Here is a 55,903-nt window from a genome sequence, read left to right on the forward strand (position 1 = left end):
CCGGGTTCGCCCCGTGGTAGGGCGGGTGCCCGGTCGCGGCGAAGACGAGGGTGGAGCCGAGTGAGAAGACGTCGGACGCGCCCTTGACGCTGCGCGAGTCCTTGGCCTGCTCGGGCGACATGTAGGCGGGGGTGCCGACGGCGACGTTCGTCATGGTCAGGCGGGTGTTGGAGACCCCGCTCGCGATACCGAAGTCGATCACGCGCGGGCCGTCCTCGACGACGAGCACGTTGGACGGCTTCAGGTCGCGGTGGACCAGGCCGGCGCCGTGGATGGACTGCAGGGCCTCGGCGATACCGGCAGCGAGCCACCGTACGGCCTGGGCGGGCATGGGCCCGCACTCGTTGACGATCTCCTCCAGGGAGGGCGCCGGGACGTAAGCGGTCGCCAGCCACGGCACGGCGGCGCGCGGATCGGCGTCGACCACGGCCGCGGTGTAGAAGCCGGAGACCGCGCGGGCGGCCTCCACCTCGCGCGTGAAGCGGACGCGGAAGAGCTGGTCCTCGGCGAGTTCGGTGCGCACCGTCTTGATCGCGACCCGCCGTCCGGACGCGGACCGCGCGAGATAGACCAGCCCCATGCCGCCGGCGCCGAGCCGTCCCAGCACCTCGAAGGGGCCGATCCGTCTCGGGTCGTGCTGCGTCAGCTGCTCCACCACTCGCCTCCACACCCATCCCCGTACGGGCCACTCACCGGGCCCGCTTCCACCGGCACGGGGCCCTGCCCGTGCAGCGTCTCACCCCGGGCGCCGCCCGGGTCGAGCAACCCCGATTCTGTCAGGCTCGGACCCGGTCCGGCCCCGGCACGTCGAGCAGCGCGGTGTGATCTGCCCGGCGACCCGTCCGGGGCTCCCTACGCGTCCGGCTTTGTCCGGGGTTCCGAAAGCAGCCCGAAGACCGCCCCCTGGTTGTCCGCGACGACCGCGATCCGCCCGTAGGGGGTGTCGAAGGGGTCGGCGGTGACCCGGCCGCCGAGCCGCTGCACCGTGGCGACGGACTGGTCGCAGTCCGGTACGGCGAAGTAGGCGAGGAAGTGCGCGGGCATGATCTCGGGGAAGGCATCGGTGATCAGGCTGCGGCCCAGCACGGCGGTCTCCGTGCCGGGCGCGCGTCCGGGCGGGGACCAGATGCGGTACTCGACGCCGGCGTCGTCCTGGTCCTGCGGGACGTAGCCGAAGACCTTGGCGTAGAAGACGTCGACGGCGTCGCGGGCCCGGGTGTAGACCTCGCTCCAGCAGTACGTGTACGGCTCCAGGTGGGCCTCGAAGCCGTGGTGGGTGCCGGGCTGCCACAGGCCGAAGACGGCGCCGCCGGGGTCGGCGGCCATCGCGGCGGTGCCGTACGGGCCGACCGGCATCGGATCCATGATCATCTGGCCGCCGGCGGCGCGGATGCGCTGCGCGCAGGCGTAGGCGTCGGTGGTGTAGAGGTAGATCCCCCAGACAGTGGGCATGCGGCCGTCGGGCTTGGGGGCGAGGGCTGCGACGTTGCGGCCTCGGCTGTAGGCCTGGGTGTAGTGGCCGTACTCGGCGCCCGCACTGCCGGCGAAGGTCCACCCGAAGAGCTCACCATAGAAGCGCTTGCCCGCCTCAACGTCCGGAAGCGAGGCGTCCACCCAGCAGGGTGCGCCTTCCGCGAATGCGGCCATGGGCCCGTTTCCTTCCGTTGTACGGGGGTGTGTACCCTCCCACCTCTCCCAGCCATGATCCGCCCGAAAACTTGTCCACAGCCTGTTGATAAGACTATTCGGGGGAAATCTTGCGGAACCGGGCGACACGCCCGGGACGGGGCCGGGGGCGTGCAGGGCCTGCCATCGGCCTGAATGCGCCCCCGCGGCCGCACGGGATCCACTTCCGCCCAGGCCAGGGACCCCGTAACCCCATTTGCAGGCGGCCGAATAGCGCGCCGATCACCCCTCGGTAAGCTGACGGCATGACAGGACAAGTACGCACCGTCGACGGGCGTGTCGCCGGCCGGCGCGGCCAGGCGACGCGGCAGAAGCTGCTCGACTGCCTCAGCGAGATGCTCAGCTCCTCGCCGTACCGCGACGTCAAAGTGATCGACGTCGCCCGCAAGGCCGGTACCTCCCCCGCGACCTTCTACCAGTACTTCCCGGACGTCGAAGGCGCCGTCCTGGAGATCGCCGAACAAATGGCCACCGAGGGCGCGCAGTTGACCTCGCTCGTCGAGGGCCGGACCTGGGTCGGCAAGTCCGGTTGGGCCGCCGCCGAGGAACTCGTCGAGGGCTTCCTCGAGTTCTGGCGTCGCAACGACGCGATCCTGCGGGTCGTCGACCTCGGCGCGGCCGAGGGCGACAAGCGCTTCTACAAGATCCGCATGAAGATCCTGAACTCGGTCACCAACTCCCTCACCGAATCGATGAAGGAGCTCCAGGCCAAGGGCAAGGTCGACAAGGACGTCAGCCCCGCGGCGATGGCCGGTTCACTGGTCGCGATGCTGGCCGCGGTCGCCTCGCACCAGAAGGGCTTCCAGACCTGGGGTGTCAAGCAGGCCGAGCTCAAGCCGAACCTGGCGCTGCTCGTCCATCTCGGCATCACGGGCAAGAAGCCGACCAAGTAGCGGCGGACCCCCGGACTTCCTCCAGGGGCCCGCCGACCACGCCGACACTCCGACCACGCCGATCACACCGGCCTTGCCGCACCTGCCGGCTTGCCGAACATGCCGGCAGCACCGGGCATGCAGGACACGCCGGTCGCGCCGGGCATGCCGGTCGGGCCGACAGCACCGGTCACGCCGGGCATGCCGGTTACGCCTGCGATCAGCGACGCTCCAGGCGGAACAACCGGATCTCGCGCTCGATGCGCGCCTGGTACGTCGCGTACGGCGGCCAGAACTTCAGCACCGCCCGCCACGCCTGCGCGCGTTCCTCACCCGTCAGCAGCCGGGCCCGGACGGGGATGTCCCGGCCTTGCCAACTCACGTCCGCGTCCGGGTGCTTGAGCAGGTTCCCGGTCCATGCCGGGTGCCCGGGACGGCCGAAGTTGGAGCCGATCAGGATCCACGTCGTGCCGCCGTCCTCGGGCATGCACGCGAGTGGGGTCGTGCGCGGCTCACCGGTCTTGGCGCCCTTGGCGGTGAGGATCACGCCCGGCAGCATCTGGGCGCTGAGGATGACCTTGCCGCGGGTCAGCTTGTGCACCGCCTTGTCCATGGCGGGGATGAAGTGCGGCGCGATCTTGGCGAAGAGCATGGTCGAGGAGACCTTCTGCATCAGCTTGACGCCGGGAGCCATCAGACGGCCACCTTCTCTGGTGCGGGCGGGGGTGTGGGCGGGGGTGTGGACCGGGGCGGCGCTGTGGGCGGGGCGGATTGTTTCGGCGGCGGAACGGCCGCGGCCGGGTCCGCGAACAGGTCCGCCCGGTCGGCGGCGTGCGCCCGCAGCCGGTGGACCGGCCCGAACAGCAGCTCGTCGGCTGCCGCCCGCTTGAAGTAGAGGTGCGCGTCGTGCTCCCAGGTGAAGCCGATGCCGCCGTGCAGCTGGATGGCCTCGCCCGCGGTCACCCGCAGGGCCTCCAGCGCCTGGGCGAGCGCGAGAGCGCCCTGGTCCGGGTCCCAGGCGGCGTAGTAGGCCGCCGAGCGGGCCGCCTGCACCTGGACGTACAGATCGGCGAGCCGGTGCTTGACCGCCTGGAAGGACCCGATCGCCCGACCGAACTGCTCGCGCTGGCGTACGTACTCGACCGTCCGGGCCAGCGCCTGACCGGCCGCCCCGACCGCCTCGGCGGCCAGCACGGCCGACGCCGTACGCCCGGTCGCGGCCAGGGCGCTCAGCACATCGGCCCCTTCGTCGCCCAGTAACTCCGCCGGTGCGTCCCTCAGTTGGATCCGGGCCTGCGGGCGCGTTTCGTCGAGGACGGCCTGCCGGGACCGTACGAGCCCGGGCGCGTCCTCCCGTACGAGGAACAGCAGCGTGCGGCTGCGCGCGAAGCCCCCCGTGTGCGCGGCGACCAGCAGCAGTCCGGCGCTGTGCCCGTCGAGCACCTGGGCGGCCTCCCCGTACAGCCGCCAGCCACCCCCGGAGGCGTCGGCGCGGGCCTGGACCCCGCCCGCGCGGCCGCCGCCGGACCACTGCCCGGAGGCGTCCTCGCCGGTCAGCGCGAGGGCGGTGGCCAGCGCCGGACCGCTGACGGCGAGGGCCGCGGTCAGCCCGCCCGTCGCGAGCGACGGGAGCAGCGCGGAGCGCTGGGCCCCGGTGCCGAGGGCGGTGATCAGGGGCGCGCACAGCACGGCGGTGGCCAGCAGCGGTGAGGGCAGCAGCGCCCGGCCGGTCTCCTCGCAGGCCAGGGCCAGGTCGGCGGCGGTGCAGCCGACGCCGCCGTACTCCTCGGCGATGGCGATGCCCGGCAGCCCGAGCTGCCGGGCGAGCTGCTGCCAGAGCTCGCGGTCGTGTCCGGCGGCGGTGCGGACTGCGGCCTTGACCTCGTCGGGGCCGCAGCGTTTGCCGAGGATCTCGCGCAGGGTGCGGCGTATCTCGTCCTGCTCCGCGGTGAAGGCGGCATCCATCGTCGGGCTCCTCCCGGGGGCACCTCCCAGCGGCAGCCGGGAGGTATCTGACGGGCCGTCATGTTAGGCCCGGCGGGGACAGATGCACAGGGGGCGGCGGGGGCGGGTTGCGTGGAGGGGTCTAGCATCTGACATGCCGTCAGATATACCGTTCCCGCATGCCTGGACTCACATCTGGACCCACATCCGGACCCACGTCGGGACTCGCATCCGGACCCGCGTCCCGCCCCCGCCGGAGGGTCGCGGTGGTCGGCGTCGCCCTCTCCGACTGCGGTCGGGTCGACGGCCCCACCCCCTACGCCCTGCACGCGCAAGCCGCCCGGCGCGCCCTGGCCGACTCCGGCCTGGACCGCTCCGTCATCGACGGCTTCGCCTCGGCCGGCCTCGGCACGCTGGCACCGGTGGAGGTGGCCGAGTACCTGGGCCTGCGCCCCACCTGGGTCGACTCCACCTCGGTGGGCGGATCCACCTGGGAGGTCATGGCCGCCCACGCGGCGGACGCGATCGCCGCCGGGCACGCGAACGCCGTGCTCCTGGTCTACGGATCCACCGCCCGCGCGGACATCAAGGCCCGACGGCGCACCTCGAACCTCTCCTTCGGGGCGCGTGGACCGCTCCAGTTCGAGGTCCCCTACGGCCACACGCTGATCTCCAAATACGCCATGGCCGCGCGCCGCCACATGCACGAGTACGGGACGACCCTGGAGCAGCTCGCCTCGGTGGCCGTACAGGCCCGCGCGAACGCCGCCACCAACCCGGACGCCATGTTCCGCGACCCGATCACCGTCGATGACGTACTCGGCGGCGACATGATCGCCGACCCCTTCACCAAGCTGCACTGCTGCATCCGCTCGGACGGCGGCTGCGCTGTGCTCCTGGCGGCGGAGGACTACGTACCGGACACGGCCAAGGCCCCCGTCTGGATCCTGGGTGCGGGCACGTCCGTCTCCCACACCACGATGTCGGAGTGGGAGGACTTCACGGTCTCCCCGGCGGCCGTCTCCGGCCGCATCGCCTTCGAACGCGCCGGCCTCACCCCGGCGGACGTGGACCTCGCCGAGATCTACGACGCCTTCACCTACATGACCCTGGTGACCCTGGAGGACCTCGGCTTCTGCGCGAAGGGCGAGGGCGGGGCCTTCGTGGAGAAGGGCCGCCTGCTGCGCGACGGAGAACTCCCGGTCAACACCGACGGCGGCGGCCTCTCGGCCTGCCACCCCGGCATGCGCGGCCTGTTCCTCCTGGTCGAGGCCGTCCGCCAACTCCGCGGCGAGGCGGGCCCGGGCCAGGTCACCAAACCCGGCGGCCGCCTCCCGGAGGTCGCCCTGGCCTCGGGCACGGGCGGCTGGTTCTGCTCGTCGGGGACGGTGCTGCTGGGGCGGGGATGAGGCGGCGGGGCGGGCGGGGGTGGGATGCGCGGGCTGGGCAGGGGCGCGGGTGAGGGCTGGGCGGGGGCTGCTTGGCGCGGGGCGGTCGCTCGCGGTCACTTACCTTCGGCGAGCGTGTGGGCGACGAGCGCGTTGGCGTGACCGTGCCCCAGACCGTGCTCGGTCTTGAGCCACGAGACCAGCTCCAAGTGCTTGGTCAGCGGCGAGGACCGAATGAGGTCCTGCCACTCCCCGATCGGACGCCCGTACTTCTTCTCGATCGAGGGGAAGTAGCTGGCGGGGCCCTTGACTGTCTCGGCCATGATGCGTCTCCTTCGCGGGGGCGTTGCGTTGTTGCGGTGCGTTGCTTTGTCTTGCGTCGTAGGTATGACCGTGGCGGAGGCGGAAACTCATCGGCCCTGGTGAAAATTCTTCGGGCGGCTTGGGTAGGCGGGATCCACGGGGCCGGTAGTCAGAGTCGTGTATGGGGGTTGACTTTCAGGGGCGGGGACATCACAGACCCGCGAGCAGGCCGGGCGTAGGGCACCCACGAGACGGCCCCGGCCCAGCGACTTCCCGGGTCGGGGGAAGCGCGTCCAATCGCTACGCGCTCCTCACCCCTCAGCGTCCGACGACCGTCTTGGGTTGGACATAGGCCGCCCACGACCGTTGGCGCTCCTCACCTCTCAGCGTCTCCAGCCCGTCCTGGGCTCGCCTGCCCAGGGCGGGTGGTGGGGAAGTCAGGCGGAGGCGACGACTTCGCCGGCTGTGACCTGCGGCGGGTTGGGCAGGTACCGGGCCAGGTTGTCCCGCACGAAGTGGGCCGCCCGCTCGATCGACTCGTCGGCACCCGCACGGTCCCGGAAGACGCTGGTGGACACCATGACCCCGCCACCGGCATCGACCCAGAAGTACGCCACGAATCCGGGAACCTGGCGCATGAGCGACACGAACCCCTCGTCGACGATGCGCCCGGCCTCGGCCGGGTCCGTCACGCCTTCGTACCGCCGGACTGCTGCGTACATGGTCGGTCTCCTCAACGGTGCTCGGGTTCGTCGTCGCAAGGACGCCTTACCCGGCCCGGCACACACGTGGCTCGCACCGCGCCGGATGTCACCGGAAAGGACGGCGCCAACGGGCGCCCCACAGAAAGTCTCACGCGAAACACCGCCACCGAGGGTGCGGCCATGGACGCCGCCGTCTAAGCGTCGAAGTCGTACTCCAGGACGTAGGAGGCAGAGTCCAACGTCATCTCGTTGACCTCGACGACCCGCCCGCCCTGGGCGAACGCGGTGCGGACGATGTGGATGACGGGCGTACCCATCGAGAGCGAGAGCCGCTCCGCCTCGTCGGCCGAGGGCATCCGGGACCTGACCTCTTCCCGGAAATGCACGGGCGCGAAGCCCAGTTCGGCCAGCCGGGCGTACGTCCCACCGGGGCCGGTGTCGACCTCCGTGATGGCCGAGTCCGCCACCACGTCGGACGGCAGGTACGACACGGCGAACAGCACGGGTTTGCCATCGAGCACGAAGCGGCGGCTGCGCGCCCACACGCGAGCCCCAGCGGGAAGGCCAAGGGCATCCGAGAAGCGGCCGTCGGCCTGCTCTTCGCGCACGTCGATCTGATCGACGACCAGCTCCCGGTCCTCGGACTCGTCGGACCAGATCGACCGGCCCGCGACCCACTGCTCGCGCGCCAGCCGCTGGATGCCGCGTCGCCGCAAGGGCTTGAACGCCCGCACGAAGACACCGGCCCCCTTCCGCGCCTCCGCGAGACCCTCGTTCTGCAAGACGCCGAGGGCTTGGCGCGCGGTCATCCGGGCGACCTCGTATGCGGCCATGAGGTCGTTCTCACCGGGCAGCCGATCACCTGGGCCGTATTCGCCCGCCTGGATAGCGGTCCTCAGCGCATCAGCGATCCGCTGGTATTTCGGCTGACGGGCGCCGCCCTGGCTGGTCATGAAAACCGATCACTTCCTCTCCTCTCTAGACACCCTAGGGCCAGAGATGTGCCACCGCACGAACCTGCGTCAGGACCTCTTGCTCGACATCTCTAGAGATGCCTTGACGAGTCGCGTCCAGGTTGGTTGGATTGGTCACATCTCTAGAGAGGCTGCCTGGCAGTGGCCTCACAAGTGAGGGGGATTTGCATGCCGCATGTCATCGGCATCGATCCCGATGACGCCCCGTTGGTCGGGGCGGCGGGCATCGGTGAGCCCAGTTCGGATCTGTTGGACCGGGCGCTGGTTGGGTGGGAGCGCTTCCTCGCCACCTTGCACGGAGAGACGGATGAGTGAGGAGCGCTGACCGGTCGTGGGCGGCTTATGCCCGACCCAGGGTGGTCGTCGGACGCGTGATCGCGGAGCGCCAACGGTCGTGGGCGGCCTATGTCCAGCCCAGGACGGGCTGGAGACGCTGAGAGGCGAGGAGCGCGTAGCGATTGGGTGCGCCCACCTACCCGGTGGCTGCCGCCCGCCACACCACCCCGCGCCTATCGGCCCCGCCCCGTCGGCTCCCGCCGCCGAAGCCCCCGCACCCTCCGACCCGCCCCCCGCCCTGCTGTTCCATGGGGCTCATGAACAGCGATGCCCGCGGATCCGGCCTGACCGGCGAAGCCGCCCCCGACGACTTCCACGCCACCCTGCACTCCCTGCGCGTGTGGGACTCACCGCTCCCGGGGTTCGACCCGGCCACCGCGCCCCTTGAGCCGTTGGCGCTGTTCCGGGAGTGGTTCGTGCATGCCGCACGCGCGGGGCAGTTGGAGCCGCACACCATGAGTCTGGCGACGGTGGACGGGGACGGGCGGCCGGATGTGCGGACGCTGATGCTGCACGACGTCGACGCGCGGGGCTGGCACTTCGCCTCGCACGCCACCAGCGCCAAGGGCGTGCAGCTGGCCCGGCGGCCGGAGGCGGCCCTCGGGTTCTACTGGCCCTCCGTGGGCCGCCAGGTCCGCGTCCGGGGCCGGGTCAGCGCCTGCGGGCCCGAGGAGAGCCGGGCGGACCTGGCGGTCCGCTCGCGGGGTGCGCTCGCCGCCGCGCTCACGGGTCGGCAGAGCGAGGTGCTCGGCTCCGTGCAGGAGCTGGCGCGGGTCTCGGCGGCCGCCTGGGAACGGGCCGGAGCCGAGCCGGACGCGCCGGCTCCGACCTGGACCCGGTACGTACTGGACCCCGCCGAGGTGGAGTTCTTCCAGGGGGATGCCGCGCGCCGGCACATCCGCCTGCGGTACTCCCGTACGGGCGGCGGGTCCTGGGGCCGCGAGCTGCTCTGGCCCTGACCGGTCAGTCCGGCGGCGCCGGCCGGAAGACCGCCACCCGCACCCCGTCGGCCGCCTCGCGGAAGGTGACCGTGAGCGGCATGCCGATGCGCAGGTCCGCCGCTTCGCAGTCCACCACCTCGGTCATCATCCGCGGGCCTTCGGCCAGGTCCACGACGGCGGCCGTGTACGGGACGCGCGTGCCGAACGGCGGGAGGTCGTTGCGGTGGATCACCGACCAGGTGTAGAGGGTGGCCCGGCCGCTCGCCGTCTCCCACGTCACGCGGTCCTCGCCCGCCCAGCAGAGCGGGCAGAACTCGCGCGGGTAGTGGTGCGCCCGCCCGCAGTCGGCGCAGCTCCGCAGCAGCAGCCGGCCCTCGGCCGCCGCGTCCCAGTAGGGGCGGGTGAAGTCATCCATCTCGGGCAGGTCGTACCGCACAGCGCTGGTGCCGGTGCCGGTGCCGGTGCCGGTGCCGGTGCCGGTCACCGGAACAGTCCGATCGCCGCGTCGAGGGACCAGGTCTGCCAGGACATGGCGAGGAGCGCGACGAGCGAGATGAGCGCCATCATCGCGTTCTGGCCCTGCTCGGCCCAGTCGTGGATCATCAGCACGAGGTACAGCAGGTTGAGCAGGAGGCCGCCGACCAGGGCGATCGGAGTCAGGAGGCCGAGGACCAGGCCCAGCCCGAGGGCGAGTTCCGCGTAGACGACGATGTAGGCCATCGCCTTCGGACGCGGTGCGACGATCCGCTCGAAGCCGCCCTTGACGAAGGTCCAGCGGTGTTTGCCGGCGACGTCGGCGGCCCAGGCGATGCCGGTGCCGCGTTCGAACCAGCCTTTCTTGTCCTTGTGCCGCCAGCTCTCCAGCCACCACAGGCCGAGGCCTATCCGGAGCACGGCGAGCCATTCGGCTCCACTGAGCCAGATGGTCTGCATCGGCAGCCCCCACCCTTCCGCGGTCCAACAATCTGACGGTACGTCAGTTGAGCGGATCCGGGACGATCGCGCAAGGCCCCGGCCGGCGGCAGGCACACGACCCGGGGCGGCGCCGCACGCGCCCGTGATCGATCCGCAATCGATTCCCCGCCCGACCGAGACCCATCAACCCAGCGTGGCGATACGATCACACCTCATGCCCGGAGACCCCACAGCACCCGACATGACCACCCATCCCCGCCCCGTGTACGTCATCGGGGCCGGCCCCGGCGGCCTCGCCGCGGCCGCCGCGCTGCGCGCCCGAGGGATCCGTGCGGTGGTCGTCGAGAAGTCCGACACGGTCGGCTCGTCCTGGCGGCGGCACTACGACCGGCTGCGCCTGCACACCACGCGCCGCCTCTCCGCCCTCCCGGGCCTGGCCATGCCGCGCCGCTTCGGGCGCTGGGTCTCCCGCGACGACGTCGTGCGCTACCTGGAGAAGTACGCCGAGTTCCACGAGCTGGAGCTGGTCACCGGCGTGGAGGTGGCCCGGATCGAGCCGGCCGGGCCCGAGGGCGCGGACGGCTGGACCCTGCACGCCACCGGCGGGCGGGAGCTGGCCGCCGCGGCCGTCGTCATCGCCACCGGGTACAACCACACGCCCGCGCTCCCCGACTGGGCCGGCCTGGACGCGTACGAGGGGCGGCTGCTGCACGCCTCGGAGTACCGCAATCCGCAGCCGTACGCCGGTCAGGACGTCCTCGTCGTCGGCATCGGCAACACCGGCGCCGAGATAGCCGTCGACCTCGTCGAGGGCGGCGCGGCCCGGGTGCGGCTCGCCGTGCGCACCGCCCCGCACATCATGCGCCGCTCCACCGCCGGCTGGCCGGCCCAGCGCAGCGGGATCCTCGTACGCCGGCTGCCGGCGCGACTCGTGGACCGGCTGTCGGTGCTCGTCGCCCGCGCCTCCGTACCGGACCTGTCGGCGTACGGGCTTCCGCGCCCCGCCACCGGGCTGTACAGCAGGGTGAAGCAGGGGTCGATACCGGTTCAGGACGTCGGTCTGATCGACGCGGTGCGTGGTGGCACGGTGGAGCCGGTGGCGGCCGTCGAGGCCTTCGACGGCGCCGAGGTGGTGCTCGCGGACGGTTCGCGGATCACCCCGGACGCGGTGATCGCGGCGACCGGCTACCGCCGCGCGCTGGAGGGAATGGTCGGCCACCTGGGGGTGCTCGACGAGCGCGGCCGCCCCCGTACGCACGGCGCCCGCTCCCCCGAGCAGGCCCGCGGCCTGTACTTCACCGGCTTCTCGAACCCCATCAGCGGCATGTTCCGAGAGATGGCGATGGACGCCGAGAAGATCGCCAAGGCGGTCGCCCGCCGGTCCGGCACGGGTGCCGCGTGAAGCAGCCCGGCAGGGACCTTCCGGCCCGGATCCGGGAGGCCGCCCGGACAGCGTGGAGCGAGCCGCTGTCCCGCGGGTACCTGATCCTGCTCGCGGCGTGCGCGGTATGGGCCATGACCGGTGGCATCGGGCTCGGCGAGAACGGCTACCTGGCCCGCAACATCGCCGTGGTGCTCACCCTGCCCTGGCTCCTCGTCCTGCACCTCTTCCTCGTCGTCACCCAGGTCGACAACTGGCTGCTCGGTCACAGCATCTACTTCGAATCTCCCGCCGGGCTGTTCGAGCCGCTCTGGGTCCTCTACTGCCTGACCGCCGGACTGCTGAACGCCCGACTGCTGGCCCGCTGGACGCGCTCGGCGCGGGAGGCGGGCTCCGCCCCGTGGTGGGTTCCGGTGTTCACCGTGACCTTCTTCGCCGGCCTGTTCGCGCTCTGGCACGCCTGAGGCACGGAGCCCGCCGGGCCGGGTCGGCCGAATCGCGCCCTGGACCGGTTCCGGCGGGATCTGTCACCGTTCACCACACCACCTCCACAGCTTTCCTGCGCAGCCCTGTTCCTGACGGCACGTCAGTTCAGTAATCTGACTGCACGTCAGTTATTGAGTTCCATCGAGTTCATCGAGCAGGAGTGGGCGGCAACGATGCTTGGATCTACTCACGGCACCCTCACCACCGACTTCCGCGCACGGGTCGAGGCCTGCGGGGAGACCCCCAGGACCGCCGTCCACTCGTCGGCGGCCCCCTCCGCCGACGACGCGGTCCCCCTCGACGTCAGCGGACGACCGCTGCACGCCGACGTCCCCGACCTGGACCGGTTCTTCCGGCCAGAGTCCGTTGCCGTCATCGGCGCCTCCGACGCCGAGGGCAAACCCAACACCGGCATCACCCGCCAGCTCATCGCCTGGGCGGAGCGCGTCGGCGCCCGGCTCCACCCCGTGCACCCCACCCGCCCCAGCGTCTTCGGCCGGACCTGCCACGCCTCCGTCGCCGACCTGCCCGAACAGGTGGACCTCGCCGTCCTCCTCGTCGCCGACCCGCTCCCCGTCATCGAGGAACTGGCCGAGACCAAGGTCAAGTTCGCCGTCGCCTTCGCCTCCGGCTTCGCCGAGACCGGCGACGCGGGCGCCGCCGCCCAGGAGCGCCTCGGCGCCGCCGTCCGGCGCTCGGGCCTGCGGCTGCTGGGCCCCAACACCAACCTCAACGCCTTCGAGAAGTTCCGCGAGGACCTCGACGGCCCCGCGATCGCCCTGATCACCCAGTCCGGCCACCAGGGCCGGCCGGTCTACACCCTCCAGGAGCTGGGCATACGGCTCTCCCACTGGGCACCGACCGGCAACGAGGCCGACCTGGAGACCTCCGACTTCATCTCCTACTTCGCCGAGCAGCCCGAGGTCGGGGCCATCGCCTGCTACGTGGAGGGCCTCAAGGACGGCCGGTCCTTCCTGCTCGCCGCCGACCGGGCCGCACGCAACGGGGTCCCGGTCGTCGCCGTCAAGGTCGGCCGCACCGAGACCGGCGCGCGCATGGCCGCCTCCCACACCGGGAAGCTGACCGGTGCCGACACCGTCGTGGACGCCGCCATGCGCCAGTTCGGCGTCATCCGCGTCGACGGCCTCGACGAGCTCCAGGACACCGCGGCGCTGCTCGCCCGGGCCCGCAGGCCCCAGGCCGACGGGGTCGTCGTCTACTCCATCTCCGGCGGCACCGGGGCGCACTTCTCCGACCTGGCCACCGAGGCGGGCCTGACGCTGCCCACCCTCTCGCAGGCCAAGCAGGACCAGCTGCACCAGTGGATCCCCGAGTACCTGAACGTCGCCAACCCCGTCGACAACGGCGGCCACCCGGTCGGCGACTGGCGCGGCCGGAAGATCATCGACGCGATCCTCGCCGACCCCGAGGTGGGCGTCCTGATCTGCCCGATCACCGGCCCCTTCCCGCCCATGAGCGACCGGCTCGCCCAGGACCTGGTGGACGCGGCCGAGCAGAGCGACAAGCTGATCTGCGTGATCTGGGGCTCCCCCGTCGGCACCGAGGAGGCCTACCGCACCACCCTGCTCGGCTCCTCCCGCGTCGCCACCTTCCGTACCTTCGGCAACTGCATCACCGCCGTACGCGCCTATCTCGGCCACCACCGCTTCACCGCCGGCTACCGCTCGCCCTTCGAGGACGCGCCGCGCACGCCCTCGCCCTCGTACCGCAAGGCGCAGGCCCTCATGCGGCCGTCGCAGCAGCTCAGCGAGCACGCGGCCAAGCAGCTCCTGCGCGCCTACGGCATACGGGTCCCCCGCGAGCAGCTCGTGACGAGCGCGGCCGCGGCGGTCCGCGCCGCCGGGCTGGTCGGCTACCCGGTGGTGATGAAGGCCTCGGGCCCGCAGCTGGGGCACAAGACGGAGCTCGGCCTGGTGAAGATCGGCCTCACCTCGGCGAGCCAGATCCGCGACGCGTACCGGGAGCTGACCGACATCGCGCGCTACGAGAACGTGCCGCTCGACGGAATCCTGGTCTGCCAGATGGTGGAGCGGGGCGTCGAGATGGTCGTCGGCGTGACCCAGGACGACCTCTTCGGCCCCACCGTCACGGTCGGCCTCGGCGGGGTCCTGGTGGAAGTCCTGCACGACGCCGCGGTCCGCGTGCCGCCGTTCGGCGAGGACCAGGCGCGGGCCATGCTGCGGGAGCTGCGCGGGCATGCGCTGCTGGAGGGCGTGCGGGGGGCTCCGCCCGCGGACGTGGACGCCCTGGTGGAGGTCGTGCTCCGCATCCAGCGGATGGCCCTCGAACTGGGCGACGAGCTGTCCGAGCTGGACATCAACCCCCTGATGGTCCTCCCCCGGGGCCAGGGGGCGGTGGCCCTGGACGCCCTGGCCATCTGCCGCTGAGGTCCGTGTCCCAGGGGTTCGGGGCGCGGCCCCGGGTCTTGAGCCGCACCGGACCGGCGGCCCCGGCCACACCCATCCACCGCCGAACGGGAGTCGACCCATGACCCGCACCCCCGAGGACGAAGTCCTCCACCGCATCGACAACGGCGTCGCCTGGATCACCCTCAACCGCCCCGAGGCGATGAACGCCGTCACCTGGGACCAGCGCGAGCGCGTCATCGCGCTGCTCGCCGAGGCCTCCGCCGACCCCGCCGTGCGGGCCGTGGTCGTCACCGCCACCGGCAAGGGCTTCTGCGCGGGCGCCGACCTGCGCGGCAGCCCCGGCGGAAGCAGCGGCGGAGACCGCGTCGCCGGTGATGTCGCCCGGATGATCCGGCTCGGCGCGCAGCGCCTGATCACCGCCGTGCTCGACTGCGAGAAGCCGGTCCTGGCCGCCGTCAACGGCACGGCCGCCGGGATCGGCGCCCATCTCGCCCTCGCCTGCGACCTCGTCATCGCCGCCGAACCGGCCCGCTTCATCGAGGTGTTCGTCCGCCGCGGGCTGGTCCCCGACGGCGGGGGCGCGTACCTGCTGCCCCGGCTCGTCGGCCCGCAGAAGGCCAAGGAGCTGATGTTCTTCGGCGACGCCGTCCCGGCCGTCGAGGCCGAGCGCCTGGGCCTGGTGAACCGGGTGGTGCCGGCCGAGGAGCTGGAGGCGACCGCCCGCGCGTGGGCCGAGCGGCTCGCCCAGGGGCCCACCCGGGCCCTCGCCATGACGAAGCAGCTGGTCAACGCTTCCCTGGACGGTGACCGGGCGGCCGCGCTGGCCGCCGAGGCCACCGCTCAGGAGATCAACATGACCACGGCGGACGCGAACGAGGGCGTGGCGAGCTTCGTGGAGCGGCGCACGCCCAAGTACCTCGGCCGCTGAACCCCGGCGCCCGGCCAGTGGCTCCCGGCCCCGTACTACATCTGCGGGTCCGGCTTGAGCAGCGCGAACACCGCTCCGGTCGGGTCGGCCAGCCAGGCGATCCGCCCGACCTCCGGGAGGTCGGTGGCCGGCATGAGCACCGCTCCGCCGTTCGCCCTGGCCACCGCGACGGTGGCGTCGACGTCCGCCGCGTGGAAGTACGGCACCCAGCGCGCCCGCTCGCCCTCGCCCTCCCCCCTGAAGGGGGCCACCCCGCCGAAGGAGGCGTCCTGCTGGTCTCCGTCGGCGGTGCTCAGCACCCGGTACATCATCCCGGGTGCGGGCATCTCGGCGCTGCGCCACCCGAACAGCCCGGCGTAGAAGGCGATGTCGGCGACGGGGTCCGGTACGTGGAGCTCCGTCCACAGCAGTGCGTTCTCGGCGGAGGTCAGCTGGAGTCCGCCGGTCTTCCCCGGCTGCCAGACGGCGAACTCGGCGCCCTGCGGGTCGGTGTACTGGGCCAGCCAGCCCTCTCCCATGACGTCCATGGGCTCCATCCGGACGGTGCCGCCGCCGTCGCGGACGGCTGCGGTGGTGGCCTGGATGTCGGGGGTCATGAAGTGCTGCATCCAGGCGGGCGTCGCCCCCTCCTCGGTGAGCGGCCCGAGCGCGGCGACCGTCTTGCCGTCCACCTGGAAGAAGCCGTACCCGCCCGCCTCGGGCCCGGCGGATGCGAACTCCCACCCGAGGACCGCGCCGTAGAACGCGACGGAGCCCTCGGTGTCGGGGCTGCCGAGGTCGAGCCAGTTGGGTGATCCGGTGGTGAAGTCGGTGCCGAGCATGGGGTCCTCCGGAGGTACGGCGGCGGTACGGGGTCGCTGCCACGATGCCGAGCCTGCACCCGCGCCCGGGCGTACGGACCCACGGAGGCCGGGGGTTTCACCCGTGTGGGGGTACGGACACGCGGGCCGGCGCGGGCCGGAACCGGTCGTAGAAGTCCACCTTGAGCCGGAGCGCGTGCTCCTCCGCCTCCCTGAAGCAGGCGGCCGCCGCCTCCTCGTCCGCGCCGGTGAGCAGCGATGTTCGCGAGCACCGGATGCCGCTCGTACTGCTCGATCAGTTCGTCCTCGAACCTGTCCAGGTCGCGCACGGCCGTGTCCCTTCTCTTCTCTCCCGGTCGTTCTGCTGATCAGTGGATGTCGATCGATCTCATCGGGTCGCGCAGGTCGACCTCGCTGCCGATGCCCCAGAGGGTGTCCAGTTCCTTCTGGACCTGCCGGCCCATCACGGTGTCGGATCCGTCGATCTCGGTCTGGGGGGACTCGATGGCGAGCTGCCCGTGCAGGAAGGAGCTGACGAGGTAGTGCTCGTCGGCCTTGTAGACGGCGATCGACGGCAGGGAGTTGTAGACACGGACGCTGAGCCTGCTCCGGAGCTCCGGAGCGAGGCGGTCGTGGATGGTCTTGAGGATGTCCAGGCTCGCGCCGACGTCGACGGAGCTGCGGGTGGCGCGCAGTGCCTCGTCGCGCAGGTCCGCGACGGCGGACTTCGGGTGCAGCAGGAGGATGCGCACCTGGACGTTCCGGTCGGTGACGGCCCGCTCCAGCTCTCCTTCGAGGCGGCTGAGGTTGGGTATCCAGGTCTGGAGGATGGCGACCTCCTGGCGGGCGGCCCCCAGGAGCCGTTTGAACTCCTCGTCGGAGAAGACCCGGTGGACCTTGGTCACGCCGAGGTAGTGCTGGCGCCGGAGCTCGCCGGTCAGCCCGTCGAGGGTGAGGCCGGAGATCTGGGTGTTGATGTTGTCGAGCACCTTCAGGCGGTCGAGCTCCATCAGGAGGAAGAGCGTGACCGTGCTGAGGATCAGCAGTGTGATCTTCGGGAGCGTGCCGCCGGGGGCCATCTTGTCGAGCCAGCCGAAGAGGTCGGCGACCAGGACCAGGATGCCCGCCGACGCCATCGCGCCCAGCGAGATCCGTTCGGCCCGGTAGCGAAAGCCGTTGCCATTGCCCATGACCACCCCAGCCCCGACCCCGTTGTCGTCGGCACCGACCTTACACACGGGCTTCGGCGGTCTTGACGGTTACTCATGTTCGGTGCTTCACACGGGAGTTGATGATCAAACGGAGGCATCCGGCGAGTGCCGCCCGCCCCACCCCTTCCTATCTGACGTACCGTCAGCTTCAATCGTCGTGTGATGGGACATGCAGGGATGGCGGCCACCGTCGTCCGATACCTCAGGTCAGTCGGCTCCCCCACCTCCGCCTCGGCGCAGCGGGAACCCGAGTCCGTCGACGCCCTGCCGCGTCCCGATCTGCGGGCCGTCGGCGAGGACGAGCGCGCGCCGGTGTCCCCGGCCGAGTTCCGCGCGGTACTGGGGAACTTCGCCAGCGGGGTCACCGTCATCACCGCGCCCCCCGACGAGGAGGAGGCGGGCCCGGCCGGCTTCGCCTGCCAGTCCTTCGCCTCGCTGTCCCTCGACCCGCCCCTGGTCACCTTCATGGTGGCCCGTACGTCGACCACCTGGCCGCGGATCGCCCGCGCCGGGGTGTTCTGCGTCAACATCCTCGGGGCCGAGCAGGGCGAGCTGTGCCGGTCCTTCGCCATCAGCGGCGCGGACAAGTTCGCCGGGGTGGCCCACACGCCCTCCCCCGTCACGGGATCGCCGCAGCTCGACGCCGTGCCCGCCTGGATCGACTGCCGGATCCAGGCCGTCCACACCGGCGGGGACCACCTCATCGTCGTGGGCCGGGTCGTGGCCATGGGCGCGGCCGGCGAGGGCGAGCCGCTCCTCTTCCACAAGGGCCGCTTCGGCCGCCTGGCCGACTGACCCCGGGCTCCTCGCCGACTGCCCCTGGCACCTCGCCGACCGACCAGGACGCCTCGCCGACGACCAGGGCGCCACGCCGACCGACCAGGGCACGCGAAAGGGTGGCTCCGGGCCCACCGGCCCCGGAGCCACCCGCCGCGCCGATCAGAAGGTCAGCACCCCGCGCGCCACCCGCCCGTGGTGGGCGTCGTCCGCGGCCTTGGCAAAGTCCTCCACCGGGTAGACCTCCGTCACCAGCTCGTCCAGCAGCAGCCGGCCCTGCCGGTACAGCTCGGCGTACAGGGCGATGTCCCGCTGCGGGCGCGAGGACCCGTACCGGCAGCCCATGATCGTCTTGTCCAGGTACATGGACGACACGAGGAACGAGGCCTCCTCCTGGAAGCCGGGCACTCCGAGCAGGATCGCCTGCCCGTGCCGGTCCAGGAGGTCGATCGCCTGACGGATCAGCCGGACGCTGCCCACGCACTCGAAGGCGTGGTCGGCGCCGGTCGGCAGGATCTCGCGGACCGCCGCCGACGAGTCGGCCACGGCGGACGCGTCGATGAAGTGCGTGGCGCCGAACTGCCGGGCCACCGCCTCCTTCGCCGGGTTCGCGTCCACGGCCACGATCGTCGCGGCACCCGCGATCCGGGCCCCCTGCAGGACGTTGAGCCCGATGCCGCCGGTACCGATGACGACCACCGTCTCGCCGCGGTCCACGCGCGCCCGGTTCAGTACCGCCCCCACCCCCGTGAGGACCCCGCAGCCGATGAGCGCCGCCGAGGTCAGCGGTATGTCGGCCGGGATCTTCACCGCCTGCACGGCCTTGACGATCGTGCGCTCCGCGAAGGCCGAGTTGGAGGCGAACTGGAACAGCGGCTTCCCGCCCCGCGAGAACGGCTGCCCCGGCATCCCGATCGCCTTGCGGCACATCGTCGGCCGGCCCCGGTCGCAGTCCGCGCACGCCCCGCAGTTGGCGAGGGTGGACAGCGCCACGTGATCGCCCGGCACCACGTGTGTGACACCCGGGCCCACCGCCTCCACGATGCCCGCGCCCTCGTGCCCCAGCACCACCGGCGGCGGGAACGGAATCGTCCCGTCGATCACCGACAGGTCGCTGTGGCACAGCCCGGCCGCCCCGATCACGACCAGCACCTCCCCCGGCCCCGGATCCCGGATCTCCAGGTCGTCGACCACCTGGGCCTGCTTGCCGTCGAATACGACGCCTCTCACCTGGACTCCTTAGGCAGGCCGAGCACACGCTCGGCGATGATGTTCCGCTGGATCTCGTCCGAGCCGCCGTAGATGGTGTCGGCACGGGTGAACAGGAACAGGCGCTGCTCCTCGTCGAGCCCGAGTTCGTACGGGAGCCCGGGCGCCCAGGGCGCCGGCCCGGCGCTCGCCGCCGCGCCGCGGACCTCCACCGCCAGCTCGCCGAGCCTCCGGTGCCAGCCGCCCCACAGCAGCTTGGCCACGCTGGGCGCGCCCGGATCCCCCTCGGAGGAGGCCAGGGTCCGCAGCGCGTTCCACCGCATCGTGCGCAGCTCGGCCCACTGCCGGACGAGGCGCTCCCGCAGGACGGGGTCCCCGGAGCCCGCGGCGTCCCGCGCCGCGTACACGGTCAGGACGCGCTCCAGTTCCGCCGCGAAGCCGATCTGCTGGACCAGGGTCGACACACCCCGCTCCAGGGCGAGCAGGCCCATCGCCACGGTCCAGCCGTCGCCCTCGGCGCCCACGGCCTCCGCCGCGACCGCCCCGTCGAAGAACACCTCGTTGAACTCGCTCGTCCCCGACATCTGCCGGATCGGCCGCACCTCGACGCGGCCGGGCTGGTCCATCCGTACGAGCAGGAAGGACAGCCCCCGGTGGCGGCGCGAGCCGGGCTCGGTGCGGGCCAGTACGAAGCACCAGTCGGCGTCGTGGGCGAGCGAGGTCCAGATCTTCTGCCCGGTCACCCGGAACATCCCGTCGGCCGCGTCCCGTACCGCGGCCGTACGGATCCCCGCGAGGTCGGATCCGGCGCCCGGCTCGCTGTAGCCCTGGCACCACAGCTCCTCGCCCCGCGCGATGCCGGGCAGGAAGCGGTCCTGCTGTTCGGGCGTCCCGTGGGCGATGAGCGTCGGGGCGAGGAGGTTCTCGCCGATGTGGCCGACCCGTCCGGGCGCGCGCAGGGCCGCGTACTCCTCGGCCCACACCACCTGGCCGGTCAGTGACAGCCGGCGGTTGCCCCACCCGTCGGCCTCCCAGCCCTGCCCGATCCAGCCGCCCCGGCCCAGCTCGCGCTCCCACGCGCGCCGGACCGGGGCCCCTTCGTGCTCGCTGCCCGGCCCGCCGAGTCCGACGGCCTGCGCGTACGGGCCCACGAGGTGCTCCGCCAGCCACGCCCGGGCACGCCCGCGCAGCTCCTCGTCCTCGGCCCCGAAGCTGAAGTCCACGCCGCTCCCTCTTGGTCCGGTCCGGGCCTACGCGTTGGGGCGGTCCTTGGCGGCCGCCGCCTTCGCCATGGCCTCCAGTTGCGCGAGCATCGGCATCGGGTCGGTGCCGACCGTGCCGGGGAGGAAGTCGGCGATCTTCTCCGGCGTCCAGGAGCCCTCGGCGTATCCGGCGCGCAGCTCGCGCGGCTGCGCCCAGACGGCGATCTTCGGGCCGGCGATCGTGTAGACCTGCCCGGTGATGTCCTCGGCCCTGGCCCGGTCGCTCAGCAGGTAGGTGACCAGCGCCGCCACGTCCTCGGGCTCGCCGATCTCCTTGAGCTCCATGGGGACGTTCGCGGACATGCGGGTGCGGGCGACGGGGGCGACGGCGTTGGCCGTGACCCCGTACTTGGCCAGGCCCAGCGCGGCGGAGCGGACGAGCGAGATGATCCCGCCCTTGGCGGCGCTGTAGTTGGCCTGCGCGACCGAGCCCTGGTGGTTGCCGCTGGTGAAGCCGATCAGGGTGCCCGATCCCTGCCTGCGCATGACGGCGGAGGCGGCGCGGAAGACGGTGAAGGTGCCCTTGAGGTGGGTGGCGATGACCGGGTCCCATTCCTCCTCGGCCATGTTGAACAGCATCCGTTCGCGCAGGATGCCGGCCACGCACACGACGCCGTCGAGGCGGCCGTACCGCGCGAGCGCGGTGTCGACGAGGCGCTGGCCGCCCGCCATGGTGGAGATGTCGTCGGCGACGGCGACTGCCTCCCCGCCCGCGGCGACGATCTCCTTCACCACGGCCTCGGCGATCTCGCTGGTGGGCTCCGCGCCCCCGATCCCGACCCCGTAGTCGTTGACGACGACCTTGGCGCCCTCGGCGGCCGCGGCGAGTGCCACGGCCCGCCCGATGCCCCGGCCGGCGCCGGTGACGGCGACGGCCTTGCCTGCCAAGAAGTTCCCCACGTCCGGCCCCTTCCCGCGATTTCTGACGGTCCGTTAGATTCTATGGGTAGTCAGACGCACCTGCACAAGCCCTCGTTGCCGTAGTAACCGCCGCATCCACGCAAGGAGCTGTCGACGTCCATGACCCTGCCCGCCGAGTTCCATGACATCGCCAAGCGCGTCAACAACTGGGGGCGCTGGGGCGCCGACGACGAGATCGGCACCCTGAACCTGATCACCGACGAGGTGGTCCGGGGCGCCGCGGCGCAGATCCGTACCGGCCGCCGGATCCCGCTCGCCCTCCCGCTCAAGGAGGACGGGGTCCAGGTCGGCATGATCCCCGGCCGGATCAACCCGCTGCACACGATGGTGCAGATCAACCAGGAGCTCTTCGGCCCCGGCACGGTCGCGTGCAGCGACGACGCCGTGAGCATGGGCCTCCAGGCGGGCACCCACTGGGACGCCCTCACCCACGTCTCGCACTCGGGGAGGATCTACAACGGCCGCCCGGCCGGCACCATCACGGCGCACGGCCGTGCCGAGTTCAGCGGCATCGACAAGGCCGGCCACATCGTCTCGCGGGGAGTGCTCCTCGACGTCGCGCGCGCGAAGGGGCTGGACCGGCTGCCGGGCGACCACGCGGTGACCCCGGGGGACCTGACGGAGGCCGAGGAGTTCGGCGGGGTCACCGTCCGCGCCGGCGACATCGTGCTGGTCCGCACCGGCCAGATGCAGGTCTACCTGGCGGGCGACAAGCACGGCTACGGCTTCCCCTCACCCGGGCTGTCGATCCGTACGCCCGAGTGGTTCCACGCGCGGGACGTGGCGGCCGTCGCGAACGACACCCTGACCTTCGAGATCTTCCCGCCGGAGATCGAGAACCTGTGGCTGCCCGTGCACGCCCTCGACCTGGTCGAGATGGGCATGCACCAGGGGCAGAACTGGAATCTCGAAAAGTTGTCCACAGCCTGTGCAGAAGAGAACCGTTACGCCTTCCTCCTCTCCGCGATGCCGGAACCCTTCGTCGGCGGCACCGGCACCCCCGTGGCCCCGGTGGCCGTCCTCTGAGCCCGGCGGGGCGGGCGGCGGCGGACCGGACGACCCCGGCCACCCGCGCGCGGTGCGCAGTGGAACCATGAGGTGGACATGACGCGTCACCGTACGCGCGTCACACCCCGTCCCCACCACCTTCCCCGCAGGAGAAGCACGCATGACCAACCCCTACCAGGTACCGCCGCCACCTGCCCCCCAACGCCGGTCGGGCAGCAACGTCGTCGCCGTCATCGTCCTCGCCGTGGTCATCATCGGCGGCTACTTCGTCATGCAGTCACTCCGCAAGGACGACGGCAAGCCGTCGGCGTCCCCCTCGGCCTCCCCCTCGGCCAAGCCCACCGCCAAGGACCCCGGATCCCCCGAGTCCTCCTCCGACACCTCCAGCGCGTGGAAGGTCGGCGACTGCGGCGGCCCCGACCCGGCCAAGGCTCCCGACGGCTACAAGCGGACGGGCTGCTCCGGCTCCGGGGCCACCTTCAAGGCCATCGACATCAAGGAAGCCAGCATCCTCCCGGGCGCGATCCAGTGCCCGCCCGGCACGGACCTGATGATCGACGTGAGCATCTCCTACGGGAGCGGCAAGTCGACCGGCATCCCCACCAACACCGTCTGCGGCCGCAACCTGTCGAGCGAGCACCCCGGTGATGCCGGCGCCGGCGGCGGCCAGCTGGTGAAGGGCGACTGCGTGACCTCCCAGGCCAAGGAGGTCGCCTGCGGCGGCTCCGGCGCCCAGAAGGTCCTCGGCCTCGTCAAGGCGAAGTCCGAGTGCCCCTCCGGCACCACCGACCCGATCGAGCTGACCCTCGCGATCGGCCGCCCGTACGACGTCATCTGCACCGACGGCTAGACACCCTCCTGAAGGCCCTCCGCCCGCTGTCCCGGCACGAGGCCCGGGACAGCGGGCGGCCGCAGACGCCGAAAAGCGCGTGCCGCACCCTCCGCGAAGGCGCAGACTCGCCCCATGGCGGACATGCGGGCATTCCGGGAAGCGGTCGACGACTGGGCGAGCGGCGGTACCGGCGAGGCCGCGCGCGAGCTCGCCGCCCGGCTGAACGTACGGACGGCGGTACTGGTGGAGGGCCCCAGCGACCTCGCGGCCGTCGAGGCGCTCGCCGATGGGCGCGGCCGCGACCTCGCCGCCGAAGGCGTGTGCGTCATATCGATGGGCGGCGCCATGAGCGTGGCCCGCTACACCGGCCTCCTCGGGCCGCCCGGCCTCGGCCTGCGCCTGACGGGACTGTGCGACGAGAACGAACAGCCCTTCTACGACCGCGCCCTGGAGCGGGCCGGGGCGCCCCGGGAGGGCTTCTTCGTGTGCGTGGCGGATCTGGAGGACGAACTCATCCGCGCCCTGGGCACCACCCGGATCGAGGACATCCTGCGGTCCGAGGGAGAACTCCGCTCCTGGCAGACCTTCGTACGCCAGCCCGCCCAGCGCGGTCGGCCCCCGCAGCGGCAGTTGCGGCGCTTCCTGGGCACGACGAAGGGCCGCAAGATCCGCTACGGCCGCCTCCTCGCCGAGGCCCTCGCCCCCGAAGAGGTACCGGCCCCGCTCGACGGTCTCCTCGCGAGCGTGTGAAACCCGGTCCGGCCCCCTCCCCCGGGAGGAGGCTCGGCGGGTCCTGCGGGTGGCGGCGACGCTCATGCGCGCCCCGAGCACGGCACGGCAGCCGCCACCCCGCGACCCGCACTCGTCAAGGCCTGTCCTTGGCGTCCCCTCGCGTCGAATCGCTCCACACCAGGGTGATCAAGATGTGACGAACCGTCAACACCTCGTTAGAGGTACACGCGCGGTTCCCGCGGTGGGGTGTGACATTCCGACGGTCCGTCCGAGGGGCGTTCGGACGCGCAGTCCGAGGTCGATTTCTCCGCGCGGTCGATCTCGCACCAGATCCGTTTGCCCGCACCCTCGCGCTGCCAGCCCCAGCGGTCCGCGAGGCCGTCGACCAGCTCCAGGCCGCGCCCGCCGGTGTCCTCCCCGCACGCCTGCCGGCGGTTCGGTGCCCGGTCGCTCGCGTCCGCCACCTCGACCCGCACCCCCGGCCCCCCGAACAGCATCCGCAGCACGGCCGGACAGCCCGTGTGCACGACCGCGTTCGTGACCAGCTCGGAGATCAGCAGGATCAGCGTCTCGGCGAGCGGCTCGTCATCCCCTATGCCCGACCCCGCCAACCGGGAGCGGGCCCACCGGCGGGCCCGGCCGACCTCGGCGGGATCCGCTCCGACCTCCAGCTGAACCTGAAGCACCTGCACCGCTCACACCATCCGAACCGGCGGACACTTCGCCTCGCGACAGGACGGGATCACCCAGTGTGATCCCCTTGCGGAGCAGCATGGTTGACGTACAGTCACCACAACAAGCGCTTCGGGCATATTCCCGCGCGAAGGAGTGGGCGTGGTGCATACTGTGCGACGCTTGCGCCGCTCAACCGCTCGCATTCGTGGGAGCGTACCGGAGCAGGCCCCCGCTTCCGGGCCGCAATGAGTCGGGCGAAGGACACAAACCGATATCAACTCTCTGTAATGAGACATGCGTCCCACGCCGTCCCTCCCGTGCCCCCGCGTCACCGTGCGCAACGCGGGCCGAAGGGGCCCTCCGGCCGCCCGGCTAACCCGCCCGGCCCAGCAGCCCCACCACCGGCGGCTCCCCGCCGAGCGGCTCCCCGCCGAGCAACTCCCCCGCGAGTAGTTCCTCCGCGAGCAGCTCCTCCGCCTGCGCCGCCGTCCGCCACTGCTCGGCCCGCACCCAGGCCCGCTTGAGGTGCAGGTGCACGTCCGCCTCCCAGGTGAAGCCCATCCCGCCGTGCACCTGGAGGCAGTCCCGGGCGCCCAAAACGGCCGCCTCGTCCGCGAGGAGCTTGGCCGCGGCCACCTCGCCCGTATCACCCGTCACCGCCGCCGCGTAGACCGCCGTACGGGCCACCTCCGCCCGCACCAGCATCCGCGCGCACAGGTGCTTGACCGCCTGGAACGCCCCGATCGGCTGCCCGAACTGCTCGCGCTCACCCGCGTACCGCACCGCCAGCTCCACCGTCCGCAGTGCACTCCCGAGCTGCAGCGCGGCCGTCAGCAGCGCCCCCGCCCCGCGGTACGCCGAAACGTCACCCACCGCCGCCACCCGGTGCAGCGGCGTCAGCGGGTCCACCGAGCGCACCGGCTCACCGGCGGGCACCGCGGCCGCCCCCAGCACGGCGTCCGCGTCCCCCAGGTGGGCCACCAGCGGCCCGCCCAGGTCGAAGGCGGTCACCACCGCCGTCCCGGCCGCCGCCCCCGGGACCACCCCGGCGGCCAGGTGCGTGGCCACCAGCGGCCCCGGCACCAGGGCCCGGCCGGCCTCCTCGAAGACGAGGACCGCCTCCGGCAGCCCCAGGCCCACACCGCCCTCGGCCTCCGGCAGGCGCAGCGCGAAGAAGCCCGCCTCGCCCAGCTCCCGCCACAGCGCGCGGTCCACGCCGGCCCCGGCGTCGACCGACGCCCGCAGCGCCTCGCGCCCGTAGCGCCCCGCCAGCAGGTCCCGTACGCCGGCCCGCAGGTTCTTCTGGTCCTCGGTCGGCTGGAAGTCCATGCCCCTCACCGGCCCTTCGGGAGGCCGAGGATCCGCTCGGCGACGATGTTGTGCTGGATCTGCGAGGTGCCCGCGGCGATCGTGTAGGAGAGGGACGAGAGCCGGTCCAGCACCCAGTCCTCCTCCAGGGCCAGGGACGAGGCCCCGAGCACCTCCGCCGCCGCCTCGTACAGCTCCTGGCGGGCGTGCGAGTAGGCGAGCTTGAAGACGGAACCGCCGATACCGGGGACCCCGCCGGCCGAGCGCCCGGCCTCGCTGACATTCCACTGGGTGAGCCGCCACAGCGCGCCGAACTCCCCGTACAGCCGCCCCAGCCTGCGCCGCAGCACCGGGTCGTCCCACCGGCCGTTGGCCTTCGCCGTCCGGGCCAGTTCCCCCAGGGTCCGGCGGCAGGCGACGACCTCGCCGACGAAGGCGGTGCCGCGTTCGAAGGAGAGCGTGACCATGGTGACGCGCCAGCCGTCATTCTCCGCGCCGACCCGGTTGGCCACCGGGACGCGCACCTCGTCGAGGAACATCTCCGCGAACTCCGCCGACCCGGCGAGCGTGCGCAGCGGCCGTACGGTCACCCCCGGCGCGTCCATCGGCATGGCCAGCCAGGAGATCCCCCGGTGCTTGGGGACCTCGGCGCTGACGGGTTCCGTGCGCACCAGCAGCTCGCACCAGTCGGAGACCTCCGCGTGCGAGGTCCAGATCTTCGACCCGCTGATCACGTAGTCTTCGCCGTCGCGCACGGCCCGGGTCCGCAGGGAGGCCAGGTCGGAGCCCGCGCCCGGCTCGCTGAACCCCTGGCACCACACCTCGTCGCCCCGCAGGACGGGCGGCAGCCAGCGCGCCCGCTGCTCCGCCGTGCCCTCGGCCGCGATGGTCGGGCCGGCGTGCAGCAGCCCGACGAAGTTCGCGCCGACGTACGGGGCTCCGGCGCGCTCGCTCTCCTCCAGGAAGATCAGGTGCTGGGTCGGGGTGGCTCCGCGGCCGCCCGCGTCCACCGGCCAGTGCAGACCCGCGTACCCGGCCTCGTACAGCCGGCGCTGCCAGCCGAGGTCGTAGGCGCGCCGGCTCGGCCAGTCGTCGGGGGACGGCTTGGCGGGCAGCTCGGGGAGCACCTTCGCGAGCCAGGCGCGCAGCCGGGCCCGGAACTCCTGCTCCTCCTCGGTGTAGGTCAGGTCCATCAGCGGCGGCCGCTGTCCAGGTCGAGGCCGAGCATGCGGATGGCGTTGCCGCGCATCAGCTTGTAGACCGTCTCGTCGTCCAGCCCCTTCACGTGGTCGAGGGCGACCTCCTTGGTGTGCGGGAAGGTCGAGTCCACGTGCGGGTAGTCGGTCTCGAAGGTGGCGTTGTCGCGTCCGACGACGTCGAGCGAGGCGATCCCGTGCTTGTCGCGGAAGAAGCAGCAGAACATCTGCCGGTAGTAGTACGTGGACGGCGGCTCGGGGATCAGGTCGCGGACGCCGCCCCAGGCCCGGTGCTCCTGCCAGACGTCGTCGGCGCGCTCCAGGGCGTAGGGGATCCAGCCCATCTGGCCCTCGCTGTAGGCGAGTTTGAGCGTCGGGAACTTGACGAGGACGCCGCTGAAGAGGAAGTCCATCATCGAGGCCATCGCGTTGTTGAAGCTGAGCGAGGCCTGGACGGCGGGCGGCGCGTCGGGGGAGGCGGCGGGCATCTGGGAGCTGGACCCGATGTGCATGTTGACCACCGTGCCGGTCTCCTGGCAGACGGCGAAGAAGGGGTCCCAGTAGCCGGAGTGGATCGACGGCAGGCCGAGGTAGGTGGGGATCTCGGAGAAGGTCACGGCCTTCACCCCGCGGGCGGCGTTGCGCCGGATCTCGGCGACGGCGAGGTCGATGTCCCAGAGCGGGATGATGCACAGCGGGATGAGCCGGCCGCCGCTGTCGCCGCACCACTCCTCGACCATCCAGTCGTTGTAGGCGCGCACGCAGGCGAGGGCGACCTCCTTGTCGTGGGCCTCGGCGAAGGTCTGCCCGCAGAAGCGCGGGAAGGTCGGGAAGCACAGCGAGGCCTCGACGTGGTTGAGGTCCATGTCGGCGAGGCGCGCCTTGGGGTCCCAGCAGCCGCGGCGCATCTCCTCGCGGGTGATGCCCTCCAGGGTCATGTCGTCGCGGTCGAAGCCGACGGCGGCGATGTTGCGCTTGTACGGGAACTTCAGGTCCTCGTAGATCCACCAGTCGGTCGGCGGGCCGTCGGGGTCCATGGTGATGACGTACTTGCCGCCGGTGTAGGCGAGTTCGCCGATGCCGGCGGTGAGCGCCTTGGGGCCGCGGTCGCGGTACTTGGCGGGCAGCCAGACGTCGAACAGGTGCGCGGGCTCGATCACGTGGTCGTCGACGCTGATGATCCGAGGCAGTTCCATGGTCTCCCCAATTCACCGATCTGATGGATCGTCAGAAACAAGCTAGCCCCGCCACCCCTGGACCGACAAGCGTCCGCGCTCTACGCTCTGCCCTTGATCTGACTATCCGTCAGCTATGGGGAGGTCTGGGATGACGGACACCGCGACCGCGACAGAACTGAGCCGCTCCCGGACCCTCTGGGAACTGATCACCCGCCGGGCCGCACTGACCCCGGACACCCCCGTCCTGATCGAGGCGGCCGACGACCCCGCACACGACCGCCGGCTCACCTTCGGTGACCTGCGCGACCGCTCCGAACGCGTCGCCGCCGGCCTGCACGACAGGGGCGTGCGCCCCGGCACCGTCGTCGCCTGGCAGCTCCCCACCCGCATCGAAACCGTGCTGCTCTCCGCCGCCCTCGCCCGGATCGGCGCCGTCCAGACCCCCGTCATCCCCTTCTACCGCGACCGCGAGGTCGGCTTCGCCCTGCGCGAGTCGAAGGCCGAGCACTTCGCCGTACCCGGACACTGGCGCGGCTTCGACCACACCGCCATGGCCCGCCGGCTCGGCGCCCGCGGCGTCTTCGAGGCGTACGCCTCCCTCCCGGACGGCGACCCGGCCGCACTCCCCGCGCCGCCCGCCTCCGGCACCGACGTCCGGTGGATCTACTGGACCTCCGGCACCACCTCCGACCCCAAGGGCGTCCTGCACACCGACCGCTCCCTGATCGCCGGCGGCTCCTGCCTCGCGCACGCCCTGCACCTGGGCCCGGACGACATCGGCTCCATGGCCTTCCCGTACGCGCACATAGGCGGCCCGGACTACCTGGTGATGCTGCTCCTGTACGGCTTCCCCGCCGTGCTCTTCGAGAAGTTCGCGATGCCGGACGCGCTGGACGGCTACCGCCGCCACGGGGTCACCGTGGCCGGCGGGTCCACGGCCTTCTACTCCATGTTCCTGACCGAGCAGCGCAAGGCCCCGGACATCCCCCTCATCCCCACGCTCCGACTCCTCGCGGGCGGCGGCGCCCCCAAACCGCCGGAGATCTACCACGCGGTCGTACGGGAGCTGGGCTGCCGGCTCACCCACGGCTACGGCATGACCGAGGTCCCGATGATCACCATGGGCGCCCCGGACGACACCCCGGAGAACCTCGCCACCACCGAAGGCCGGCCCCCGGCGGGCATGTCCATCCGCATCACCGCCCCGGACGGCACCCCGCTGCCCCCGGACACGGACGGGGAGGTGCGGCTGCGCGGCGAGGCGGTCTGCCAGGGCTACCTGAACCGCGACGCGTCGACGGAGGTCTTCGACCCCGACGGCTACCTGATCACGGGCGACCTCGGCCACCTGACGCAGGACGGCTACCTGGTCCTCACCGGCCGCAGCAAGGACGTCATCATCCGCAAGGGCGAGAACATCTCGGCGAAGGAGATCGAGGACCTCCTCCACCGCCTCCCGGGCATCGCGGACGTGGCGATCATCGGCCTCCCGGACCCGGAGCGCGGCGAACGCGTCTGCGCGGTGGTGGAACAACCCCCGGAAGCGGCCCCCCTGACCCTGCCCGAGCTGACGGCCTACCTCCGCACGGAGGGCCTGGCCACCCACAAGCTCCCGGAACAACTGGAACTCCTGGAGTCCCTCCCCCGCAACGAAACCCTGCGCAAGGTCCTGAAGTACAAACTGCGGGAGCGGTACGCGTGAGGGAGCGGGGTGGGGCTCCGGGAAAGGGACCGGTCAGCAGGCGACAGGGCTGCGACCTGCTCGCCCGCCGGTGATGCGACAACGCCCGCCGGGGCGCACATGACTTCGCCTGCAAACGACTCCCGTCGGCGTGCGTGCAGTTCGTCAGCGAGCGGCTTGTCCGTGGGCGGTGCGAGGATGACGGTGCGTTCCGGAAGTCGACCGGGGCGAGCAAGCGGGCAGGTTCGAGCGGTCGGAGGCAGCATGGCCAAGGAATTCCAGGTGACTTACGACTGTGCCGACCCGGGCGCGCTGGCCGTGTTCTGGGCTCAGGCGCTGGGGTATCGCGTCCAGCCGCCCCCGGAGGGCTTCGCCGACTGGCCGGCTGCCCTCACGGCGTGGGGCGTGCCGCCCGAGCAGCACAACAGCCGTTCGGCCATCACGGATCCGGACAGCAAGGGTCCTCGGGTCTTCTTCCAGAAGGTCCCGGAGGGGAAAACGGCGAAGAACCGTCTACACCTCGATGTGCGCGCAGCTCCCGGGCAGACCGGTGACGAGCGTATGGCGACGTTGGAGGAGGAAGCCGCCAGGCTGGAGGGGCTGGGAGCCAAGCGGCTGTACCGGCTCGAGCCCAATGGCATGGACGAGGGGATCATCGTGATGGCCGACCCCGAAGACAACGAATTCTGCCTCGACTGAGCGCAGGCGCCGCTCGATCTGCGGGCGTCGATGCTGTGCATAGCGAGCCGCGTGCAGATATCTCGAGTCGGTGCGCTCCCTGACCCGCACCCCCCACACACGAAGAAGTCCCCGCTCATCGAGCAGGGACTTCTTCTGCAGACCGTCCGGCACCAGGCTCGTCACCGAGAGCCGCGGTGCTGTGGCTCATGCCGTCCCCACCGGCGAGCGCCGGTGGGGACAGCCGCTGGTCGAGTCAGGCCTGAGCCACGCCACCAGTCCTTCTCACTCCGTGAGGCATCGGAGCCGGTCGACCACATACGGGCCGTATTGGAAGGCTGTGCCCAGCCGTTCGATTCGGCCGTAGGACTTGAGGGACAACTGCGCCCAGGACTGGTACAGCGCGTTCAGCAGGAATCGGAACGCCAACTCCGAGCACACCGTCAGAGCGCACCTTCTCAGCGCCTCCTGTGTCGGCGCGAGTGGCATGTGGAGGTCGGATCGCCCTTGGTCGAGCAGGTCGATCAGCTCCAGTACGTCTGCCGTCAAACGGCGGTGCTGTGACGCTGCCACGGTCCTCCCGTCCGGCACGCACCCGGGGTGCGCCGTGCAGTCCTGATCCGAAGCACCACGCCCCCGGGCGAGTGTCGTAACCGCGCCCAGTAGCTGCTCGATCCAGGCGCGTTCGGCTCCCCGGATTTCCGGGGAGCCGCCGCCCGACGGGTCTGTCGCGCGCCAGAGAAGATTGAGCTCGTCTCCGGTCAGCGCAGAGTCCCGCAGCAGCAGGATGTCCTCGATGAGCAGAACGAGGCCCGCAGGGTCGCCTTCCGCGCCCAGATAGGCCCGAACATGGTCGAGCGCGTCATCGGCGGTCAGGTACCAGTCTCCGTGGAAGGAGGCGCCGAGCCCTGTGATGCCGAAGTCGAAGTCCACCCAATCCTGCTGAGCTGCGGGGTCGTGCATGAGGGAAGACTCCTTTACGGCACCATAGGATAAGAGGTCTTTACGTAGAAGCCACCGGGTTTTGCCTTTGCATCAACAACAAGCGTGACGGTGAATCTGTTGCTGGAATTTGGATAATAGTTACCCAGGTGATCTACGTAATCACCGAGAGATCGTGTTCCGTAGACACCTTCGAGCGTAAGCTCTCTGTTGCCTCCCTGGCCCGCCTTCTTGACCCACTTACCGATCTTTTCCGCGTTCTTCGCGTAGAGCTGATCCACTGCGTCCTGAGCGACTTTCGCGTTCAACCAGCGGGAATTTGGTGTCGGACGGCCGTACTTTTCCGTCTTTTCCCTTGCGAGTACCGCCATTCGATCGGTGGACACGTTGACATGGTCACGGAGGGTGTGTGCCTTGTCATCTCCGAACTGGCGTGCGGCTCGTGTCAGATCCTGGCAGTTGTGGACCAGGACGGGGGTCTTCCGGGCCAGTACGTAGTACGTGTGGAGGTCGTTGACCGTCAGGTCGTAGGCGGGCTGGAACTTGTTCCGATAGGAGATCTTCGCGATCCGGGCGGTGTCGCCCGACGCAGTGCGCAGGGTATCGCCGACGTTGAGGCTGGCAGCGTCGGTCCACTGGCGACGATTCTCGGCCCAGAACGGGTGGTGGGCGGTTGCCGTGAGCGAGCCGCCACCGGCGGTGTCGTCAAGGGTGATGTCGGTGAACTCGCTGTCGTCGGGGGTGTGGATGGTCGCCTCAACGCGGCGTGCTCTGGATGTTCCCGTGACGGGATCGGTGGCCTGGACCACATCGCCGACCCTGACGGTCTCGATGGAACGGGAGGATCCGTCGCCCATGAGTACAGGCGTGCCGGCCGGGAAGCTGTGCTTCTTCGCTGCGCAGCTTATGAGGTCGTCGATCCTCTTTCCTGCGCCCTTGAGTGTGTCCCAGAGCGATTCCGCCTTGCTGTACCACTTCTTCCCCTTGACCAGGTAGGCGCCCCAGCCGAGGAATGGAATAGCAGCGCCGCAGGACCATGCCGCGTCGGTGTACTTACTGGAGTCCCCGAAGGCGAGTCCTTCCAAGGCGTAGTTGATGCAGTTGCCGATGTCGAAAATCTCACCGAAGACGGGGACCCCACCGAGGAGGTCGGCTCCGATGTGGAGCATCTCCGCCTTCAGGCGCAGCTTCTCCAGAGGCGTGAGCGACAGATACCAGGTCAGCGCCTCCTTGGAAGCCAGCTGGAGGAAGTCGGACGTGTACTCCACACCGGCCTTGTACTTCTCCTTCATGTCCTGGTATTTCCCGAAGGCCTTCTCCCACCAGGTCTCTTCGTTCGCCCGCGCCTGTTCGGCGAGGTACTTGTCGAGGTGATTGCGGTAGGTGGCGGCTGCAGCGTTCGCGTCCAGGCCGGCGTTGATGGCCGACTGGCGTGCCGCCTCGGCGGCAGCGTACGCATCGGCGGCGTAGTCGCGGGCAAGGCTCGCGCTGGACTCGGCCCAAGCCGCGGAGGCGGTGGCGTTGTTGGCGCTGACCTGGGCCTGCTCCTGCGCGTTGCGCGCGCTGGCCGCATGTTCGGCGGCCTTCTTCGCGGAGGCTTCGGCCTGGTTGGCGGATGTCGCGGCCTGACTTGCGTAACCGGCGGCGCTATCGGCGTAGGCCTGGGCCTGCCGGGCGTACTCGCTGGCTTCGCCGGACGCGTCTTGCGCAGTGGCGGCGGTCTTCAGGGCCTCGGCGGCCCGCTGCTGGGCGAGGGCGGCTGTCTGTGCGGATCCGGCGATGATGTTCTGGATCTGCGCGACGTGGCCGGCGTTTGTCTGGTCCCGGCGTGCCGCCTTGTACTGGCCGGTCTGGACGAACGTGTGCAGGGCCGCGACGGGGCCCTCCATCGCGATGTCGGCGTAGGCCTTCACTTCCGGCCCCGCGGTCTCGGCCAGGCGAGCCACGGTGACACGGTCGTCGCTGTCACGAGCGGTGTACTGAACGGTGGTGAGGAAATCAAGGAGAGGCTGGTAGCCGGTGCCGTTGAGGGCGGCGTCCGAGGCCTTCTTGACGGCCGGCCCGCCGGTGTTTCCGATACGGGCGACCTCTACCCGGTAGTCGGAGGCGGCCGCGGTGTGCTGACCGTCCACGAGGAAGGCATGGATCTGGTCTGCCGTTCCCCCCAGCGCAGTCTGCGCGGCCTTGCTCACCGCAGCATAGGGCGACTCGTCGGCAAGCCTTCGGACCTGGTCGCGTTCGTCCTGCTGCTCCGAGATTCGCCAGCCGCTACGGGCGTAGTCGACGACCACGGCGTCCGGGGCGGCGAGGGCGCTTTCGGCAGCGGCCCGGCTCCACGGACCCCGGGTCTGCAATGCGGCCAGGGCCATCTTCCGGCCCGCCACGGCGATCTGGGCAGGGTCGGCGGACGGCTGCGCGGCGTCCTGAGCCAGGCGGGCGAATTCAGCCTGGAGCGTGTCCGCGTCGGTGCCGGCCTTCTTCTCCTCGGCCAGGGTCCTGTCGTATGCGACCTTGAGGTCCTTGGCCTGGTTGATGCCAGTGGCCTTACGGGCGACGAGTTCATCGGCCTCGGTTTTGCGGGCCTGGTCGTGGATCTCCTGGGCCTTCTTCACCGCAGCCAGGGCCTCGTTGGCGCGCGCGAGTGCCGCTTCGGCATGGGCCTTGGACTCTGCGGCCGCCTCCTTGGAGCCGGCCGCGTGCTGACCGGCCTTCATGGCGGCATCAGCGGCGTTGCGAGCGTGAGTGGCGGACGAGCGTGCTGCATCGCGTGCCGCGCGGGCCTGGCGTGCCGCTTCGGCCGCGTGGCCGGCGGCCTTGTCCGCGGCGCGGGTTGCCTCCCCCGCGTGGCGGCGGGCGGCAGCTGCGGCCTCGCGGGCCTCCGCGGCGGAACCGCCGGCTTCCTCGTTGTACCTGCCGGCTTCCTCCGCAGCAGCGGCAGCGGCAGTCGAGTTGGCGGTCGAGGACGCAGCAGCCCTGGCCGAGGCGGCCGCGGCGTCACCGGAGATCGCTGCGCGTTCCGCGGCGGTGGCTGCGGCATCGGCGGCGTCGGCGGCCTGCCGGGCGCGGGCGGCGAGCGCCTCGTCGCGCTGGCCCGCTGCCGCATGAGTGAGCGCCTTCGCCGCGGCATCCGCGGCCCCGGACGCGGCACGGGCGGCCGCACTGGCCGCCGCCGCGGCGACCTGGGCCGCGGCGTTCGCGGCCCGTGCGGCGGAGATGGCCGCCTGCGCGGCCTGGGCCGCGCGCCGGGTGGACTCCGCTGCGCGGCGGGCTGCCTCGGCGGCTCGGGCGGCGTCCTTCTTGGCCGCCGCTGCCTCGTCCCTGGCCCGTTCGGTTTCCTTCTTGGCCAGGAGGGCGAGCGCGATGGCCCGGTCGGCGGCCTCCTTGGCGGCCTTGCTCTCCCGGTCCGCCGCGTCGCCGGCGTCCTTGGCCTGCTGGGCGAGTTCGGTGACCGAAGCGTGTTCCTGGTCCTGGGCCCTGGCCGCGTGCTGGCCGAAGCTGAGGAACTCGCGAACGTCCTCGATCGAACCGTTGAGGGCTGCGGTGGCAGCGGCGCGGACCTTCGCCCCGCCCGCCGTTTCGATCTGCGCGACGCGGACGCGTGCGTCGGAGTCGCGCTTCTTGTACTGCCCCTCACTCAAAAACCGGCGGACGGCTTCGATGTCGGCGTTCAGGGCCGCGTCGGCCTCCGCCTTGACCGCCTTGCCGCCGGCCTCGCCGATCCGCGCAGCCTCGACGCGCTGGTCCTGTTCGAGGGGCTTCTTCCATCCCTCTTTCAGGAAGGCGTCCAACTGCTCCGGAGTGCCCGCGAGGGCCTGCTCGGCAGCCTTGCGCACCCCTGCACCGGCTTCGGCCACGACCTGGAGCGCGGCCTCGCGGTCGTCCAGATTCTCTGCGAGGGCTCGGCCCTTGTCGAGGAACGCACGGATGTCCGCGTCCGACCCCGTCAGGGCCGCTCCGGCGGCCGCCTGAGTCGCCGGACCACCGGACTTCCAGAAGGCCATGGTCCGTCCCCGGTCACTGACCGTGGGCTCCGCGGCCGCTGCGACCGGTGCCGCGGACACCAACCCCGTCATGAGGGCCATGGGTAGAAGGCCGCCGCCCAGCACCCGGGTTGCTGGTCTCCGCCTCCCCGCCCACCAGGTTCGGCTCAGTTTTTGACGCACGAAAAAGTTCCCCTAACGGCTGTGAGTAGTCGCAGGAACATGCGCAGGGCACACCAAGCCACGGTGATGGGTGGTGCGGCGTCATCGCCCCCATGCGCACGGCCAGCAGGGCTGCTGCCGCCCGCGGCGCTCCCCAGGCCGGGTGGCAGCAGCCCGATCCGGTTCTGAATACCGGTGCGGCTCTGCGTAGTCGGAGGGGAAGACCCTGCGGAATACCGGAGGGTTGTACGTGGCTGCGGAACTATTTCGCGGAGTTCGATCAGGGCGCAGATTTGTCCGATATTGATGCTATATAAACTCCACGTCTGCACACCGGTTACCAAGCCGTACGAAGGCGCGGCTATCCTGCTCGGCGGCCCCCCAGGCGATCACTGCGACCACAACGATGCGGTCCAGTCCCTCGGTGTTCGGCAGCGCTGAACACCGTTCAAGTCACCCCCCACTCACCGGGGGTGAGCTAATGAAAGCGAATTCATAGCATTGCGCACACGCTGGTGGCTGCCCACCGCCACCGCGGCAGTCCTCCTGGGGACCGCGACATCTCCGGCCCTGGCTGCCGGAGAGCCGGCAGCCAACGCCGGCGCCCCGTACGTCTTCGAGGACGGTTCCTATCCTGGAAGCGACCAAGTTCTGGCCGACACCGGCGCCAAGCTGATCCGCGGCGACGGGAACATCAGCTACGTCTCATGCAATGACCCCCACCAGATCAAGGTGTGGGCCCGCGACCTGAAGCTGCCGGACGAGCGGATGTGCTTCTCGGCTCCGCGCGGCACCGGGTACCTGACCGTGTCCATCCCCGGCGCGTACCGGATCCAGACCTACGAGCGGTCGGTCAAGGCCGACATCTCCGTCAAGGACCAGACCCAGAGCGTCGACGTCGCTTCGAACAGCAGCAAGGGCTTCGGCGAAGCGGGCGCGGACCCCTCCGCGGCCGTGTTGCTGGAGCTGCGGGTCACCGGCACCACCAGCACCACGCCTGTGGGTGTATCCGTCGACATCAGTGGGCTCGCGTTCAGCGGCAAGCTCACCATCGGTGACGCGAAGCGCTCCTGCTCCGCGACGCTGGTCGACCCGCAGTGGGTCGTCTCCGCGAAGAGCTGCTTCGCTGACGACCCGGCGAAGAGCAACACGGTGGCCGCTGGTGCTCCGAAGGACAAGACGACTGTCGTGGTCGGCCTGCGCGAGCTGTTCCTCAAGGGTGGCCACACCAGCGATATCGTGGAACTGGTCCCGCACCCCGACCGTGACCTGGTCATGGCCCGGCTCGACAAGCCGGCCACCGCCATCACGCCGGCCATCGCGCCGGCCACTCTTTCCCCTACCGCCCCTGCTTCGGGCCAGCCTCTGACCGTCGCAGGTTTCGGACGGACCAGGAGCTCGTGGGTTCCCACGTCGCGCCACGACGGCAGCCTCACGGCCGGGGCGGTGGAGACGACGGGCTTCGACCTCGCGGCGAAGACTCCCGATGACGCGACCGTCTGTGCGGGCGACGCCGGCGCTCCAGTGGTGCGCCAGGTAGGCGTTCGCGAGTACGCGCTCGTCGGCATCGTCAGCAAGTCCTGGCAGGGCGGCTGTCTGGGCAGCCCTGAAACCCGCACCGGTGGGTTCGCGACCCGGATCGACAACATCGGCCAGTGGCTCCAGCAGACCCGCGCACTCGCCCCCGGCTGGAAGACCGAGACCCTCGTCCAGACCAGCGCCGGCCTCTACCAGGGCATCCGTCTGACCGACGGCTCCTGGACCGGCTTCACCGACGTCCAGGCCAAGGCCGGCGACATCAAGGGTGTGCGGTCCGCCGCGGCCGCGGGCATCAACGCCGACACCCATGTCGTGGCCCTCGGCGGTGACGGCATCATCCACCACACCGTCCGCAAGGCGGACGGCAGCTGGTCGAACTTCGGCGACATCGGCGTCGTCGCCGGGGTCCTCGGCAACGTCACCCAGGTCTCGGCCGTCTCCGTCGGCAACGACCTCCACGTCGTGGCCGTCGCCGACGGGAAGATCTTCCACACCATCCGCAACTCCACCGGCAACTGGTCCCGCTTCGGCGACCTCTCCGGCGCCGCCGGACCGATCGGCACCGTCACCGCCGCCGCCACGGCCAGCGTCGGGGGCGAACTGCAGGTCATCGCGGTCAACGGGGGCAAGGCGTTCCACACCGTCCGCAACACCGCCGGACAGTGGAGCGCCTGGGGCAACATCGCCCAGGCAGCCGGCACCACCGGCCCCATCACTGCTGTCAGCATGGCCGGCACCGGCGGCGACGCGCAGATCGTCATCGCCACCGACAACGGCACCCGCCAGTACCACGCCATCCGCAAGGCCGACCGCACCTGGGACGCGTTCGGTGACCTGAAGGACGCCCTCGGTTCGGTCACCGTCAAGTCCCTGGGCGCCGCCCGCGTCGACGGTGACCTCCAGCTGACCGCCGTCACCTCCGACAACAAGCTCCTCCACGTCATCCGCCGGGCCGACCGCACCTGGTCCCCGGTTACCACGGTCAACGTCCAGGGCGTCACCGGAAACCTCGGCACCACCGCGGTCACCGGCACCCTCTGACCCCCGGAAGCGCACACACGAGCCGAAGAGCCGTGGGGCCCGGTGCCGTCAGGCTCCGGGCCCCACGGGGACGTCGATACATGGCTGGAGCAGGGGCCGGACCTGCTCGGTCCTTCCGAAGCTCCCGACCCCGCCCCCCTACAACCTGCTCAGCGACGCCGCCGCGAACAGGACGTCGCGGATGGCCTCGCGGTCGCCGTGTTGGCCCACCGCCGCCTCCTCCGGGGAGATGTGGCCCGCGGCCAGCTGGCAGAACTCGATGCCGTCCAGGGCGATCTCCGCGACCGTCCGCTGCGGCGACGGCTTCGCTCCCGGCGAGTCCAGCGCGATGTCCCAGCCGCCGCCACCCGCGCCCTCGATCTCCAGGTGCAGGGTCCGCCCCGGCGCGCCCGCCGCGACCAGGCCCCGCGCCGGGGCCGCCAGACCCGCACGCCTGCGTTGCGCGAGCGCACCCGGCAGGAGCCGCGCCGCCAGGTCGATCATCCCGTGCAGGTGCGGCCCGGACGGCGGCTCGTACGGGTAGTCCACCGCCTCCGCGATGTCCCAGGCGTGCACCCAGCACTCGAAGGCCCGTTCAAGGAACGCGTCCTCCAGCGGCAGCGCGAAGCCCCCGTAGTCCACGGCCAGCTCGGCGACTCCCCGGCCGGCGAAGGAGACCGTACGCACCAGGGTGTGGCCCTGTTCCCGCCACGGGTCGCGGACCCGCCGCGTGACCGGGTACGCCGACGCACCCCAGAAGTGCTCCGTCCGTACGGTCGGACCGCCCTTCGGCGCGTCCGGACCCAGCGGGTCGTCCAGCCCGAGCGCCGAGGCGATCAGCCCGTCCACCGTCAGCAGATGGCCGATCACCCCCCGCCACCGTGGTCCGCTGCGACCGGCGCCGCTCCTCCTCGAACCATTTCAGCCGCACCGGGGTGTGCCACTCCGAGTCCCCGAAGTCCTGCAGCAGCGCGTCGAGGCGGGCGGTCTCCGTGTCGTACGGACTCGCCCACACCGGCACCGGGATGCGGGCGGGCCGCTTGCCCAGGCAGTCCTCCAGGACGCGCGAGCGCAGCAGCGGTTTCAGGTCGAGGTTCTCCTCCGGGTGCAGCAGCCCCACCGCGTCGCGCAGTCGCAGCGCCTCCTCCGCGCAGGGCGCGCACTCGGTGAGGTGGTCCTCCACCGCCTGGGTCTCCTCGGCCGAGCAGGCCGCCAGTGCCCAGGCCCCGAGCAGGGACTTCAGTACGGCGTGCGAGGGCGGCGGCGACGGCTCGGGCACCGGCTCGCGAACCGGGTACGGGTCCGGTCCCGGGGCCGTACCCAGGTCCGGCAGCGGCACCGGCGGCAGCGACTTCGGCGCATGCCCCGGATCGAGGTCGTCGGCGGGCCCGCGCGGGCCCGGTATCCGCGCCTGGCCGCCGGGACGCTCGTATCCGTCATCGGGCGACTGGGCAGGGCCGTTCATCGAGTGGTTCCATATCCGGACTGGGCGGTTTCCTCCTGCGGGAGGGCGTTGGCGGTCGACAGCAACTGCAGGCCGAGCCGCAGTCGGCGGCGCGCCTCGTCCTCGCTGATCTGCAGGTCGGCGGCGGCCTGCCGGTAGTCGCGCCGCTTGAAGTACGCGAGTTCCAGCGCGGCGCGCAGGGGCGCGGGCATCGAGGTGACGATGTAGTCGGCGCGGGCGGCCGCGTTGGCGCTGCGCACCTTCTGCTCCAGTTCCTCGCGGGAGCCTCGCCCCAGTTCGGCCTGGCGCAGCCGGGCCACTGCCTGGCCCTGGGTGATCCGGGCGACCCAGGAGCGCATGGAGCCCTGCTTGGGGTCGTAGGCGTCGGGGTTCTCCCAGATGTAGCCGAAGACCTCTCGGGTGATCCGGTCCGCGGCCTTCTCGTCTCCCAGCACCCGGTGGGCCAGGCTGTGCACGAGCGAGGCGAAGCGGTCGTACAGTTCCCCGAGCGCGGCGGCTTCGCCACGAGCGAGCCGCTGCTGCATGCGGCGGTCCCAGCGCGGTGGTGCGTCCTTCGGCATGAATGCCCCCAGCCGTGTGTCGACGCATCGAATGTAGTGGGCACATGGCGGATCGCGCCTGTTTTGGGAGAACCTCACCCTTGAAGTGCGCCCTGCGTGATAGGGGCGTGGCAGGGTGTGAACGATGGTACGGCCGAGGGCACATGGGGACAGGTGTACGCGCCCCACCGCGCTCCCCGTGCGCGGGTTCGATGCGCACGCCTCCTTGACCGCTTCGCTTAACGCGCCGGCCACGTAGGCCTTACGCTCCTGCCTTGTCTTGATCTGAACCCCACTGCACACGTGAAGGCGGAACGCCGAATATGGAAAGCGCAGAATACGAGCGCAAGATCGCCGCCCGATTCGCCACCTTCGACCAGGACGGGTCCGGCTACATCGACCGGGAGGACTTCAGCGCGGCCGCGAAGGCCGTCCTGGCCGAATTCGGCACCACCGCCCGGTCGGACAAGGGCCAGGCCGTCTTCGCGGGCGCCGAGGCCTTCTGGCAGGGCATGGCGGGCATCGCGGACGTCGACGGGGACCAGCGGGTCTCCCGGGAGGAGTTCATCACCGGGGCCGCGAAGCGGCTGCGCGACAACCCGCAGAGGTTCGCGGAGATCGCGCGGCCGTTCCTGCGGGCCGTGATCGCGGTGGCGGACCAGGACGGCGCCGGCGCGACCCCGCCGAACGCGGCCCGGGTCCTGCGCGTCCTGGGCACGGCCCCGGAGCTGGCCACCCAGGTCGCGGAAGCCCTGGACACGGACGGCGACGGCCGCATCTCGGAGGACGAGATCCTGGCCGCCTTCGCGGGCTACTGCGGCGTGGAAGCCCCCGACGCGTAGCGCCTGCGGCACGCTCGGCAGGTCACGGCGGGGCCCCGGCCCCGCCCCCGGCCACAAACGGCCGGGCCGAACCGCTCGGCGCGGCCCGCCGACCCGGCCGGGCCGGACCGCCCGGTGCGAGGCGCGCCGGCCCCGTGCGGGCCGGCTGCCGGGGCCGCTGCCCCGCGCCTCAAGCGTCGGCGAGGCTGATACTGGCTGCCCTACGCGAAGACCACCGTGCGGGCGCCGTTGAGCAGCACGCGGTGCTCGCTGTGCCATTTCACCGCACGCGCGAGCGCCTGGCACTCCACATCGCGCCCGATGGCCACCAGCTGGTCCGGCGTCACCTCGTGGCCGACGCGCTCGACCTCCTGCTCGATGATCGGCCCCTCGTCGAGGTTGGCCGTCACGTAGTGCGCGGTCGCGCCGATCAGCTTCACGCCGCGCGCGTGCGCCTGGTGGTACGGCTTCGCGCCCTTGAAGCTCGGCAGGAACGAGTGGTGGATGTTGATGATCCGCCCGCTCAGCTCGGTGCACAGCTTGTCGGACAGCACCTGCATGTACCGCGCGAGCACCACGAGGTCGACGTTCTCGGCGCGCACGAGCTCCAGCAGCTGCTCCTCCGCCGCTGCCTTCGTATCCTTGGTCACCGGGATGTGCACGAACGGGATGTCGTACGAGCCGACCAGCTCGGTGAAGTCGGTGTGGTTGGAGACCACGGCCGCGATCTCGACCGGCAGCGCGCCGATGCTCGAGCGGAACAGCAGGTCGTTCAGGCAGTGCCCGAACCTGGACACCATGAGGATGATCCGCATGCGCTCCTCGGAGCGGTGGATCTGCCAGTCCATCCTGAACGAGTCGCCGATCGCCGCGAAGCTGGCGCGCAGTTTCTCGACCGTCACCGGGGGCTCGGCCTCGAAGTGCACCCGCATGAAGAAGAGCCCGGTCTCGCGGTCTCCGAACTGCTGGCTGTCCACGATGTTGCATCCGGTCATGAAGAGGTAACTCGACACGGCATGCACGATGCCCTGCTTGTCGGGGCAGGACATGGTCAGGACGTACTGGGGCTGGGCCTGGGCCTCGTTGTGCGGGTCGCTCATGACCGCACAGCCTTTCACACCACGCGGGTGAGGATCCTCAGCACATCCAGCGAGGTGGGCCGCACGTCGGGGTCGTCCCCGTCCGCCTCCGCCAGCCGTACGTGCGCCTCGCGCGCGGCACGTACCGCCTCGGGCCACGCATGGTGCTCCAGGTAGGCGGAGACGGGGGCGTCGGGCCCGACCTGGTGGAGGATGCGCAGGACGCGCAGCACGGCGAGGTCGACGAGGGTGGCCTCCTGCGAGTCGCGGAAGATCGTGCCGACGTACTTCTCGGCGGACCAGCTGTCGAGCCAGGTGTCCTCGACGAGCCGGTACACGGCGTCGGTGACGTCGCCGTACGCCTCGTCGCCGGTCAGCCAGGTGTCCTCGTGGAAGGCCGGATCGGAGAGCATGTGCAGCGCCGAGCGCACGTTGCCGCGCCAGCGCCACCACGGCATGTCATTGAGGGGCATGCCGCCCATGGTGGAGGAGCGGCCGCCACGGCGGGAAGAGTTCTTCGAACCTTGGGCGAATGTCACGCTTGCGATCGTACGTTCCTGGTCAGCGCGATCTTGAGGCGCCCGGGGCAGGAGGGCACCCCTGTAATTCACCTGGACGTCACCGGGTGTTGTGTCCATCTCACTCGACAGTTACCGGTGGGGCGGAATGGTGCATGGACATGACCATCTCGCGACGCGCCGTATCCCTCTCCCGCACCTTGGTGGCCACGGCGATCGGTACGTGCCTGATCGCCGGATGCGGGGCGCTCCCCGGGGGCTCGGGGGGCTCCGGGGGGACCGTCACCGTCATGACCTTCGCCCCGGAGGACACCAAGGCGACCAACATGCCGGGCATGACCGGCATGGCCAAGGCCTACGAGCGCTGGGTGAACTCCAAGGGCGGGATCAACGGTTACAAACTGCGCGTACTGACCTGCAACGAGAAGAACACGCCCACCGGCGCCGCCGACTGCGCCCGCAAGGCCATCGCTGAGAAGGCCGTCGCCGTCGTCGGCTCCTACAGCCAGCACGGGCGCGCCTTCATGGCCCCGCTGGAGGCGGAGGGCATCCCCTTCATCGGCGGCTACGGAGTCTCCTCGGAGGAGTTCCAGTCCCCCCTGTCCTACCCGGTGAACGGCGGCCAGCCCGTCCTCATCGCCGGCGCCGGCCACCAGCTGGGACGCGCCTGCGACCAGGTCGCCCTGGTCCGCCCCGACACCCTCGTGGGCGACGCACTGCCGGTCCTGCTCAACGCCGGGCTGCGGGCCAACAAGATGACCGACGCCGCCGACATACGGGCCGCCGAGGACTCCGCGGACTTCGGACCGCAGGCCCGCGAAGCCCTCACGCACACCAGCGGCACCGGCAAGGAGAAGGAGAAGGACAAGGACAAGGGCTGCGTCACCGCGGTCCTCGGCGAGCGCACCGAGACCTTCTTCGACGCCTTCCGCCGGACCGACGCCCAGCGCAAGAAGCCGCAGATCTCCTCCGTGCTGGGCAGCGTCAGCCAGTCCCTGGTGGACCGCACGGGCGGCAAGGAGAGCCCCTTCGAGGGCGCATACCTGACCAGCTGGTACCCGGTCGCCTCCGACCCCGTCTGGGAGCCCATGCGCAAGGTCGTCACCGACTTCGCGTTCGGGGACGACACCGTCGACCCGGACGACAGCGGCGCGCAGACCACCTGGATCGCGTACACCGTGCTCGGCGAGGTCCTGAAGGGCTTCAAGAAGGACGAGGCCGTCACCGGCCGCATGGTCAAGCGGGCGCTGAACGAGGCCGAGCCGATCAGTACCGGCGGCCTCACCCCCGACCTGAGCTGGCGCTACCAGGACATGCGTGCCGTCGCCGGCTTCCCCCGCATCGTCAACGGCCAGGTCACCTTCCAGATCGTGCAGGCCGGACGGCTCGTGGCGCAGCCCGGCGAGCAGTCCCTGGACATGACCCCGACCCTGGAGTCGGCCCCGCGCACGGCCTGAACCGCGCGGCGCACGGCGCGCGGCCCGCCCCGGCCCGGATCAGAGCTGGGACTTGTCGCGCTTCGTGAGGCCGTACTTGCCGGCGATCGAGTTCCACAGGGTCGCGGCGGACTCCTTGGCCTTCGTCGCCTCGCCGCTCGACTTGTTGCCGTCGGCGGCGTTCTTGGTGACCTTGGCCTTGCCGTCCTTGCACTTGTCCTCGTCGACGTCGTCCGCCCAGGCCGCGTAGCTGTCGTCGGCGTCCCCGGAGGACTGCCAGGCCTTGGTGAGGGAGGCGGACAGTTTGACGTGGTCCGGGAGCTGGTCCAGCTTCAGCTCCTGGAGGCGGGTGACGAGCTCCTCGCGCTGACGCGCCGCATCGCGCAGGTCGGAGGCCGCCTGGTCGAGGTTGCTGCAGCCCTTGATGTCCTCCACGGCCTTGATCACCGAGGCCCGGCTGTCGTTGCTGTCCGCGAGGAGCTTGTCCAGCTGGACGGCCTGCGGGCGGGCCGGGTCGACCGGAGCCTCGCCGCCGGTGGCCGCCTTGCCGCCGCTCTCGGTCGGGGCGCCGGCGACCGCGCCGGGGTCGTTGTTCTGCGGCTTGCCGTCAGCGAGCAGCGAACCGACGCCGAGCCCGATGACGGCCAGGCCGATGACCACCGCGCCGATGATCGCGGGCGAGACCTTGCGCGCGGGCTCCGGGGGCGGCGGGGGCGGGGCGTACTGCTGCTGCGGGTGGGGCTGCTGCGGGTGCTGCGGCTGCTGCTGGAACTGCTGGTACTGCGGTTGTTGCGGCTGCGGCGGGCGGGGCTGCTGGGGCCGCCGCGGCGGCTGCCGCAGCACCGGCTCCTGGACGGGCGGCATGTGCTGGGTGTGCCCGGCGGAGTCGTTGTCACCGCGGAAGAGCCCGTCGAACCCCTCGACGGCGGGGACCGGCGGTATGTACTGCGTCGCCGCCTCCTCGTGCGCGGGAGCGGCCGGCACGGGCGGGATGTACTGGGTCGCGGCCTCGTCGTGCGCAGCCGCGGGGACGGGCGGCATGTACTGCGTCGCCGCCTCGTCGTGCGCGGCCGCCGCGGGCACCGGCGGGATGTACTGGGTGGCGGCCTCGGGCAGCGGCGGGTAGCCGTAGCCGTGCGGATCCCCCGGCCCCTCGTATCCGGGCCCGACCACGTGCCCGGAGGCGCCCTCCTGGCCGGGATAGGCCTGCGGGTAGCCGTACGCGGCGCCGGGGTGCGGTGCCTGCGGCTGTGCCTGCTCCGGGTACGCCGGATACCCGGACGCCGGGTCCGGACCCCACGGGGCACCCGGCTGGGGGGCGCCCCCTTGTCCGCTCTGCGTCACCGGGACTCCTTCTCCGACTCGCCCGACCCTACGGAACCGTCGGGTCACGCTACCCCGTCACGCACCGCCACCGTGAGACCACCCCGAACCCGGCCCACCGGTTCCGGCCCCGCTGCTAGGCCGTCACCTCCAGCCGCGCCGCGAACTCGCGTACCGCCGCCTCCTCCCGGTACGGCTCCAGTCGGGTGCGGAAGTCGTCCAGGTACTCCACCCCCCGGTTCGAGCGGAGCCCCTCCAGCAGTTCCGCCGCCTTCGTCGCCGTCAGGCAGGCCTGTTCCACCTCCCGCTGCTGCACCTGCGCCGCCGCCAGCAGCAGCAGCCCGATGGCCCGGCGGCGCTCCTTGCCCGCCGGAAGGCCCCGCAGCGCCTCCTCCGCCCGCCTGGCCGCCGCGTCCGCCTGGCCCAGGTCGCGGTGGCAGTGCGCCAGCTCGTCCGCGAGGTACGCCGCGTCGAAGTGGCGGATCCACACCGGGTCGTCGCCCGACTCCGGCTCCGCCCGCTCCAGCGCGCTCACCGCCCGCCCGGACAGCACCGCCGTCGCCCGGGTGTCCCCGAGCAGCGCGTGCCCGCGCGCCTCGGCCGCGTAGAACATGGCCTCGACCCGGGGGGTGACCTGCCCCCGCGTCCCCTCCTGTGCGGCCCGCGCCAGCTGCGCGATCTCCCGCGGGTTGCCCAGTTCGGCGGCGAGGTGGCTCATGGACGCCGCGAGCACGTAGCCCCCGTACGCCCGGTCCCCCGCCGCCTGGGCCAGGCGCAGCGCCTGGATGTAGTAGCGCTGGGCCAGACCCGGCTGGCCCGTGTCCACCGCCATGTAGCCGGCGAGCTCGGTGAGCCGGGCCACCGCCGCGAACAGGGCCCGTCCGACGGGTTCCCGGTACGAGCCGCCGATCAGCCCGGACACCACCGAGTTGAGGTAGTGCACGACCACCGGCCGCACGTGTCCGCTGCCGAAGCGGTGGTCGAGTTCCTTGAGGGCCTCGGTGGTCGCCCGGACCGCCTCGACGTCCGGCATGCCGACGCGCGAGCCGCCGCTGCGGGCCACCTGGGTGTCGGCCCCGGTGATCAGCCAGTCGCGGCTCGGCTCGACGAGCGCCGAGGCGGCCACGCTGGAGCCCGCGAGGAAGTCGCGGCGGCCGACGTCGCTGCGCCACAGCTCGCAGACCTGCTCGATGGCGCCGACGACGGTCGGGGAGAACTGCAGGCCGACGCCGGAGGCGAGGTTCTTGCCGTTGGCCATGCCGATCTCGTCGATGGTGACGGTACGGCCGAGCTTGCGCCCGAGGGCCTCGGCGATGATCCCGGGAGCCCGGCCCCGCGGCTGCTGGCCGCGCAGCCACCGGGCCACGGAGGTCTTGTCGTAGCGGAGATCGAGACCGTGCTCGGCTCCGCACATGTTCACGCGCCGGGCGAGCCCGGCGTTGGAGCACCCGGCTTCCTGGATGAGCGCCTGCAGCCGTTCGTTCGGCTGGCGGGCGACGAGAGGCCTGGCTGCCATGAAAACCCCCTGCTGACCGCGGGTGATCTGTTGGAATGATCACTTCCCGCCTGATGTGCGGAGAATCTTCCGCTCTGCGTCGTGTCGCTACCCAACTCCGGCGCCCCGGCCTCCTACGCGCCCCCACGCGTGCATCAGTGCGCCCCGTATGCAGGATCGATGCTCCGCCCGCCCCTTGGTTTACGCCCGTAACCCCGGGTGACCCGGGTAGTTGTGATGGGCGTGGAAGAGACCATCGCAGTCACGGAGACCGCACCCATCCCCAAGCAGCGCGGCGAGCAGCTGCTGGACCATGCCGTGCGGTACACGGAAGAACGGCACTGGGATGTCTTCGCCGGCACCTGGTTGGAGCCCGGGGACGGCCGCGAGCTGTGCTCCTGCGGGGCGGCGGACTGCCCGACGCCCGGCGCGCACCCGGCGGTGAAGGACTGGGCGGCGCAGGCCACCGGCAGTGCGGTGCAGGTCAGGCGGATCTGGGCGAAGCACCCGCAGGCCTCCATCCTGCTGCCGACCGGCCGGACCTTCGACGCGCTGGACGTGCCGGACTCGGCCGGATTCCTCGCACTGGCGCGGCTGGAGCGGATGGAGCGCACCCTCGGGCCGGTCACCCTCACACCCGACCACCGGATGCTGTTCTTCGTCCTGCCGGGCGCCGGCGTCAAGGTACCCGACCTGGTGCGCAAGCTGGGCTGGCCGCCGGCCACGATCGACCTGGTGGCGCGCGGCGAGGGCGAGTACGTGGCGGCGCCGCCCACCCGCTTCGGCGGCCGCGGCTCGGTCCAGTGGGCCCGGCGTCCCACGCCGACGAACCGCTGGCTGCCGGACACGGAGGAGCTGATCGACGCGCTCGCGTACGCCTGCGGGAGCGAGGCCGCTACGGACCGCAAGCGCCGCCAGGGCTGACCTGCCGCCCCGCCCCCGGCGAACCTGCGAAGCGGGGCGGAAACTGATGACATACGTAACTGCTCGGCCTCTCCCCCTCCTCCTATGGTGAAGAAGGAACGACCAACGGGGACGTAATGAGAGGCAGGCGCATGCCGGACCAGGGCGATGCGACGGGTGGGACGTACGGAACGGGTGGCGCGGCGACCGCGCCGCCCGCCGTGCGGGTGGAAGGCCTGTGGAAGCGGTTCGGGGACCAGGTGGCCGTCGCAGGAATCGATCTGGAACTGCCCGCGGGCCGGTTCATCGGCCTGGTGGGCCCGAACGGCGCGGGCAAGACGACCACGCTGTCGATGGTGACCGGGCTGCTGCGTCCGGACATGGGGCGGGTCCACGTCGCGGGGCACGATGTGTGGGCGGACCCGACCGAGGTGAAGGCGCGCATCGGCGTGCTCCCCGAGGGACTGCGGCTCTTCGAACGGCTGTCGGGGCGCGAACTGCTCGGCTACATGGGCCGGATGCGGGGGCTGCCGGGCGAGGAGACCGACAAGCGGGCGACGCAGCTGCTGGAGATCCTCGACCTGGCGGGCTCGCAGCACAAGCTGGTCGTGGACTACTCGACCGGTATGCGCAAGAAGATCGGCCTCGCGGCGGCGCTGCTGCACAACCCCGAGGTGCTCTTCCTGGACGAACCGTTCGAGGGCGTCGACCCGGTGTCGGCGCAGACGATCCGCGGGGTGCTGGAGCGCTACACGTCCTCCGGTGCCACGGTCATCTTCTCCTCCCACGTGATGGAGCTCGTCGAGTCGCTGTGCGACTGGGTGGCCGTGATGGCCGCCGGACGGATCCGTGCCGCGGGCCCGCTCGCCGAGGTACGGGGCTCCGCTCCCTCCCTGCAGGCCGCCTTCCTCGAACTGGTCGGCGCACAGGGGCGGCACACGGCCGGGGACTCGCTGGAGTGGCTCGGCGGCGGCTCCGGGGCGGGATCGCGATGACCTCGCCCGCCAACCCGGCCTCCATCGTGACGCCGTCCGCCACCGGGAGCGCGGGGACCACCGGGAGGGCCGGGGGCACCGGGGCCTCGGCCGTCCCGGCGGTCCCGCTGACCCGGATCTTCGTCCGCCTCAAGCTGTCGCTGCTGCGCAACGGCCTGAAGGGCTCCTCGAAGCGCAAGGCCGCCTACTTCGGGACGCTCGCCTTCGCCCTGGTCGTCGGCTTCTTCGTGACGCTCGGCCTGGCCCTGCTGCACGGCAACGCCCACGCGGGCACCGTCGTCGTCCTGCTGGCCTCGATCCTGGCCCTCGGCTGGGCCTTCATGCCGCTGTTCTTCCCCGCCGGGGACGAGACGCTCGACCCGAGCCGGCTGGTGATGCTGCCGCTGCGGCCGCGTGCGCTCGTACGGGCCCTGCTGGCCTCCTCGCTCGTCGGCATCGGGCCGCTGTTCACCCTGTGCCTGGCCGTCGGCTCCGTGGTGGCCGTTGCGCGCGGCGCCGCCGGCGCGGCGGCCGCGGTGCTGGCCGCGCCCCTGCTCGTGCTGGGCTGCGTCACCCTCGCGCGGGCGGTGGCCACGGCCAATGTGCGACTGCTGACCAGCCGCAAGGGGCGCGACCTGGCCCTGCTCAGCGGCCTGCTGATCGCGGTGGGCGCGCAGCTGGCCAACTTCGCCGGTCAGAGCCTGTTCCAGTCGGGCGGCCTGAGCACGCTGGAGCCCGTCGAGGCCGTGGTGCGCTGGCTGCCGCCGGCGACCGCCGTGGGCATGGTGGACTCGGCGAGCGAGGGCGCGTACGGGGTGGCGGCAGCCCAACTGGCCCTGACCGTCGCCGCCGTGGTCGCGCTCCTGTGGTTCTGGGAGCGGAGCCTGACCCGGCTGATGGTCACCCCGGACGGCTCGACCCTCGCGGCCGCCCGGCCGACGAAGGAGCGCGGCGGGAAGGGCCTGTGGTCCCTGCTGTCCGCGGACCGGACGGGCGCGGCCGTGCAGCGCACGCTGCGCTACGTCGTCCGCGATCCGAAGACCAAGGCGTCCTGGGTGACCGCGCTGGCGATCGGCCTGATCGTTCCCCTCTTCAACGCCCTCCAGGGCACGGGATCCGTCTACCTCGGCTCTTTCGGCGCGGGCATGCTCGGCATGCAGATGTACAACCAGTTCGGGCAGGACACCTCGGCGTTCTGGATGGTCGCGCAGACCATCTCCAAGACGCACGACGCGTACGTGGAGCTGCGCGCCCGGGCCTTCGCGCTGGCCCTGGTCACCGTCCCGTACACGGTCCTCGTCACCGCGGTGACGGCCGCCGTGCTCGGCGACTGGTCGGGGCTGCCGGCGGCCACGGGTGTGGCCCTGGCCCTGCTGGGCTCGATGCTCTGCACTGGGGCGCTGGCCTCGGCCCGCTTCCCGTACTCCATCCCGTCGGACGGCGCCTTCAAGAACGTCGCCCCGGGGCAGGGCGGGCTGGCCTGGGCGGGCATCTTCGCGGGGCTGCTGGTCTCGGCGGTGGTCTCGGCGCCGGTGATCGCCCTGGCGATCTGGCTCAACGTGGCCGAGCACCGGGACATCTCGTGGATCGTGCTGCCGGCCGGCATGGCCTGGGGCCTGCTGGCCGCCTGGGCGGGCCTGCGGCTCGCGGCCCCGACGGTGGCGCGCAAGCTGCCGGAGATCCTGGGCGCGGTCAGCAAGGGCTGACCACTGGCCGCCGGCCGCTGACCAAGCGACTGACAGGGCCCCGGGGCTGTTGTCATACGGCGACAGCCCCGGGGACCACCTCGTGGAGGCTGCGTCAGGGGGCTTCGGCCTTGATGCCGTCGAGGAAGGGTTCAAGGACGGCGCGCCAGGCCGTCGGCTGGTCGTAGTGGAGGTAGTGGCCGGCGTCGGGGATCTCCGCGTACTGGCCGGCCGGGAGGACGCGGACCATCTCCTGGGCCTCGGCCCGGCCCAGTTCGCCGTCCAGGCCGCGGACCACCAGCGTCGGGCAGCGGACCTGGGCCAGCTCCTCCCAGTGCGCGTCGTGGACCCAGGTCTCGCGGGCGGTGAGCATCTGGCTGCGGGAGAAGAGGGGGCGCCAGCCGTCCTGCGCCTCGTGCATGACCTCGGCGAAGAAGGCGCCGCGGCCGGGATCGGGCCGCTCCACCCGGGGATCGTCCTCGCCGAACCAGCGGCGGGCGGCGTCCTGGGTGGGGAAGGGCAGGGGCCAGTGGTGGAACCAGTCCTCCCATTCCTGCTGGGAGGCGGCCCCCAGAGCGGAGGCGCGCATATCGCAGATGACCAGGGCTTCGACGAGATCGGGGCGGCGGGCCGCGAGCTGCCAGGCGGTGAGGGCGCCCATGGAATGGCCGATCAGGGTCACGGGGGCGAGACCGAGCTGCTCGACGGCGGCCTCGGCGTCGGCCACGAAGGCCTCGCGGCCCAGGGAGGTCGGGGTGTCGGCGGGTGGGCGGCCGCTCTGGCCGTGTCCGCGCTGGTCCAGGGCCACGACGCGGTGGCGCTCGCGGAGCCAGCGGGCGGTTCCGGCCCAGTGGAAGGCGCGGCCCATCAGGCCGTGCAGTAACAGCACCCCGGGGCGGGGGTCGGGCTCGGCCTCTGCTTCGCGAAACTCCCAGGCGGCCAGGCGCACACCTTCGGCCCCTGTCACATCGACGCGCTGTACCACCGCAGATGCACCCCCTTCGCTCCCGCCAGACTATCGAACCCGTATTCGAAAACGGGTTTCTCGCCCACAACACCGCTCTTTCGAGTGACCTTGCTCAAGGATTGGCCGCCACTGCCGATGGAGATCCTTTCAACAGGGAGGCGGGCCGCTCGGGGAAGACGGTCCGAGGGGACGACCTTGAGAGCTCGGGGCTCCGGGTCACAAGGGGAGGACCGGTCCCGGCGCCGAAAGGCGCCGGGACCGACCACACCAAGCGCTGATCATTCGTACGGGTCGGGCCCCGAGGGACCACGGCTCGTACAGACGGATCACCGGACGGGTCCGCTCCGACTCGACCGCCGACGCCACCACCGAAGCGAGCGCCGACGCGCCGCGGTCAGCGCTTCGCCACGAACACGTGCGACGCGACCTCCACGTCCAGCTCGGCCGCCTCGCCGCCACTGCCGACGAGAACACCACCGGGAGACTCGGTCACACTCACCACCGAGCCGGGCTGTACCCCCGCCCGCCGGAGCGTATACATCAACTGGGCGTCCGTCTGGATCGGCTCACCGATCCGCCGGATGACCACGGTCTTGCCCTCGGTCCCCGGGTCGAGCTCGGACAGGCTGACCATGCCCTCCTCCAGGAACGGGTCCGCCTCGGCCTTCTCACCCAGCTCCTCCAGCCCCGGGATCGGGTTCCCGTACGGCGACTCGGTCGGGTGACGCAGCAGCTCCAGCACCCGCCGCTCCACCGCCTCGCTCATCACGTGCTCCCAGCGGCAGGCCTCGGCGTGCACCTGCTCCCACTCCAGGCCGATGACATCGACGAGCAGGCACTCCGCGAGCCGGTGCTTGCGCATGACGCGCGTCGCCAGCCGGCGCCCCTCCTCCGTCAGCTCCAGGTGCCGGTCGCTGGCGACGGCCACCAGGCCGTCCCGCTCCATTCGCGCCACCGTCTGGCTCACCGTCGGGCCGCTCTGGTCGAGCCGCTCGGCGATACGGGCGCGCATGGGGACCACGCCTTCCTCTTCCAGCTCGAGGATGGTGCGGAGATACATCTCCGTGGTATCGATCAGTCCGGACATTCGTGCCCCTCGGATTGCGTGCGCTGGCCCTGTCCCCAATTCTGACGCATCCGGCCGACAACCGTCCCGTGCCGAGGGTCAAGACCGCTCCCGGACATCTCCCGGACGTCCCCGCGAAGATCGCCCCGGGATGTCCGGGGCGCGCGACCGGCGCGTTCGGACCGGGATTGACGTTCGTATTGACACGCCCTTGGTCCAGACCGCACGGTGAGCGGCGGACACGGACGCTCCCCCACCCCCGGAAGGGCCATCGGCGTATGAGCGAGAGCAAGCTGGCCGGTCAGTTCTTCGATGCCGCCATCGGTCTGCTGGAGCGGGTGCGCGACGAGGAGGCCCCGCGGATCGCGGAGGCCGGCTCCCTCGTCGCCGACGCGGTCGCCGCCGGCAACCGGCTCTTCGCCTTCGGTGCCGGGCACTCCTCGCTGCCCGCCCAGGACGTCGTCTACCGTGCCGGCGGCCTGGCCCTGATGAACTTCCTCGCCGTCCCCGGCACCGTCGGCATCGACGTCATGCCCGCGACCCTCGGCAGCGCCCTGGAACGGGTCGACGGACTGGCCGGCGCCGTGCTCGACAGCAGCCCCGCCTCCGACGGCGACGTCCTCGTGATCATCTCCCTCTCCGGGCGCAACGCCCTGCCCGTCGAGATGGCGATGAACGCCCGTGCCATCGGCCTCAAGGTCATCGGAGTGACCTCGGTGGCGTACGCGACGGAGACCAAGTCCCGGCACGTCTCCGGCACCTTCCTCAAGGACCACTGCGACGTGGTCCTCGACAGCAAGATCGCGGTCGGCGACGCCGAGCTGAGCATCGACGGCATCGACGCGCCCTTCGCCCCCGCCTCCACCGTCGTGACCAGCGCGATCATGCAGGCGGTCATGGCGGCAGCGGCCGGCGAACTCGCCGCCCGCGGGCTGGAGCCCCCGCTGCTGCGTTCGGGCAACGTCGACGGCGGCCACGAGTGGAACGGCCGCGTGATGCAGCAGTACGGCGACCGGATCTTCTTCCGCCACTAGAGACGGCCCGGCCTCCGGGGCGGCCCGGACTAGGAGGTCGCCCTGTCCGGGCCGACAGGACCCGCCGCGAGGTCCAGGTCGGCCGCGACGCGGGCCGCCACCTCCTCCGCGTACTCCGCGTCCGCGCGCTCGAAGGCCGGCCGCGAGGGCCCGCGCAGGAACGTCAGCGCGCCCAGGGTCCGGCCCCGGCTCCGCAGCACCGTGCACAGCACGTGCGCCGCGCCCTCGGGCCACTGGCGGGCCCGCGCCCACTGCGCGTCCGGCTCCCCGCGCGGAGCACTGGTCCGCACCGAGCCCATCCGGTCCAGTGCTTGCAGCGCCGGGTGCCCGGCCGCGTAGCGCACGGGGATCGACCCGGGGCCCGGCAGCACCGGCGGCGACGCGGCCGACCGCACGAGCCTTCGCCGCTCGGGGTCGGCCGACGGGTCCAGTACGTCCAGCAGCGCCTGCTCGGCGAAACCGGCCAGGGCGAAGTCCAGGCGGACGGCGGCGGCCTCGGCCGGGTCCTCGCACTCGGCGGCGGCCCGGCCCGCACGGTGGAGCTGGTGCGCGCGGAACCTGAGCTGCGCGGTGTCCAGCTGCTCCTGACGGGCCTCGGTGACGTCCTGGAACAGCCAGCCCACCCCCAGCGGTACGGGCTCCTCCGCGAGCGGGGAGGCCAGCCGCAGGAACCCGCACCGCCAACACCTGCGCCGCTCGCCCTCCGGGGTGCGCACCGACACCCACACCTCCACGGGCGCGGGCGGGGCCCCCTCGGCCAGCACGTGCTGGAGGGCGCCCTCCAGCTCCTCGACGCCCTGGGTCAGCAGCTCCCCGAGCGGCCGGCCGAGCAGCGCGGTGCGGCCGGTCCCGAAGGCCTGCGCGGCGTGCCCGTTGACCACGGCGGGCCGCAGGTCGACATCGACCAGGACGACACCCCACGAGGCGTCGTCCATCAGGGCCTCGCTCAGGGCGATGGAGCGTTCCAGGTCGATCTGGGCGTGCACCTCGGTGAAGGCGCAGTACACGCCGGCGGGCTTCCCGTCGGCGCCAGGTACTCCCGCGGACTGGGTCCGTACGAGGACGCGGCCGCCGTCCTTGGTCAGCAGCGCGAACTCGTTCACCTGGCGGCCGGACAGGTGCTGGGCGGCCATCAGCCCGTCCTGGATGTCGTGCGCGTCGGCGGCCCGTACCGCCCATCCTTCGAAGCCCCTGCGCCCCACGGCCTCGGTGGCGGTCCAGCCGAGGATCCGCTCGGCCTCGCGGTTCCAGTGGGTGATCACCCCGTCGGAGTCGAACGCGCACAGTGCGGCGTCCATCCCGTCCAGCAGCGCTGCGAGCAGATCGTCGGTGGCCTCGTTACGTCCGAAAGCAGTCACCTGGCACCCCCTGCAGGTGTTCGCGTGTGCGGCACGTCAGATCATTGAACTGGAACGTGACGCAGCCCACACCCCATTCCCCCGAATGTCCGGTAATGATCCATTTCGGGTCCGGAGAAATATTTGCTTGTGCCCCGCCGCGGGTGCTCCTAGGCTCTGCCGTACACGAGAAGGGAGGTGGTTCCCGAAATGTACGGAAACCGGACGCGTGAGGTGACTGCGGGCTAAACGCCCGTCGTCGCACGCACCCAGTGCGGTGCCCGGCGGGATCGCCAGGCGCCCATCCCAAGCAGTCACCCGACCCGCGGGCTCGCCGGTACGTCCGGCCGGCTTCTCCCACTGCAGGGGAGAGACCAGAGCCCGCGGGTCGCCTGCGTTCCCCGGCCCGGGCGGACCCCGCCTACGGGCAGAGCCGCTCGACGTGCCACTCGTCCCCGTCCCGGGTGTAGCGCAGCCGGTCGTGCAGGCGGTTCTCGTGGCCCTGCCAGAACTCCACCGCCTCCGGCACCACGCGCAGGCCGCCCCACTCCGGCGGGACCGGCACCTGCTCGCCCTCCGGGTAGCGGGCCTCCAGCTCCGCGTACCGGCGGTCCAGCTCGCCGCGGGAGCCGATCACGCTGGACTGCTCGCTCGCCCAGGCGCCCAGCTGCGAGCCGTGCGGGCGCGAGCGGAAGTACGCCGCCGTCTCGTCGCGGCCGATCCTGGCCGCCGTACCGGTGACGATCACCTGACGGGCGATGGGGTGCCACGGGAAGAGCAGCGCGACGTGCGGGTTCTCGGCCACCTCGCGGCCCTTGCGGGAGGCGTAATTGGTGAAGAAGACGAAGCCCCGGCCGTCGAACTGCTTCATCAGCACCGTCCGCGAGCTGGGACGTCCGTCG

51 protein-coding genes and 1 pseudogene (2 of these 52 cut by a window edge) are annotated in these 55,903 nt (G+C 71.6%); 22 read left to right on the top strand and 30 right to left on the bottom strand.

What is annotated here, in order from left to right:
* On the bottom strand, positions 1-658 hold the 5' end (the start) of the coding sequence (locus ACIQZO_RS13000) for a serine/threonine-protein kinase (protein ID WP_403624457.1). It extends 1,751 nt beyond the left edge of the window; only the first 658 of its 2,409 coding nucleotides appear in the window; the start codon lies at positions 656-658; its stop codon lies off the left edge, out of view.
* Between the two features lie 194 nt (positions 659-852).
* Positions 853-1,647, bottom strand: coding sequence for a VOC family protein (locus ACIQZO_RS13005; RefSeq protein WP_403624460.1), 795 nt, complete (start codon positions 1,645-1,647; stop codon positions 853-855).
* A 284-nt stretch (positions 1,648-1,931) separates the two neighbouring features.
* Here ACIQZO_RS13005 and ACIQZO_RS13010 point away from each other — a divergent pair, with 284 nt between their 5' ends.
* Positions 1,932-2,579 (top strand): TetR family transcriptional regulator, encoded by a 648-nt coding sequence (locus ACIQZO_RS13010; protein ID WP_150257890.1) that lies wholly within the window; start codon positions 1,932-1,934, stop codon positions 2,577-2,579.
* Positions 2,580-2,778: 199 nt separating this feature from the next.
* Here ACIQZO_RS13010 and ACIQZO_RS13015 read toward each other — a convergent pair whose 3' ends face one another.
* Both ACIQZO_RS13015 and ACIQZO_RS13020 read right to left on the bottom strand, forming a co-directional pair.
* The gene (locus ACIQZO_RS13015; protein WP_403624463.1) at positions 2,779-3,252 is read right to left on the bottom strand and encodes a nitroreductase family deazaflavin-dependent oxidoreductase; all 474 of its coding nucleotides are present in this window, start codon (positions 3,250-3,252) and stop codon (positions 2,779-2,781) included.
* Positions 3,252-4,523, bottom strand: a complete 1,272-nt coding sequence (locus tag ACIQZO_RS13020) for an acyl-CoA dehydrogenase family protein (protein WP_403624466.1) — start codon at positions 4,521-4,523, stop codon at positions 3,252-3,254. Before ACIQZO_RS13020 ends, ACIQZO_RS13015 begins: the two co-directional genes overlap by 1 nt.
* 158 nt (positions 4,524-4,681) lie before the next feature.
* Here ACIQZO_RS13020 and ACIQZO_RS13025 point away from each other — a divergent pair, with 158 nt between their 5' ends.
* Positions 4,682-5,911 (top strand): thiolase C-terminal domain-containing protein, encoded by a 1,230-nt coding sequence (locus ACIQZO_RS13025; RefSeq protein ID WP_403624469.1) that lies wholly within the window; start codon positions 4,682-4,684, stop codon positions 5,909-5,911.
* Positions 5,912-6,006: 95 nt separating this feature from the next.
* Here ACIQZO_RS13025 and ACIQZO_RS13030 read toward each other — a convergent pair whose 3' ends face one another.
* From ACIQZO_RS13030 to ACIQZO_RS13040, 3 genes are all read right to left on the bottom strand, one after another.
* Entirely contained in the window at positions 6,007-6,213 is a 207-nt protein-coding gene (locus tag ACIQZO_RS13030) for a DUF4287 domain-containing protein (protein WP_403624472.1), read from the bottom strand.
* Positions 6,214-6,630: 417 nt separating this feature from the next.
* On the bottom strand, positions 6,631-6,915 hold the full coding sequence (locus ACIQZO_RS13035) for a hypothetical protein (RefSeq protein WP_403624475.1): 285 nt from the start codon (positions 6,913-6,915) through the stop codon (positions 6,631-6,633).
* 176 nt (positions 6,916-7,091) lie between these two features.
* The gene (locus ACIQZO_RS13040) at positions 7,092-7,850 is read right to left on the bottom strand and encodes a GntR family transcriptional regulator (protein WP_403624478.1); all 759 of its coding nucleotides are present in this window, start codon (positions 7,848-7,850) and stop codon (positions 7,092-7,094) included.
* A gap of 189 nt (positions 7,851-8,039) precedes the next feature.
* On the opposite strand from ACIQZO_RS13040, the gene ACIQZO_RS13045 reads away from it, so the two are divergent.
* Both ACIQZO_RS13045 and ACIQZO_RS13050 read left to right on the top strand, forming a co-directional pair.
* Positions 8,040-8,186: a hypothetical protein gene (locus tag ACIQZO_RS13045; RefSeq protein WP_403624481.1), complete on the top strand. Its 147-nt coding sequence runs from the start codon at positions 8,040-8,042 to the stop codon at positions 8,184-8,186.
* Positions 8,187-8,464: 278 nt separating this feature from the next.
* Positions 8,465-9,166 (top strand): pyridoxal 5'-phosphate synthase, encoded by a 702-nt coding sequence (locus ACIQZO_RS13050; protein WP_403624484.1) that lies wholly within the window; start codon positions 8,465-8,467, stop codon positions 9,164-9,166.
* A 4-nt stretch (positions 9,167-9,170) separates the two neighbouring features.
* Here the strand turns inward: ACIQZO_RS13050 and ACIQZO_RS13055 are convergent, their stop codons facing one another.
* A complete protein-coding gene (locus ACIQZO_RS13055) occupies positions 9,171-9,563 on the bottom strand; it encodes a Zn-ribbon domain-containing OB-fold protein (protein ID WP_403625021.1) in 393 nt (130 codons plus the stop codon).
* A gap of 65 nt (positions 9,564-9,628) precedes the next feature.
* Positions 9,629-10,081, bottom strand: a complete 453-nt coding sequence (locus ACIQZO_RS13060) for a DoxX family protein (protein ID WP_403624487.1) — start codon at positions 10,079-10,081, stop codon at positions 9,629-9,631.
* Positions 10,082-10,304: 223 nt separating this feature from the next.
* Between ACIQZO_RS13060 and ACIQZO_RS13065 the strand changes: the two genes are divergently transcribed.
* From ACIQZO_RS13065 to ACIQZO_RS13080, 4 genes are all read left to right on the top strand, one after another.
* Positions 10,305-11,465, top strand: coding sequence for a flavin-containing monooxygenase (locus ACIQZO_RS13065; RefSeq protein WP_403624490.1), 1,161 nt, complete (start codon positions 10,305-10,307; stop codon positions 11,463-11,465).
* Complete coding sequence (locus tag ACIQZO_RS13070; RefSeq protein WP_403624493.1) at positions 11,462-11,908, top strand: hypothetical protein; 447 nt, start codon at positions 11,462-11,464, stop codon at positions 11,906-11,908. The genes ACIQZO_RS13065 and ACIQZO_RS13070 overlap by 4 nt, the downstream gene beginning before the upstream one ends.
* 195 nt (positions 11,909-12,103) lie before the next feature.
* Entirely contained in the window at positions 12,104-14,338 is a 2,235-nt protein-coding gene (locus ACIQZO_RS13075) for an acetate--CoA ligase family protein (protein ID WP_403624496.1), read from the top strand.
* Between the two features lie 100 nt (positions 14,339-14,438).
* The gene (locus tag ACIQZO_RS13080) at positions 14,439-15,248 is read left to right on the top strand and encodes an enoyl-CoA hydratase/isomerase family protein (protein ID WP_403624499.1); all 810 of its coding nucleotides are present in this window, start codon (positions 14,439-14,441) and stop codon (positions 15,246-15,248) included.
* Between the two features lie 35 nt (positions 15,249-15,283).
* On the opposite strand, the gene ACIQZO_RS13085 is transcribed toward ACIQZO_RS13080, so the two are convergent.
* A complete protein-coding gene (locus ACIQZO_RS13085; protein ID WP_403624502.1) occupies positions 15,284-16,069 on the bottom strand; it encodes a VOC family protein in 786 nt (261 codons plus the stop codon).
* Positions 16,070-16,230: 161 nt separating this feature from the next.
* Between ACIQZO_RS13085 and ACIQZO_RS13090 the strand changes: the two genes are divergently transcribed.
* A complete protein-coding gene (locus tag ACIQZO_RS13090) occupies positions 16,231-16,416 on the top strand; it encodes a hypothetical protein (RefSeq protein ID WP_403624505.1) in 186 nt (61 codons plus the stop codon).
* Here ACIQZO_RS13090 and ACIQZO_RS13095 read toward each other — a convergent pair whose 3' ends face one another.
* Positions 16,417-17,238 carry a hypothetical protein gene (locus ACIQZO_RS13095; protein WP_403624508.1) on the bottom strand — a complete coding sequence of 274 codons (822 nt, stop codon included), beginning with the start codon at positions 17,236-17,238 and terminating at the stop codon, positions 16,417-16,419.
* A gap of 198 nt (positions 17,239-17,436) precedes the next feature.
* Here ACIQZO_RS13095 and ACIQZO_RS13100 point away from each other — a divergent pair, with 198 nt between their 5' ends.
* On the top strand, positions 17,437-18,054 hold the full coding sequence (locus tag ACIQZO_RS13100; protein ID WP_403625024.1) for a flavin reductase family protein: 618 nt from the start codon (positions 17,437-17,439) through the stop codon (positions 18,052-18,054).
* Between the two features lie 144 nt (positions 18,055-18,198).
* On the opposite strand, the gene ACIQZO_RS13105 is transcribed toward ACIQZO_RS13100, so the two are convergent.
* From ACIQZO_RS13105 to ACIQZO_RS13115, 3 genes are read right to left on the bottom strand one after another with little or no spacing between them, the layout of a single operon-like run.
* Positions 18,199-19,266 carry a Zn-dependent alcohol dehydrogenase gene (locus ACIQZO_RS13105; RefSeq protein ID WP_403624511.1) on the bottom strand — a complete coding sequence of 356 codons (1,068 nt, stop codon included), beginning with the start codon at positions 19,264-19,266 and terminating at the stop codon, positions 18,199-18,201.
* Positions 19,263-20,468 (bottom strand): acyl-CoA dehydrogenase family protein, encoded by a 1,206-nt coding sequence (locus ACIQZO_RS13110; protein WP_403624514.1) that lies wholly within the window; start codon positions 20,466-20,468, stop codon positions 19,263-19,265. Before ACIQZO_RS13110 ends, ACIQZO_RS13105 begins: the two co-directional genes overlap by 4 nt.
* Positions 20,469-20,495: 27 nt before the next feature.
* Positions 20,496-21,407: an SDR family oxidoreductase gene (locus ACIQZO_RS13115; protein ID WP_403624517.1), complete on the bottom strand. Its 912-nt coding sequence runs from the start codon at positions 21,405-21,407 to the stop codon at positions 20,496-20,498.
* A 120-nt stretch (positions 21,408-21,527) separates the two neighbouring features.
* Between ACIQZO_RS13115 and ACIQZO_RS13120 the strand changes: the two genes are divergently transcribed.
* From ACIQZO_RS13120 to ACIQZO_RS13130, 3 genes are all read left to right on the top strand, one after another.
* Positions 21,528-22,454, top strand: coding sequence for a cyclase family protein (locus ACIQZO_RS13120; protein WP_403624520.1), 927 nt, complete (start codon positions 21,528-21,530; stop codon positions 22,452-22,454).
* Between the two features lie 142 nt (positions 22,455-22,596).
* Entirely contained in the window at positions 22,597-23,286 is a 690-nt protein-coding gene (locus ACIQZO_RS13125; protein WP_403624523.1) for a hypothetical protein, read from the top strand.
* A gap of 114 nt (positions 23,287-23,400) precedes the next feature.
* Positions 23,401-24,018, top strand: coding sequence for a TOPRIM nucleotidyl transferase/hydrolase domain-containing protein (locus ACIQZO_RS13130; protein ID WP_403624526.1), 618 nt, complete (start codon positions 23,401-23,403; stop codon positions 24,016-24,018).
* A 197-nt stretch (positions 24,019-24,215) separates the two neighbouring features.
* Here the strand turns inward: ACIQZO_RS13130 and ACIQZO_RS13135 are convergent, their stop codons facing one another.
* The 4 genes from ACIQZO_RS13135 to ACIQZO_RS13150 form a co-directional block, all read right to left on the bottom strand.
* Positions 24,216-24,692 (bottom strand): ATP-binding protein, encoded by a 477-nt coding sequence (locus ACIQZO_RS13135; protein WP_403624529.1) that lies wholly within the window; start codon positions 24,690-24,692, stop codon positions 24,216-24,218.
* Between the two features lie 355 nt (positions 24,693-25,047).
* Positions 25,048-26,004 (bottom strand): acyl-CoA dehydrogenase family protein, encoded by a 957-nt coding sequence (locus ACIQZO_RS13140; protein ID WP_403624532.1) that lies wholly within the window; start codon positions 26,002-26,004, stop codon positions 25,048-25,050.
* A gap of 5 nt (positions 26,005-26,009) precedes the next feature.
* Positions 26,010-27,176 (bottom strand): acyl-CoA dehydrogenase, encoded by a 1,167-nt coding sequence (locus ACIQZO_RS13145; RefSeq protein ID WP_403624535.1) that lies wholly within the window; start codon positions 27,174-27,176, stop codon positions 26,010-26,012.
* Entirely contained in the window at positions 27,176-28,375 is a 1,200-nt protein-coding gene (locus ACIQZO_RS13150) for an amidohydrolase family protein (protein ID WP_403624538.1), read from the bottom strand. The genes ACIQZO_RS13145 and ACIQZO_RS13150 overlap by 1 nt, the downstream gene beginning before the upstream one ends.
* Before the next feature lie 130 nt (positions 28,376-28,505).
* Here ACIQZO_RS13150 and ACIQZO_RS13155 point away from each other — a divergent pair, with 130 nt between their 5' ends.
* Entirely contained in the window at positions 28,506-30,059 is a 1,554-nt protein-coding gene (locus tag ACIQZO_RS13155; RefSeq protein ID WP_403624541.1) for an AMP-binding protein, read from the top strand.
* 243 nt (positions 30,060-30,302) lie between these two features.
* Positions 30,303-30,737, top strand: coding sequence for a VOC family protein (locus ACIQZO_RS13160; RefSeq protein ID WP_403624544.1), 435 nt, complete (start codon positions 30,303-30,305; stop codon positions 30,735-30,737).
* 264 nt (positions 30,738-31,001) lie between these two features.
* Here ACIQZO_RS13160 and ACIQZO_RS13165 read toward each other — a convergent pair whose 3' ends face one another.
* Positions 31,002-31,679 carry a hypothetical protein gene (locus tag ACIQZO_RS13165; RefSeq protein ID WP_403624547.1) on the bottom strand — a complete coding sequence of 226 codons (678 nt, stop codon included), beginning with the start codon at positions 31,677-31,679 and terminating at the stop codon, positions 31,002-31,004.
* 14 nt (positions 31,680-31,693) lie between these two features.
* On the bottom strand, positions 31,694-35,659 hold the full coding sequence (locus ACIQZO_RS13170) for a polymorphic toxin-type HINT domain-containing protein (protein ID WP_403624550.1): 3,966 nt from the start codon (positions 35,657-35,659) through the stop codon (positions 31,694-31,696).
* Positions 35,660-36,301: 642 nt separating this feature from the next.
* On the opposite strand from ACIQZO_RS13170, the gene ACIQZO_RS13175 reads away from it, so the two are divergent.
* Complete coding sequence (locus ACIQZO_RS13175; protein ID WP_403624553.1) at positions 36,302-38,380, top strand: trypsin-like serine protease; 2,079 nt, start codon at positions 36,302-36,304, stop codon at positions 38,378-38,380.
* Positions 38,381-38,518: 138 nt separating this feature from the next.
* Here the strand turns inward: ACIQZO_RS13175 and ACIQZO_RS13180 are convergent.
* A pseudogene (locus ACIQZO_RS13180) lies at positions 38,519-39,824 on the bottom strand (zf-HC2 domain-containing protein).
* Positions 39,821-40,384, bottom strand: a complete 564-nt coding sequence (locus tag ACIQZO_RS13185) for a sigma-70 family RNA polymerase sigma factor (RefSeq protein WP_081523132.1) — start codon at positions 40,382-40,384, stop codon at positions 39,821-39,823. The pseudogene ACIQZO_RS13180 and the gene ACIQZO_RS13185 overlap by 4 nt, the downstream one beginning before the upstream one ends.
* A 302-nt stretch (positions 40,385-40,686) precedes the next feature.
* Here ACIQZO_RS13185 and ACIQZO_RS13190 point away from each other — a divergent pair, with 302 nt between their 5' ends.
* A complete protein-coding gene (locus ACIQZO_RS13190; RefSeq protein WP_403624556.1) occupies positions 40,687-41,205 on the top strand; it encodes an EF-hand domain-containing protein in 519 nt (172 codons plus the stop codon).
* Between the two features lie 200 nt (positions 41,206-41,405).
* On the opposite strand, the gene purU is transcribed toward ACIQZO_RS13190, so the two are convergent.
* Positions 41,406-42,284 (bottom strand): formyltetrahydrofolate deformylase, encoded by an 879-nt coding sequence (gene purU / locus ACIQZO_RS13195; RefSeq protein ID WP_403624559.1) that lies wholly within the window; start codon positions 42,282-42,284, stop codon positions 41,406-41,408.
* 14 nt (positions 42,285-42,298) lie between these two features.
* On the bottom strand, positions 42,299-42,745 hold the full coding sequence (locus tag ACIQZO_RS13200) for a hypothetical protein (RefSeq protein ID WP_403625027.1): 447 nt from the start codon (positions 42,743-42,745) through the stop codon (positions 42,299-42,301).
* A 197-nt stretch (positions 42,746-42,942) separates the two neighbouring features.
* Between ACIQZO_RS13200 and ACIQZO_RS13205 the strand changes: the two genes are divergently transcribed.
* Positions 42,943-44,238 (top strand): ABC transporter substrate-binding protein, encoded by a 1,296-nt coding sequence (locus ACIQZO_RS13205; RefSeq protein WP_403624562.1) that lies wholly within the window; start codon positions 42,943-42,945, stop codon positions 44,236-44,238.
* Between the two features lie 39 nt (positions 44,239-44,277).
* Here ACIQZO_RS13205 and ACIQZO_RS13210 read toward each other — a convergent pair whose 3' ends face one another.
* Positions 44,278-45,561, bottom strand: coding sequence for a hypothetical protein (locus ACIQZO_RS13210; protein ID WP_403624565.1), 1,284 nt, complete (start codon positions 45,559-45,561; stop codon positions 44,278-44,280).
* A gap of 115 nt (positions 45,562-45,676) precedes the next feature.
* On the bottom strand, positions 45,677-47,056 hold the full coding sequence (locus ACIQZO_RS13215) for a transcriptional regulator (RefSeq protein ID WP_403624568.1): 1,380 nt from the start codon (positions 47,054-47,056) through the stop codon (positions 45,677-45,679).
* Between the two features lie 222 nt (positions 47,057-47,278).
* Between ACIQZO_RS13215 and ACIQZO_RS13220 the strand changes: the two genes are divergently transcribed.
* The 3 genes from ACIQZO_RS13220 to ACIQZO_RS13230 all read left to right on the top strand — a co-directional run bounded on the left by ACIQZO_RS13220 (position 47,279) and on the right by ACIQZO_RS13230 (position 50,618).
* Positions 47,279-47,959 carry a bifunctional DNA primase/polymerase gene (locus ACIQZO_RS13220; protein WP_403624571.1) on the top strand — a complete coding sequence of 227 codons (681 nt, stop codon included), beginning with the start codon at positions 47,279-47,281 and terminating at the stop codon, positions 47,957-47,959.
* 131 nt (positions 47,960-48,090) lie between these two features.
* Positions 48,091-48,933: an ABC transporter ATP-binding protein gene (locus ACIQZO_RS13225; RefSeq protein ID WP_403624573.1), complete on the top strand. Its 843-nt coding sequence runs from the start codon at positions 48,091-48,093 to the stop codon at positions 48,931-48,933.
* Positions 48,930-50,618, top strand: a complete 1,689-nt coding sequence (locus ACIQZO_RS13230) for a transporter (RefSeq protein WP_403624576.1) — start codon at positions 48,930-48,932, stop codon at positions 50,616-50,618. The genes ACIQZO_RS13225 and ACIQZO_RS13230 overlap by 4 nt, the downstream gene beginning before the upstream one ends.
* A gap of 94 nt (positions 50,619-50,712) precedes the next feature.
* On the opposite strand, the gene ACIQZO_RS13235 is transcribed toward ACIQZO_RS13230, so the two are convergent.
* Positions 50,713-51,582 (bottom strand): alpha/beta fold hydrolase, encoded by an 870-nt coding sequence (locus ACIQZO_RS13235; RefSeq protein ID WP_403624578.1) that lies wholly within the window; start codon positions 51,580-51,582, stop codon positions 50,713-50,715.
* A gap of 376 nt (positions 51,583-51,958) precedes the next feature.
* A complete protein-coding gene (locus ACIQZO_RS13240) occupies positions 51,959-52,651 on the bottom strand; it encodes a metal-dependent transcriptional regulator (protein WP_403624581.1) in 693 nt (230 codons plus the stop codon).
* A 257-nt stretch (positions 52,652-52,908) separates the two neighbouring features.
* On the opposite strand from ACIQZO_RS13240, the gene ACIQZO_RS13245 reads away from it, so the two are divergent.
* Positions 52,909-53,664: an SIS domain-containing protein gene (locus tag ACIQZO_RS13245; RefSeq protein WP_403624584.1), complete on the top strand. Its 756-nt coding sequence runs from the start codon at positions 52,909-52,911 to the stop codon at positions 53,662-53,664.
* 29 nt (positions 53,665-53,693) lie between these two features.
* On the opposite strand, the gene ACIQZO_RS13250 is transcribed toward ACIQZO_RS13245, so the two are convergent.
* Both ACIQZO_RS13250 and pdxH read right to left on the bottom strand, forming a co-directional pair.
* Positions 53,694-55,022, bottom strand: a complete 1,329-nt coding sequence (locus ACIQZO_RS13250; RefSeq protein ID WP_403624587.1) for a PAS domain-containing protein — start codon at positions 55,020-55,022, stop codon at positions 53,694-53,696.
* A gap of 400 nt (positions 55,023-55,422) precedes the next feature.
* On the bottom strand, positions 55,423-55,903 hold the 3' portion of the coding sequence (gene pdxH, locus ACIQZO_RS13255; protein ID WP_403624590.1) for a pyridoxamine 5'-phosphate oxidase. It continues 182 nt past the right edge of the window; only the last 481 of its 663 coding nucleotides appear in the window; its start codon lies off the right edge, out of view; the stop codon is at positions 55,423-55,425.

Origin of the sequence: Streptomyces sp. NPDC097617, from assembly GCF_044761485.1 — a bacterium.
In the GTDB taxonomy this organism is placed as follows: Bacteria; Actinomycetota; Actinomycetes; order Streptomycetales; family Streptomycetaceae; genus Streptomyces.

Bases quoted from the DNA above. Each gene is read 5' to 3' on its own strand.
- ACIQZO_RS13080 (WP_403624499.1), top strand. From the start codon at position 14,439: ATGACCCGCACCCCCGAGGACGAAGTCCTCCACCGCATCGACAACGGC.
- ACIQZO_RS13190 (WP_403624556.1), top strand. From the start codon at position 40,687: ATGGAAAGCGCAGAATACGAGCGCAAGATCGCCGCCCGATTCGCCACC.
- ACIQZO_RS13160 (WP_403624544.1), top strand. From the start codon at position 30,303: ATGGCCAAGGAATTCCAGGTGACTTACGACTGTGCCGACCCGGGCGCG.
- ACIQZO_RS13015 (WP_403624463.1), bottom strand. From the start codon at position 3,252: ATGGCTCCCGGCGTCAAGCTGATGCAGAAGGTCTCCTCGACCATGCTC.
- ACIQZO_RS13050 (WP_403624484.1), top strand. From the start codon at position 8,465: ATGAACAGCGATGCCCGCGGATCCGGCCTGACCGGCGAAGCCGCCCCC.
- ACIQZO_RS13245 (WP_403624584.1), top strand. From the start codon at position 52,909: ATGAGCGAGAGCAAGCTGGCCGGTCAGTTCTTCGATGCCGCCATCGGT.
- ACIQZO_RS13040 (WP_403624478.1), bottom strand. From the start codon at position 7,850: ATGACCAGCCAGGGCGGCGCCCGTCAGCCGAAATACCAGCGGATCGCT.
- ACIQZO_RS13035 (WP_403624475.1), bottom strand. From the start codon at position 6,915: ATGTACGCAGCAGTCCGGCGGTACGAAGGCGTGACGGACCCGGCCGAG.
- ACIQZO_RS13230 (WP_403624576.1), top strand. From the start codon at position 48,930: ATGACCTCGCCCGCCAACCCGGCCTCCATCGTGACGCCGTCCGCCACC.
- ACIQZO_RS13145 (WP_403624535.1), bottom strand. From the start codon at position 27,176: ATGGACCTGACCTACACCGAGGAGGAGCAGGAGTTCCGGGCCCGGCTG.
- ACIQZO_RS13020 (WP_403624466.1), bottom strand. From the start codon at position 4,523: ATGGATGCCGCCTTCACCGCGGAGCAGGACGAGATACGCCGCACCCTG.
- ACIQZO_RS13170 (WP_403624550.1), bottom strand. From the start codon at position 35,659: ATGGCCTTCTGGAAGTCCGGTGGTCCGGCGACTCAGGCGGCCGCCGGA.
- ACIQZO_RS13075 (WP_403624496.1), top strand. From the start codon at position 12,104: ATGCTTGGATCTACTCACGGCACCCTCACCACCGACTTCCGCGCACGG.
- ACIQZO_RS13125 (WP_403624523.1), top strand. From the start codon at position 22,597: ATGACCAACCCCTACCAGGTACCGCCGCCACCTGCCCCCCAACGCCGG.
- ACIQZO_RS13215 (WP_403624568.1), bottom strand. From the start codon at position 47,056: ATGGCAGCCAGGCCTCTCGTCGCCCGCCAGCCGAACGAACGGCTGCAG.
- ACIQZO_RS13025 (WP_403624469.1), top strand. From the start codon at position 4,682: ATGCCTGGACTCACATCTGGACCCACATCCGGACCCACGTCGGGACTC.
- ACIQZO_RS13165 (WP_403624547.1), bottom strand. From the start codon at position 31,679: ATGCACGACCCCGCAGCTCAGCAGGATTGGGTGGACTTCGACTTCGGC.
- ACIQZO_RS13060 (WP_403624487.1), bottom strand. From the start codon at position 10,081: ATGCAGACCATCTGGCTCAGTGGAGCCGAATGGCTCGCCGTGCTCCGG.
- ACIQZO_RS13005 (WP_403624460.1), bottom strand. From the start codon at position 1,647: ATGGCCGCATTCGCGGAAGGCGCACCCTGCTGGGTGGACGCCTCGCTT.
- ACIQZO_RS13065 (WP_403624490.1), top strand. From the start codon at position 10,305: ATGACCACCCATCCCCGCCCCGTGTACGTCATCGGGGCCGGCCCCGGC.
- purU (WP_403624559.1), bottom strand. From the start codon at position 42,284: ATGAGCGACCCGCACAACGAGGCCCAGGCCCAGCCCCAGTACGTCCTG.
- ACIQZO_RS13045 (WP_403624481.1), top strand. From the start codon at position 8,040: ATGCCGCATGTCATCGGCATCGATCCCGATGACGCCCCGTTGGTCGGG.
- ACIQZO_RS13100 (WP_403625024.1), top strand. From the start codon at position 17,437: ATGGCGGCCACCGTCGTCCGATACCTCAGGTCAGTCGGCTCCCCCACC.
- ACIQZO_RS13010 (WP_150257890.1), top strand. From the start codon at position 1,932: ATGACAGGACAAGTACGCACCGTCGACGGGCGTGTCGCCGGCCGGCGC.
- ACIQZO_RS13150 (WP_403624538.1), bottom strand. From the start codon at position 28,375: ATGGAACTGCCTCGGATCATCAGCGTCGACGACCACGTGATCGAGCCC.
- ACIQZO_RS13155 (WP_403624541.1), top strand. From the start codon at position 28,506: ATGACGGACACCGCGACCGCGACAGAACTGAGCCGCTCCCGGACCCTC.
- ACIQZO_RS13225 (WP_403624573.1), top strand. From the start codon at position 48,091: ATGCCGGACCAGGGCGATGCGACGGGTGGGACGTACGGAACGGGTGGC.
- ACIQZO_RS13030 (WP_403624472.1), bottom strand. From the start codon at position 6,213: ATGGCCGAGACAGTCAAGGGCCCCGCCAGCTACTTCCCCTCGATCGAG.
- ACIQZO_RS13140 (WP_403624532.1), bottom strand. From the start codon at position 26,004: ATGGACTTCCAGCCGACCGAGGACCAGAAGAACCTGCGGGCCGGCGTA.
- ACIQZO_RS13185 (WP_081523132.1), bottom strand. From the start codon at position 40,384: ATGCCGAAGGACGCACCACCGCGCTGGGACCGCCGCATGCAGCAGCGG.
- ACIQZO_RS13055 (WP_403625021.1), bottom strand. From the start codon at position 9,563: ATGGATGACTTCACCCGCCCCTACTGGGACGCGGCGGCCGAGGGCCGG.
- ACIQZO_RS13120 (WP_403624520.1), top strand. From the start codon at position 21,528: ATGACCCTGCCCGCCGAGTTCCATGACATCGCCAAGCGCGTCAACAAC.
- ACIQZO_RS13085 (WP_403624502.1), bottom strand. From the start codon at position 16,069: ATGCTCGGCACCGACTTCACCACCGGATCACCCAACTGGCTCGACCTC.
- ACIQZO_RS13200 (WP_403625027.1), bottom strand. From the start codon at position 42,745: ATGGGCGGCATGCCCCTCAATGACATGCCGTGGTGGCGCTGGCGCGGC.
- ACIQZO_RS13240 (WP_403624581.1), bottom strand. From the start codon at position 52,651: ATGTCCGGACTGATCGATACCACGGAGATGTATCTCCGCACCATCCTC.
- ACIQZO_RS13205 (WP_403624562.1), top strand. From the start codon at position 42,943: ATGACCATCTCGCGACGCGCCGTATCCCTCTCCCGCACCTTGGTGGCC.
- ACIQZO_RS13130 (WP_403624526.1), top strand. From the start codon at position 23,401: ATGGCGGACATGCGGGCATTCCGGGAAGCGGTCGACGACTGGGCGAGC.
- ACIQZO_RS13095 (WP_403624508.1), bottom strand. From the start codon at position 17,238: ATGGGCAATGGCAACGGCTTTCGCTACCGGGCCGAACGGATCTCGCTG.